This is a genomic window from Streptomyces sp. NPDC050085, from assembly GCF_044460595.1.
GTDB lineage: Bacteria > Actinomycetota > Actinomycetes > Streptomycetales > Streptomycetaceae > Streptomyces.
In genome coordinates this window covers 1-57,671 of the sequence record NZ_JBITJZ010000005.1, presented here as the reverse complement: position 1 = coordinate 57,671, position 57,671 = coordinate 1, and the positions used below count along the sequence as shown (strand labels likewise).

45 protein-coding genes and 1 pseudogene (1 of these 46 running past the window's edge) are annotated in these 57,671 nt (G+C 71.2%); 28 read left to right on the top strand and 18 right to left on the bottom strand.

What is annotated here, in order from left to right:
* Positions 1–948: the 5' portion of an MFS transporter gene (locus tag ACIBUY_RS19880; protein ID WP_399153219.1), read on the bottom strand. 288 nt of this gene lie to the left of the window's left edge; 948 of the gene's 1,236 nt are visible here — the first part of the coding sequence; its start codon is at positions 946–948; the stop codon falls past the left edge of the window.
* Between the two features lie 114 nt (positions 949–1,062).
* Between ACIBUY_RS19880 and ACIBUY_RS19875 the strand changes: the two genes are divergently transcribed.
* The 5 genes from ACIBUY_RS19875 to ACIBUY_RS19855 all read left to right on the top strand — a co-directional run bounded on the left by ACIBUY_RS19875 (position 1,063) and on the right by ACIBUY_RS19855 (position 7,912).
* A complete protein-coding gene (locus tag ACIBUY_RS19875; protein ID WP_365561251.1) occupies positions 1,063–1,443 on the top strand; it encodes a MerR family transcriptional regulator in 381 nt (126 codons plus the stop codon).
* Between the two features lie 71 nt (positions 1,444–1,514).
* Positions 1,515–2,090 carry a hypothetical protein gene (locus ACIBUY_RS19870; RefSeq protein WP_399153218.1) on the top strand — a complete coding sequence of 192 codons (576 nt, stop codon included), beginning with the start codon at positions 1,515–1,517 and terminating at the stop codon, positions 2,088–2,090.
* Positions 2,087–2,773, top strand: a complete 687-nt coding sequence (locus ACIBUY_RS19865) for a hypothetical protein (protein WP_399153217.1) — start codon at positions 2,087–2,089, stop codon at positions 2,771–2,773. The genes ACIBUY_RS19870 and ACIBUY_RS19865 overlap by 4 nt, the downstream gene beginning before the upstream one ends.
* Complete coding sequence (locus ACIBUY_RS19860; RefSeq protein WP_399153216.1) at positions 2,773–7,602, top strand: putative T7SS-secreted protein; 4,830 nt, start codon at positions 2,773–2,775, stop codon at positions 7,600–7,602. Before ACIBUY_RS19865 ends, ACIBUY_RS19860 begins: the two co-directional genes overlap by 1 nt.
* A complete protein-coding gene (locus ACIBUY_RS19855; RefSeq protein ID WP_399153215.1) occupies positions 7,595–7,912 on the top strand; it encodes a hypothetical protein in 318 nt (105 codons plus the stop codon). Before ACIBUY_RS19860 ends, ACIBUY_RS19855 begins: the two co-directional genes overlap by 8 nt.
* Positions 7,913–8,047: 135 nt before the next feature.
* Here ACIBUY_RS19855 and ACIBUY_RS19850 read toward each other — a convergent pair whose 3' ends face one another.
* The 9 genes and pseudogenes from ACIBUY_RS19850 to ACIBUY_RS19810 form a co-directional block, all read right to left on the bottom strand.
* The gene (locus ACIBUY_RS19850) at positions 8,048–9,553 is read right to left on the bottom strand and encodes an alpha-N-arabinofuranosidase (RefSeq protein ID WP_399153214.1); all 1,506 of its coding nucleotides are present in this window, start codon (positions 9,551–9,553) and stop codon (positions 8,048–8,050) included.
* Between the two features lie 135 nt (positions 9,554–9,688).
* Positions 9,689–10,633: pseudogene (locus ACIBUY_RS19845) on the bottom strand (arabinan endo-1,5-alpha-L-arabinosidase).
* A 23-nt stretch (positions 10,634–10,656) separates the two neighbouring features.
* Positions 10,657–11,517, bottom strand: a complete 861-nt coding sequence (locus ACIBUY_RS19840; RefSeq protein ID WP_365575170.1) for a carbohydrate ABC transporter permease — start codon at positions 11,515–11,517, stop codon at positions 10,657–10,659.
* Positions 11,514–12,467 (bottom strand): carbohydrate ABC transporter permease, encoded by a 954-nt coding sequence (locus ACIBUY_RS19835; RefSeq protein ID WP_399153213.1) that lies wholly within the window; start codon positions 12,465–12,467, stop codon positions 11,514–11,516. The genes ACIBUY_RS19840 and ACIBUY_RS19835 overlap by 4 nt, the downstream gene beginning before the upstream one ends.
* Positions 12,464–13,813, bottom strand: coding sequence for an extracellular solute-binding protein (locus ACIBUY_RS19830; protein ID WP_365575164.1), 1,350 nt, complete (start codon positions 13,811–13,813; stop codon positions 12,464–12,466). Before ACIBUY_RS19830 ends, ACIBUY_RS19835 begins: the two co-directional genes overlap by 4 nt.
* 128 nt (positions 13,814–13,941) lie before the next feature.
* Positions 13,942–14,844 carry an SMP-30/gluconolactonase/LRE family protein gene (locus tag ACIBUY_RS19825; protein ID WP_399153212.1) on the bottom strand — a complete coding sequence of 301 codons (903 nt, stop codon included), beginning with the start codon at positions 14,842–14,844 and terminating at the stop codon, positions 13,942–13,944.
* Positions 14,845–14,846: 2 nt separating this feature from the next.
* Positions 14,847–15,620: an IclR family transcriptional regulator gene (locus tag ACIBUY_RS19820; RefSeq protein WP_365575158.1), complete on the bottom strand. Its 774-nt coding sequence runs from the start codon at positions 15,618–15,620 to the stop codon at positions 14,847–14,849.
* A gap of 149 nt (positions 15,621–15,769) precedes the next feature.
* Positions 15,770–16,999: a PucR family transcriptional regulator gene (locus ACIBUY_RS19815; protein WP_399153211.1), complete on the bottom strand. Its 1,230-nt coding sequence runs from the start codon at positions 16,997–16,999 to the stop codon at positions 15,770–15,772.
* A gap of 3 nt (positions 17,000–17,002) precedes the next feature.
* On the bottom strand, positions 17,003–17,155 hold the full coding sequence (locus ACIBUY_RS19810) for a DUF2613 family protein (RefSeq protein ID WP_365575152.1): 153 nt from the start codon (positions 17,153–17,155) through the stop codon (positions 17,003–17,005).
* A gap of 113 nt (positions 17,156–17,268) precedes the next feature.
* On the opposite strand from ACIBUY_RS19810, the gene ACIBUY_RS19805 reads away from it, so the two are divergent.
* From ACIBUY_RS19805 to ACIBUY_RS19755, 11 genes are all read left to right on the top strand, one after another.
* Complete coding sequence (locus ACIBUY_RS19805; protein ID WP_365575149.1) at positions 17,269–18,282, top strand: DUF3068 domain-containing protein; 1,014 nt, start codon at positions 17,269–17,271, stop codon at positions 18,280–18,282.
* A 242-nt stretch (positions 18,283–18,524) separates the two neighbouring features.
* A complete protein-coding gene (locus ACIBUY_RS19800) occupies positions 18,525–19,685 on the top strand; it encodes a glycosyltransferase family 4 protein (protein WP_399153210.1) in 1,161 nt (386 codons plus the stop codon).
* 81 nt (positions 19,686–19,766) lie between these two features.
* Positions 19,767–20,522 carry a class I SAM-dependent methyltransferase gene (locus tag ACIBUY_RS19795; RefSeq protein WP_365575144.1) on the top strand — a complete coding sequence of 252 codons (756 nt, stop codon included), beginning with the start codon at positions 19,767–19,769 and terminating at the stop codon, positions 20,520–20,522.
* The gene (locus ACIBUY_RS19790) at positions 20,519–24,685 is read left to right on the top strand and encodes an alpha-(1->3)-arabinofuranosyltransferase family protein (RefSeq protein ID WP_399153209.1); all 4,167 of its coding nucleotides are present in this window, start codon (positions 20,519–20,521) and stop codon (positions 24,683–24,685) included. The genes ACIBUY_RS19795 and ACIBUY_RS19790 overlap by 4 nt, the downstream gene beginning before the upstream one ends.
* A complete protein-coding gene (locus ACIBUY_RS19785) occupies positions 24,682–25,941 on the top strand; it encodes a condensation protein (protein ID WP_399153208.1) in 1,260 nt (419 codons plus the stop codon). Before ACIBUY_RS19790 ends, ACIBUY_RS19785 begins: the two co-directional genes overlap by 4 nt.
* Complete coding sequence (locus ACIBUY_RS19780; RefSeq protein WP_365575135.1) at positions 25,938–26,672, top strand: class I SAM-dependent methyltransferase; 735 nt, start codon at positions 25,938–25,940, stop codon at positions 26,670–26,672. The genes ACIBUY_RS19785 and ACIBUY_RS19780 overlap by 4 nt, the downstream gene beginning before the upstream one ends.
* 6 nt (positions 26,673–26,678) lie before the next feature.
* Positions 26,679–27,611 (top strand): hypothetical protein, encoded by a 933-nt coding sequence (locus tag ACIBUY_RS19775; RefSeq protein ID WP_399153207.1) that lies wholly within the window; start codon positions 26,679–26,681, stop codon positions 27,609–27,611.
* The gene (locus tag ACIBUY_RS19770; protein WP_365575129.1) at positions 27,601–27,828 is read left to right on the top strand and encodes a Trm112 family protein; all 228 of its coding nucleotides are present in this window, start codon (positions 27,601–27,603) and stop codon (positions 27,826–27,828) included. Before ACIBUY_RS19775 ends, ACIBUY_RS19770 begins: the two co-directional genes overlap by 11 nt.
* Entirely contained in the window at positions 27,825–28,655 is an 831-nt protein-coding gene (locus ACIBUY_RS19765; RefSeq protein ID WP_399153206.1) for an FkbM family methyltransferase, read from the top strand. The genes ACIBUY_RS19770 and ACIBUY_RS19765 overlap by 4 nt, the downstream gene beginning before the upstream one ends.
* The gene (locus tag ACIBUY_RS19760) at positions 28,636–29,226 is read left to right on the top strand and encodes a hypothetical protein (protein WP_365575124.1); all 591 of its coding nucleotides are present in this window, start codon (positions 28,636–28,638) and stop codon (positions 29,224–29,226) included. The genes ACIBUY_RS19765 and ACIBUY_RS19760 overlap by 20 nt, the downstream gene beginning before the upstream one ends.
* Positions 29,227–29,231: 5 nt before the next feature.
* A complete protein-coding gene (locus ACIBUY_RS19755; RefSeq protein ID WP_399153205.1) occupies positions 29,232–29,666 on the top strand; it encodes a VOC family protein in 435 nt (144 codons plus the stop codon).
* On the opposite strand, the gene ACIBUY_RS19750 is transcribed toward ACIBUY_RS19755, so the two are convergent.
* A complete protein-coding gene (locus ACIBUY_RS19750) occupies positions 29,663–30,211 on the bottom strand; it encodes a GNAT family N-acetyltransferase (protein ID WP_399153204.1) in 549 nt (182 codons plus the stop codon). The genes ACIBUY_RS19755 and ACIBUY_RS19750 overlap by 4 nt on opposite strands.
* Positions 30,208–31,494 (bottom strand): XRE family transcriptional regulator, encoded by a 1,287-nt coding sequence (locus ACIBUY_RS19745; protein ID WP_399153203.1) that lies wholly within the window; start codon positions 31,492–31,494, stop codon positions 30,208–30,210. Before ACIBUY_RS19745 ends, ACIBUY_RS19750 begins: the two co-directional genes overlap by 4 nt.
* Positions 31,495–31,683: 189 nt before the next feature.
* Here ACIBUY_RS19745 and ACIBUY_RS19740 point away from each other — a divergent pair, with 189 nt between their 5' ends.
* The 3 genes from ACIBUY_RS19740 (at position 31,684) to ACIBUY_RS19730 (ending at position 34,189) form a co-directional block, all read left to right on the top strand.
* Entirely contained in the window at positions 31,684–32,154 is a 471-nt protein-coding gene (locus ACIBUY_RS19740) for an ATP-binding protein (protein ID WP_399153481.1), read from the top strand.
* A 343-nt stretch (positions 32,155–32,497) separates the two neighbouring features.
* Entirely contained in the window at positions 32,498–33,454 is a 957-nt protein-coding gene (locus tag ACIBUY_RS19735; protein ID WP_399153202.1) for a sigma-70 family RNA polymerase sigma factor, read from the top strand.
* A 201-nt stretch (positions 33,455–33,655) separates the two neighbouring features.
* Positions 33,656–34,189: an AAA family ATPase gene (locus ACIBUY_RS19730; RefSeq protein ID WP_399153480.1), complete on the top strand. Its 534-nt coding sequence runs from the start codon at positions 33,656–33,658 to the stop codon at positions 34,187–34,189.
* Between the two features lie 62 nt (positions 34,190–34,251).
* Here the strand turns inward: ACIBUY_RS19730 and ACIBUY_RS19725 are convergent, their stop codons facing one another.
* Both ACIBUY_RS19725 and ACIBUY_RS19720 read right to left on the bottom strand, forming a co-directional pair.
* Complete coding sequence (locus ACIBUY_RS19725) at positions 34,252–35,127, bottom strand: RimK family alpha-L-glutamate ligase (RefSeq protein ID WP_399153201.1); 876 nt, start codon at positions 35,125–35,127, stop codon at positions 34,252–34,254.
* A 7-nt stretch (positions 35,128–35,134) separates the two neighbouring features.
* Positions 35,135–35,536: a helix-turn-helix domain-containing protein gene (locus tag ACIBUY_RS19720; RefSeq protein WP_365575073.1), complete on the bottom strand. Its 402-nt coding sequence runs from the start codon at positions 35,534–35,536 to the stop codon at positions 35,135–35,137.
* An 84-nt stretch (positions 35,537–35,620) separates the two neighbouring features.
* On the opposite strand from ACIBUY_RS19720, the gene ACIBUY_RS19715 reads away from it, so the two are divergent.
* The gene (locus tag ACIBUY_RS19715) at positions 35,621–36,280 is read left to right on the top strand and encodes an NAD(P)-dependent oxidoreductase (protein ID WP_399153200.1); all 660 of its coding nucleotides are present in this window, start codon (positions 35,621–35,623) and stop codon (positions 36,278–36,280) included.
* On the opposite strand, the gene ACIBUY_RS19710 is transcribed toward ACIBUY_RS19715, so the two are convergent.
* Entirely contained in the window at positions 36,253–37,464 is a 1,212-nt protein-coding gene (locus ACIBUY_RS19710) for an MFS transporter (RefSeq protein ID WP_399153199.1), read from the bottom strand. The genes ACIBUY_RS19715 and ACIBUY_RS19710 overlap by 28 nt on opposite strands.
* Positions 37,465–37,675: 211 nt before the next feature.
* Positions 37,676–38,464 (bottom strand): hypothetical protein, encoded by a 789-nt coding sequence (locus ACIBUY_RS19705; RefSeq protein WP_365575064.1) that lies wholly within the window; start codon positions 38,462–38,464, stop codon positions 37,676–37,678.
* 132 nt (positions 38,465–38,596) lie between these two features.
* On the opposite strand from ACIBUY_RS19705, the gene ACIBUY_RS19700 reads away from it, so the two are divergent.
* Complete coding sequence (locus tag ACIBUY_RS19700; protein WP_399153198.1) at positions 38,597–40,078, top strand: acyl-CoA synthetase; 1,482 nt, start codon at positions 38,597–38,599, stop codon at positions 40,076–40,078.
* A gap of 208 nt (positions 40,079–40,286) precedes the next feature.
* Here ACIBUY_RS19700 and ACIBUY_RS19695 read toward each other — a convergent pair whose 3' ends face one another.
* Together ACIBUY_RS19695 and ACIBUY_RS19690 are read right to left on the bottom strand one after the other, a co-directional pair.
* Positions 40,287–41,162 (bottom strand): LLM class flavin-dependent oxidoreductase, encoded by an 876-nt coding sequence (locus tag ACIBUY_RS19695; protein WP_365575058.1) that lies wholly within the window; start codon positions 41,160–41,162, stop codon positions 40,287–40,289.
* A 403-nt stretch (positions 41,163–41,565) separates the two neighbouring features.
* On the bottom strand, positions 41,566–45,252 hold the full coding sequence (locus ACIBUY_RS19690; RefSeq protein WP_399153197.1) for a S8 family serine peptidase: 3,687 nt from the start codon (positions 45,250–45,252) through the stop codon (positions 41,566–41,568).
* 191 nt (positions 45,253–45,443) lie between these two features.
* Here ACIBUY_RS19690 and ACIBUY_RS19685 point away from each other — a divergent pair, with 191 nt between their 5' ends.
* The 7 genes from ACIBUY_RS19685 to ACIBUY_RS19655 all read left to right on the top strand — a co-directional run bounded on the left by ACIBUY_RS19685 (position 45,444) and on the right by ACIBUY_RS19655 (position 57,542).
* Positions 45,444–45,791 carry a CU044_2847 family protein gene (locus ACIBUY_RS19685; RefSeq protein ID WP_365575052.1) on the top strand — a complete coding sequence of 116 codons (348 nt, stop codon included), beginning with the start codon at positions 45,444–45,446 and terminating at the stop codon, positions 45,789–45,791.
* Positions 45,788–47,494, top strand: a complete 1,707-nt coding sequence (locus tag ACIBUY_RS19680) for a trypsin-like peptidase domain-containing protein (RefSeq protein WP_365575049.1) — start codon at positions 45,788–45,790, stop codon at positions 47,492–47,494. Before ACIBUY_RS19685 ends, ACIBUY_RS19680 begins: the two co-directional genes overlap by 4 nt.
* Before the next feature lie 35 nt (positions 47,495–47,529).
* Complete coding sequence (locus ACIBUY_RS19675) at positions 47,530–48,546, top strand: MoxR family ATPase (protein WP_365575046.1); 1,017 nt, start codon at positions 47,530–47,532, stop codon at positions 48,544–48,546.
* On the top strand, positions 48,536–53,842 hold the full coding sequence (locus ACIBUY_RS19670; RefSeq protein ID WP_399153196.1) for an SAV_2336 N-terminal domain-related protein: 5,307 nt from the start codon (positions 48,536–48,538) through the stop codon (positions 53,840–53,842). The genes ACIBUY_RS19675 and ACIBUY_RS19670 overlap by 11 nt, the downstream gene beginning before the upstream one ends.
* A gap of 165 nt (positions 53,843–54,007) precedes the next feature.
* Positions 54,008–55,045, top strand: a complete 1,038-nt coding sequence (locus ACIBUY_RS19665; protein ID WP_365575040.1) for a rod shape-determining protein — start codon at positions 54,008–54,010, stop codon at positions 55,043–55,045.
* A gap of 150 nt (positions 55,046–55,195) precedes the next feature.
* On the top strand, positions 55,196–56,671 hold the full coding sequence (locus ACIBUY_RS19660; protein WP_365575037.1) for a GAF domain-containing protein: 1,476 nt from the start codon (positions 55,196–55,198) through the stop codon (positions 56,669–56,671).
* A 37-nt stretch (positions 56,672–56,708) separates the two neighbouring features.
* Positions 56,709–57,542 (top strand): thioesterase family protein, encoded by an 834-nt coding sequence (locus ACIBUY_RS19655; RefSeq protein ID WP_399153195.1) that lies wholly within the window; start codon positions 56,709–56,711, stop codon positions 57,540–57,542.
* The last annotated feature ends 129 nt before the right edge of the window (positions 57,543–57,671 follow it).

Genomic DNA, 57,671 nt, shown 5'->3' with positions numbered 1-57,671 from the left:
GGGACGGGCATCGGTCAGCAGGAAGGCCACGGCGACGGCCACCATGGCGAAGCCCGTCGCCTTCCTGCTCCCGCCACGATCGGCGACCCTGCCCGCGAGGGGAGCGGCCACCGCCCCCGCGACACCGGCAAGCGCGAACAGGGCGATGCCGACTTGCGAGAGGCGGAACGCGGGTCCGGCCAGCAGCAGGGGGACCGTTGTCCAGAACAGGCTGAACGCACCGAAGAGCAGCGCGTGGTAGATCGCCCGTCGGCGCAGGACCGGCGTCGTGCGCGCCAGGTGCGCCATGGAGGCCAGAAGCCGGGCGTAGCCCAGGTCGGAGGTGGGTGTGCGGGCGGGCAGGACCAGGTGGAGCAGTACCGCGAGCAGCAGCATGACGGTGGCCGACAGGTAGAACACCGCGTGCCAGGAGGTGAGTTCCGCGGTGATCGCGGCGAGGGGGCGGGCCAGCATGATGCCGAGCATGAGGCCGCTCATGACGTTGCCGACGGCGCGGCCCCGTGATTCCTCGGGCGCCAGGTGGGCTGCGTAGGGGACGAGGATCTGAACGGCGACCGAGCCCAGGCCGATGAACAGGGCGGCGACCAGGAAGGGCAGCGGCCGGGTGGACAGGGCTGCGCCCAGCAGGGCCAGGGCGCCGGCCGCGACCACCCACACCACGAGCCGGCGGTTCTCGACGAGGTCTCCCAACGGAACGATCAGCAGGAGACCCAACCCGTAGCCGACCTGGGTCATGGTCACGACGAGGCCGTCGGCCCCCGCCGGCAGGCCGAGCGCCGTGCCGATGGGGCCGGCGAGGGGTTGTGCGTAATAGAGGTTGGCCACGATCAGTCCGCACGCGGACGCCAGCAGCAACGAAGTCCAGCGGCGAACCCTCGCTTGACCGAGCGGGTGGCCAGGGTCGCCCGGGTCGCTCTCGGCGACCGGGCGCGGGGAGGAAGAGGTCATCGGAACTCCGGAGACAAGGGGGGGAGTTGACGCGTGCGGCTCTGCCCCGGACGCTAAAGCCTGACAGCGCTGTCAGGGTCAAGAGGCCAGCGGTCAGCGGTCAGGGGGGAAGCGATGCAGATCGGTGAGCTTTCGCGGCGCAGCGGTGTGAGCGTCCGGATGCTGCGTTACTACGAGACCGAGGGCCTGCTGAATCCGGATCGGACTCCGGCGGGATACCGGGTCTACGCGGACACGGATGTGCAGGCCGTCGGCCGCATCCGCATGCTCAGCGCCGCCGGTCTCACGCTGGACGTGATCCAGCGCCTCCTGCCGTGCGTACGCAGCGACGCCCCCGACTTCGATCCGTGTCCGGTGCTGCGGGCAGGACTGCGTCAACAGATCGAAACGCTCGACGGCAAGATGGCCGAACTCGCCGAGAGCCGCGGCATGCTCGCCGATTACCTCCATGCTCTCGAAAGCCCCACCCCACCCGATCGTGGCCGGGGCGGCTGAGCCCGTAACCGCTGGCTCGATTTACGCCAGACCGGGCTCCTTAAATTGCCATTCGTTGCGATCGGCAACACGTGAGTGTGAAGATGCTGGGCATGTCGGGAAGCGAGGGAAGCGGCGAGGCGCCTGAGCACATACGCCGTTCCGTGTTCGATGAGTACACGGAAGTGGCCGGGGCTACTGAGGAAAGCAGGGCGGATTCCGCCGAGGCACCGGAGCCACGGCGTGCGATCCCACCACTGGCCGAGGACCCGGGAGTGGCGCAGCGGCGAAGGGATTTCGCCGAGTTGCTGGGGGAATTCCGGCGTACAGCGGTCCTGGTGCCGTTCGGCAGCGAGCCCGGGACCGACGACGAGCAGGGGTGGCTGACGGCCGACCTCAACGGGATCCGTTTCATCCTGGCCTTCTCCGACGAGCAGGCGCTGGCGCGCTATGCGCATATACGCGGCGAATACGGACGGAAGTGGACGTACCGGACTGTGCTGGGCGCGAAGTTGTTGGATGTGGCGGTGCCTGCGGCAGGGGTGCCGTGTGGGGTGGCGCTGGACTGCGCGGACGCTCCGGAGGGCGGGATGGTGTTTCCACCTGTGAAGGGCATCGTGCCTGATGAGGCCGCGGTGGATGTCGAGGATGAGGGGGCGGGGGCGTGACTGGCGGGGGCGGCAAGAGCGGCGCGGGCGCGAAGGATCTGCAGGCGCAGGGTCTGGATCTGGTCACGAAGGGGCTTACCGAGGCGCTGGGTGAGCTGAAGGAGCTCGGCATGTTCGGTGAGGCCGGGGCCGGGCGCGGTTTCGGTGATGTGGCGCTGTCCGGGCTGGAGTTGGGGCATGAGGGTGTGACGGAGAAGTTCGAGTCGTTCTGTGAGCGCTGGGAGTGGGGCGTGCGCTCGTTGATCAATGAGGGGAACAAGTTCGCGCAGGGGGTGGGTCTGTCGGCGGGCACGTACTACGAGAACGACAAGTACGTGGAGGGCGCGCTGAAGGTGGGCGCGAACTCCCTGATCGGCAATCCGTACGCGACCGAGGACGAGGTCACCAAACAGGGCTGGGGTGACATCGCCACCTCCGGCGTGCTGGACGGCCCGGATTACAGCAAGGAGTCCTGGGACGAGGCCAACGCGAACGTAGCGCAGGGTTACAAGGACGCGGGCCGCGACATCATGACGTCGCGCACTGGGATGTTCGGGCTGACCCCGCAGAATCTGCACGGCGTGGTCGGGGTGTCGGACGACGAGTACGACCAGATGCTGGACGACACCCTTGGTCCCTCCCCCGAAGACCGCGCCAAGGCCGCCGAACAGCAGCAGGGTGGGTCGGCCGGGGGCGGGCAGTAGTGGGCGGCTTCCTGGGGGATCTGGGCGATGGCCTCAAGAGTGTCGGCGGGGGCATCAAGGACGGCATCAACGACGGTCTGAAGGCCGGCGGCGACCTGATCGACGCGGGCAAGAAGAAGCTCGGCGAGGGCGTCGACTACGTCAGTGACAAGGCCGGCGACGCGCTGGACCGGGCCGGTCTGGACAAGGCCGGTGACATCGTCCACAGCGCCGGCGACCACATCGCCGCCGGGCTCGGTGCCACCCCGACCGAGCAGGGCCTGGGTCACACCGACGACCCCACCCAACTCGTCCACGGCAACCCGGGCAACATCCGCGAGTCCGCCAAGCACCTCAAGGACTTCCACTCCGCCTTCGACAAGGTCGGACGCGGCATGAAGAAGGTCGACGCCTCGGGATGGAAGGGCGAGGCCGCCGACGCCTTCCACACCAAGATCTCCATCCACCCCACCAAGTGGGCCCAGGCCGCCGAAGCCTGCTCCACCGCCGCCGAGGCACTGGACTCCTACGCCGACACGATCAAGTGGGCGCAGGACAAGGCACAGGACGCCATCGACACGTACAAGCGGGGCCAGCACTCCACCAAGACGTCCGCGGACGCGTACAACAAGAAGGCCGACGCCTACAACGCCAAGGTGAAGGCGGGCGAGGACCCCGGGCCGAGGCCCGACCCGTGGCACGACCCGGGCGAGGCGGAGCGCAAGAAGGCCGAGCAGATCCTGGAGGACGCCCGCCGGGCCCGCAACGATTCCGCCGCCAAGGCCGAAGCAGCCATCGGCAAGGCACTGGCCCACGCCCCGGCCGAACCACCGCCGCTGACCCAGATCAGCAACACCCTCGTCGACGCGAGCAAGTTCCTCGACACCGAGTCCACCCACCTGCTGGGCGGCGTCATCAAGGGCACCGCGGGCCTGGTCAACTTCGCCCGCGGCCTCAACCCCACCGACCCGTACAACCTCACGCACCCGGCCGCGTACTACCAGAACGTCAACATGACCCTGGCCGGCCTCGCCTCCACCGCCAGCCACCCCGACCGCATCGTCACCGGCGCCGTCGCCGCCTTCAAGGACGACCCCTCGGAATTCATCGGCACGCTGCTGCCCGAGGCGATCGGCACCAAGGGGGCCGGGTTCGCCAAGTCGGGGCTGCGGATGGGGCTACGGAGCGGCGAGAAGGCGGCGCTGAAGGAAGGTGCCGAGGGCGCGGCCCGTAAGTCCCTGCGCGATGCCGAGCGCGGCACGGACTACACGGACGGGCCGAACAAGCCGGCGCGGGCCGAGGAATCCGTCGTCAACAAGGGTTCCGACCCGGTGGATATGGCCACCGGCAAGATGTATCTCCCTCAGATCGACATCACTCTGCCTGGAACCCTCCCCTTGGGGTTCACTCGGCGGGCGGAATCCGGCTATCACCTGGGCCGCTGGTTCGGTCCATCCTGGTCCTCTACGGTCGACCAACACCTGGAGATCGACGCCGAAGGCGTCATCTTCGTCACCGAGGACGGGCGGCTGCTCAACTACCCCCACCCTGCCCCCGGCATCCCGGTACTGCCAAGTCACGGAGCCGTATGGCCACTTGACCGTACCGACGACGGCTACACGATCACTGCCCCAGAAACGGGGCGCGTGTGGCATTTCTCGGATCGGACCGACCGCCTTGCCGTCCTGGAACAGATCGACGACCGCCACGGCAACTGGCTGACCTTCGAACACGATGCTTCCGGTTCCCCACGCGGTATCGCCTCGTCCGCCGGCTATCACCTCAAAATCACAACGGCGGAGGGCCGGATCACCTCACTGCACCTTGCACATGCAGCAGCAGACGGCACAGACCAGGAGATCAAAAGGTACGGCTACACCCCCCAGGGCCACCTCGGCGAGGTGATCAACTCCTCCGGAAAGCCACTGCGGTTCACCTACGATGAGCGCGGCCGGGTCACCTCCTGGACGGACACCAATGACCGTTCCTACACCTACGAATACGACGCCCAGGATCGTTGCATAGCTGAAGGCGGTAGCGACGGCCACATGGCGCTGCGCTTCGACTACGACTGCACCGATCAGACGACCGGCCACCGGGTCACCACAACCACTACGGGCGAAGGGCACACCCGCCGCTTCCTCGTCAACAACGCCTACCAGGTCGTCGCAGAAGTCGACCCACTCGGCAACACCACTCACTTCGCTCGGGATCGACGCAACAGGCTGTTGTCCCGCACCGATCCGCTGGGCCACACCACCTCCTTCGCGTACGACGACGCTGGCAATCTCGTTACCGCCACTCGCCCCGACGGACGTAAGACGCGGATCGAGCACAATGCCCTTGGTCTCATGACAAGAGTCACCGGTCCGGACGGCATGGTCCGTCGGCAGACCTACGATGAGCGCGGCAACCGCACCTCGGTAACCAGCCCTTCCGGCCAGACCACCCGTTTCACCTACGACGAGGCCGGACGCCTCCAAACGGTAACGGACCCACTCGGAAACACCATAGTGATCCGGTGCAACAGAGCAGGATTGCCCGTCGAGATCACAGATGCTCTCGGCGCAACGACCTCCTACCTACGTGATGCTTTTGGCCGGCCGATCACCATCACCGATCCCACTGGTGCAGTCAGCTGTCTGGAGTGGACGGTGGAAGGCCAGTTGTCCCGCCGTATCGCTCCGGACGGCACAAGCGAATCGTGGACCTATGACGGTGAGGGCAATTGCACCAGTCACACCGACGCTCTCCGGGCTGTCACGTCCTTTGAATACACCCACTTCGACCTGCTCGCTGCGCGCATCACCCCTGAGGGCATGCGCCATGAATTCGAGCACGACACGGAGCTCCGCCTCACAAAGGTCACCAACCCTCAAGGGCTGAGCTGGAATTACACCTTCGATGCAGCTGGTCGTCTGGCATCGGAGACGGACTTCGACGGTCGCACGGTTACCTACGCGCACGACGCGTCCGGACGGCTCTCCTCACGCTCGAATACTCTCGGACAAACCACGCACTTCGAACGCAACACTCTAGGCCAAGTCATTCGCAAGAATGTCGATGGCCTTGTCACGAAATTTGCCTATGACTTCACCGACCAACTCGCTCAGGCCGTGGGCCCGGACGGTGCGCAGCTCACAATCCTGCGCGACCGTTACGGTCGCGTCCACTCAGAGGTGGTCGACGGTCGCGAAATAGCCTATGCATACGACGAGTTGGGTCGACGCATCGGTCGCACCACGCCCACGGGCGCCGCCACGAACTGGACGTACGACGCGGCAGGACGTCGCTCCGGCCTGGTCAGTGCTGGCCGGAGCATCAATCTCGACTACGACGCTGCTGGCCGTGAACTCGCCCGTCACATAGGTGACACGATCACCTACCAAAACTCCTTCGACCTCATGGGCCGCCTCACTGAGCAATCAGTGACCAGCGTCGACGGGCGGACGCTTCAGCAGCGCGCCTACACATACCGCGCAGACGGCAACCTCACTGCTGTCGAGGACTACCTGAACTGCAGCCGTCGTTTCGACGTGGACAGAGTCGGGCGAGTCACCGCCGTCCACGCAGGGAACTGGACCGAAACCTACGCTTACGACCCTGCCGGCAATGTGACCGATGCTTCCTGGCCCACGGAACACCCAGGCCGAGAAGCCATTGGATCCCGCACATACGTCGGCACACGCATCACCCACGCAGGCAACGTCCGTTATGAGCATGATCAACTCGGCCGGATAACTCTGCGTCAGAAGCCCCGGCCGTCCCGCAAGCCGGACACCTGGCGCTACCAGTGGGATGCCGAAGACCGACTCGCTGAGGTTCTCACCCCTGAAGGCACCCGTTGGCGCTACACGTACGACCCTCTCGGCCGTCGCACAGCCAAGTACCGCCTTGGTGACGACGGTAGATCCATCGCCGAACAAACGGTATTCACCTGGGACGGCACCCTGCTGTGCGAGCAGACGCACGCCGCGCAGGAGTTGCCAAATCCAGTCACCCTCACCTGGGATCACCAGGGTATGCGCCCTATCGCCCAGACAGAGCGCATCACTGCCGTTGATTCACCGCAAGAAGAAATAGATTCACGATTCTTCGCGATCATCACCGATTTGGTAGGAGCCCCTACCGAACTCATTGATGAGCACGGCGAAATAGCCTGGCGTACCCGTAACACGCTCTGGGGTGCCACAACATGGAACACTGATGCGACGAGCTACACGCCACTGCGATTCCCTGGCCAGTACTACGACCCTGAAACGGGTTTACACTACAACTACTTTCGTCATTATGACCCGGAAACTGCACGCTATCTGACCGCGGACCCATTGGGGCTCGCTCCTTCACCCAATCCTGTTCGATATGTATCGAACCCGACTCTATTCGCGGACCCTCTAGGGCTCGCCCCGGTCGGCTGCCCGGAAGAGGAGCATCTGTTCCGCGGAACAACCAGGGGTTACGATGCGAGCAGTGGAACCCAAGCCAGCGGATACACTCCGACTTCGACCGATCCAGGCGTGGCCACCGCATTCGCTCGCCACTCTGAACAATACGGTGAAGCGGTAGTCCACCTCATCCCGCGAAGCACCCTCGACGATGTCGCTACGGCACCCGGATTTATCCGCGCCGAGGCAGAGGTAGGTGTTGAACTTTCAGCTTCCGAGCTGGCCAAGCGCGCCAGCATAGAACTACCCGTCGAAACGGCCCAGAAGATCCTTGGCGATATGGGAATCCATGTCCCCAAGGTGAACTCGATTGGCGGGATAACCGATGCACTTGAGTGGGACATCCCCAAGCTCACACCAGATCAAATATCTAACTTCGTAAGAGAGGCATACAAGCATGGATGACTCGGATCGCGCAGAGCTTCAGGTGATCTCGGTAGAATCACAGAAACCAGGTGAAGTTGTCTGCATTGTCCGTTGCGTGGGCGGCGTCGCACGCAACGGTCAGCGTTTCTCAATCGAACATGCTAAAAACTTCGAAAGCGAAGCCGGACAGCAGAATATTTGGACCCTTACCGAAATCAACCGGTACGGAAAAACTGTAGAATTCTTCGATCCGCCACACGGAGCGAAAGTCTCACTTGCTGGACCCGACGCAGAAGAATTGGAAGGCAGAGTTGTTCTGAAACAAATGCTGGACGGGGCCAAGAAATGATCGCCCGGCCTCAGTAATCCCCTCGGCCGAAGGTGAAGGTGCGGCAGGGGGGCAGGCTGACAGCCGTCACCCCACCCCCCTGCGCCTCCTCCCGGGCGGGCGACGCCGTCCTCATGTCCGCCGAGAACCGGCCTTTCAGCCGAGCCGGATCACATTCCACGACAGCGGCTCGAGCGTCGCCCGCAGGGTGCCCTCCGTCAGGGTCGTGCCCGTGCCCTCGTGCGGTGTCACCCTCTCCGGTTCCGTCAGCGTGTTGCGGGCGTCCGGGTCCGCGTCTGCCAGTACCGAGTGTTCCGTGACCGACGTCAAGTCCAGGCCGTGGAGCGCCACTTCGAGCGGCAGTGGTTCCGTCTGGCTGCGGTTGACCGCGAAGACCGTGACCGTGCCGTCGGCCGCGCGGACCGCCGTCGCGTGCAGGAGGTCCGCCGTGCCGTGGCGCTTCGTGTCGTAGGTCGGGCCTGATACGCGTACGTCCAGGACCTCGCCCCGGCCGTACTTCGCCGCCTGCGCGAACGGGAAGAACGTCGTCTGGCGCCAGGCCGCGCCGCCCGGCTCCGTCATGATCGGGGCGATGACGTTGACCAGCTGGGCCAGGCAGGCGACCGTGACGCGGTCCGCGTGGCGGAGCAGGGCGATCAGGAGTGAACCGAAGACGACCGCGTCCGTGACCGAGTAGACGTCCTCGAGGAGGCGGGGGGCCTGAGGCCAGTCCAGGGCCGAGACCTCCGCCCCCGTGCGGGACTGGTACCAGACGTTCCACTCGTCGAAGGAGAGGTTGATCTTCTTCGAGGACTTGAGGCGGGCGCCCACGTGGTCGCACGTCGCCACGACGTTCTCGATGAACGACTCCATGTCCACCGCCGAGGCGAGGAACGAGTCGCGGTCGCCGTCGTGCTCCTCGTAGTAGGCGTGCAGCGAGATGTAGTCGACCAGGTCGTAGGTCTCCTGGAGGACCGTGGCCTCCCATTCCGCGAACGTGTCCATGCCCTGGCCCGACGAGCCGCACGCGACCAGTTCCACGTCCTTGTCGATCTGGCGCATCGCGCGGGCCGTCTCCGCCGCGATCCGGCCGTACTCCTCCGCCGTCTTGTGGCCCGTCTGCCAGGGGCCGTCCATCTCGTTGCCCAGGCACCACAGCCTGATGCCGAAGGGGTCCTTGTCGCCGTGCTCGACGCGGAGGTCCGAAAGGGCCGTGCCCTGCGGGTGGTTGGCGTACTCCTGGAGTTCTATCGCCTCCGCCACTCCGCGCGTGCCCAGGTTCACCGCCATCATCGGCTCGGCCTGCGGGCCGATCTTGCGCAGGAACGCTATGTACTCGGACAGGCCGAAGCGGTTCGACTCCGTGGTGCGCCAGGCCAGGTCCAGGCGGTGCGGGCGCTCCTCGACCGGGCCGACCGAGTCCTCCCACTTGTAGCCGGAGACGAAGTTGCCGCCCGGGTAGCGGATCGCCGTCACCCCCAACTCCCTTACCAGTTCCAGGACATCGGTGCGCAGGCCCGCCTCGTCGGCGGCCGGGTGGTCCGGTTCGAAGATGCCGGTGTAGACGCAGCGTCCGAGGTGTTCGACGAACGAGCCGAACAGGCGCGGGTCGACCTTGCCGACCGTGAAAGCGGGGTCGAGGGTGAAGCGGGCGGTGCTCACGGTGGTTCTCGCCTTTCAGGAGAGGGGCGCGTTACGTGCAGAAGACTGCTGGTGGGAACTGCTGGTGGGAACTGCTGGTGGGAACTGCTGGTGAGAACTGGTTGCAGGAAATGCTTGTGGGGCGTGCTTGTTGCGCTATTTCACGTGGGGCCAGCCGTCGTCGCCCCAACTCAGTTCGTTCAGGCCCAACTTGGGCGTGCCCGCGTCCTCCCCGTCGTAGTAGTGGTACGCGAGCACGTCGCGGCCCTTGTCGCGGAAGACCGATTCGCCGCCGGTGCCGACGAAGCGGCCGTGGCCGGCCAGCAGGAGCGTGCCGCCGCCGTCGAGCATCGGGGTGCCGGACGCGTCCACGTACGGGCCCGTGGCCGAGGTCGAGCGGCCCACGCGGATCTTGTACGTGGAGTTCACGCCCTGGCAGCAGGCGTCGTACGAGGCCAGCAAGTAGTAGTAGCGGCCGTGTCTGACGATCGACGGGCCCTCCACCGCGTACGGGGCGTCGGGGCGGGTGGCCAGGTGGTGGACCGTCGCACCCGGAATCGCCTTGCCCGTACGGGAGTTGAGCTCGACCATGCGGATGCCGGACCAGTACGAGCCGAACGACATCCAGAGTCTGCCGTCGGCGCGGACGATCGCCGGGTCGATCGCGTTCCACGTGTCCGTCGTCTCCGAGCTGAACACCTTGCCGTGGTCCGTCCACGTACCCGGGAGGCCGGAGGGCGAGGTCGCCACCCCGATCGCCGAGTGGTTCGTGCCCCAGGACGAGACCGCGTAGTAGAGCCAGTACCGGCCGTCGCGGTAGGAGATGTCCGGGGCCTACGGGTCGCCCGTCGCGTTGTACTCGTACCACCAACTCGGCGGCTCGGCGAAGGCGTTGCCCTCGTCCGTCCAGGTCTTCCTGTCCGTCGAGAGGCGCGCGCCGATCACGCCGCCGGTCGAGTACGCGACGTAGCGGCCGTCCTTGAGCGGGATGACGGTGGGGTCGTGGATGACCTGCTGGCCGGTGAGGGGCTGCGGGTCGGGGTAACTGACGTCCGCCTGGGCCGTGTTGGGGAGCAGCGCGAGGAAGGCTGCGGCCGTCATCGCCACGGTCGCTCTGCGCAGGGTCACTGTCCCGCCAATCCCGTGTGGGCCACGCCCGCCACGATCTGTCGCTGGAAGAAGACGAAGACCACGATCAGGGGCAGGCCCGCCATCAGGCCGCCGGCCATGAGCTGGGCCCACTGGATGCCGTAGGAGTTCATGACGGTCGCGATGCCGTTCGGCATGGTCATCAGGTCGGGGTTGTTGGTGACCATGTACGGCCACAGGAAGTTGTTCCACGAGCTGATGAAGGTGAAGATGCCGACCGCCGCGAGGGAGGGGCGGGAGAGCGGCAGGATGATCGTGAAGAAGACGCGCCAGCGGCCCGCGCCGTCGATGAAGGCGGCCTCCTCCAGTTCGCGCGGGATGCCCTGGAAGAACTTGTAGAGGATGTAGACCATGGCCGCGGGGGCGCACTGGGGCAGGATCATGCCCCAGTAGGTGTCGACCATCCCCATCTGCTGGACCGTGGTGAAGAGGGGGACGCCGAGGACGGCAGGGGAGATCATCAGGCCCGCCATCACCGTGCCCATCAGCACCGACTTGCCCTTGAACTCCGTACGGGCGAAGCCGTATCCGGCAAGGGCGGCGACCGTGAGGACGATGGCCGTCGTCAGGACGGACACCACGAGGGAGTTGACGAACCAGTTGGAGACGTTGCCGGTTTCCCAGAGGGACTTCCAGGCCTGGGCCGTCCAGACCTTCGGCAGCCAGTGCGGCGGGATCTCGGCCGCCTCCGCCTCCGACTTGAGGGACGTGAGGAGGGCTGCGGCTATCGGCGCGAGGAAGACTGCCGAGACGGCCACGCCGAGGACGGTCAGGACGATCTGGCTCGGGGTCCACGGCTTGCGGGACCTGGCGACCCGTAGCTGGGTGGTGGTCATCGGGTGCCCTCCTCACGGTTGCGCAGCAGCACCATCCGGCCGAGCGCGACGGCCGCGATGATCACGAAGAAGATGATGGACATCGCGGAGGCGTAGCCCACGCGGTAGCTGGTGAAGCCCTGTTCCAGGGTGTACTGGACGAAGCTGCGGGTGGAGAGCTCGGGGCCCGGGCCGAAGTCCATCATCACGACCGCCTGGTCGAAGAGTTGGAGCGAGGCGAGGACCTGGAGCGCGATGACCAGGCCCGTGATGTTGCGGAGCATCGGCAGCGTGATGTGGACCATCCGGTGCCAGGCGTTGGCGCCGTCCAGTTTCGCGGCCTCGTAGAGGTGGGCCGGGATGCCCTGCAGTGCGGCCAGGTACAGGAGGAACGAGAAGCCGACCGTCCACCACAGGGTCTCGATGACGAGGGCGAGCATCGCGTACGACTTGTCGGTCAGCCAGGGTGTGGTGAGGCCGAACGTCTCGTTGAAGAGGCCGATTCCCTGCGTGAACAGCCACTGCCACATGTTGGCGGCGACCGTCGACGGCAGCAGGAACGGGACGAAGAAGCAGAGTCGCCACAGCCACTTCCCGCGCTCGATGTGGTGCGCGAGCATCGCGAGGAGGAAGGCCAGGACGGTGATGCAGGGGACGACCAGGAGCGTGAAGTACGCGCTGTGGCCGAGCGCGTCCCACATCGCCGAATCGCCAAGGGCTTCGCGGTAGTTGTCGAGGCCGACGAAGCTCGCGCTCTCCCCGGAGATGTTGGCGTCGGTGAAGCTGAGGTAGATGCCGCGCAGCAGCGGCCAGATCACGAAGAGGCCGAAGAGGAGCAGGAACGGGGCTATGAACCAGCCCCCGTGCTGGAAGCCCTGCTTGCGGCGGACGGTCGCGCTGCCTGTCGCGCTGCCGGTCGCGGTCTTCGCGCGGGCCGGTGCGATGACGGTCTGTGCACTGGTCGTCGTCATGCGACCGCACCTCCCTGCGCGGCAGTCGTGCCGTCCATCGGGTTCTTCGAGGCGAGGAGCTTGACGAGCTCCTTCTTCATGCGTCCGGCGACGGCGGCCGGCTTGGCCGAGCCCATCGTCGAGGAGACGACCATCGGGCCGAGGTCCTGGGCGAGGACGCCGGTGGAGCCCGCGAACCAGACCTTCGGCTCGGTGGCCTGGTGGTCCATGGCGCTCACGTACTCGTTCTGCGGGGTGAGCTTCTTGTACGCGGCCGTGGAGAGGGTCGGCGTGTACGCGGGGATGTGGCCGCCGGCCGCCCACTGGAGGGCGTGGGTGACGACGTAGGCGGCGAGTTCGTGCGCGGCCTCGTTCGTGGCGCCGCCGCGGCCTCCCTGGTGCGGCAGGACGAAGGAGTGCGACTCGGCGTGGGTGGCCTTCTTGCCGAAGACGGGCGGCAGCGGGGTCGCCCCGTAGTCGAGCTTCGCGCCGGAGAAGACGGGGACGGACCAGTTGCCCTCCCACGTGAACGGGGCGCCGTTGATGAACTGCTCCCCCGTGGGCGCGCCCGGGATCACGTATCCGTCGGTGACGTGCTGCCGGAAGAACTCCAGGACCTGTGTGGCCTTGTCCTCGTCGAAGAGGACCTCGGTGTTGGCGTCGTTGAACCACTGGCCGCCGAGCTGGGTGTAGAAGGCGACGAAGAACCACCACTGGAAGTTCTGGTCGTTGGTCCACAGGCCGATCGTCTGCAGGCCCTTCTTCTGGACCGCCTTGGCCTTCTTCAGGACGTCGAACCAGTCGGTGGTGGAGGTGACCTCGACCATCCGGCCGTCGTCGCCGAGCAGGCCCGCCTTCTTCAGGACGTCCTTGCGGTAGAAGCAGAGCTGTACGTGGATGTCGAGCGGCAGGGCGTACAGCTTGCCGTCGATCACGCCGCGGTTCCACAGCGCCGGGTTGTAGTCCTCCTTGCGCACGCCGTACTTGGCGAGCAGCGCCTCGTCCCACGGGTCGAGGAGCCGGCCCGGCGAGAAGCCCGCGACCCGGCCCAGGTGCATCACGCCGAGTTCGGGCGCGCGGTTGCCCGCGGCCGCCATGGCGAGCTTGGTGTAGAAGGGATTGCCCCATTGCAGGGTCGAATCCTTCACGTCGATCCCGGGGTGCTCCTTACGGAAGGAGTCCAGCATCGCGATCATGTTGGCGCCGTCGCCGCCACTGAAGAGGTTCCAGTAGCGCACGCGGGTGTCGGCGCCGGAGGCGAGCGCGTCGGCCCCCGTGCCGAGCGCCGCGAAGGCGGCACTTCCCGCCACGGTCAACCCGCCTGCGGCGGCGAGGAGTTGCCTGCGACTCAGGCCAGGTCGTCCCATGCCCTGCCCTTACTGTTCGATATGCCGAATGGTGCTCGTAACTTCGAACGGGACCGTAGATTCGAAGCGCTTCAACGTCAATGGGCCGCACCGAAAATATTTCGGCGCGGCCCATGGGGCGGGAGTGGCTACCCGAAGGCGGCCTGCGCGAGACCCTGTCCGGCCCCGGGGATCACGAGCAGTGAACCCTCAAGCGGGGAGGGGGAGTTGAGGCCGACGCTCGCCGTCGAGACGTACAGGTCGGTCAGGTCAGGACCCCCGAACGCGCAGGCCGTGGGGCGTCGCACCGGAAGCGGAACAACTCGGTCCAGCTTGCCGGACGGCGTGTAGCGGCGCAGGGCCGCGCCGTCCCACAGGGCCACCCAGACACAGCCGTCGGCGTCGACGGTCAGGCCGTCGGGGTATCCGGCGCCGCTTTCGACCGTCGCCAACTCCCGTCGCCCGCCGACCTGTTCACCCCTCCCGCCGACAGCGTCGACATCGTCGAGAACATCGAGAACGTCGAGAACGTCGAAGACATCGATACGACCCGTCGTCGTGTCCACGTAGTACATGAGCGAGCCGTCGGGGCTCCAGCCGGTGCCGTTCGAGACGGTGACGTCGTCGAGGACCTCGGTCGCCGTGCCGTCGGGGGCGAGGCGGATCAGATTGCCGCCGCCCGGCGTCTCGTCGTACGCCATCGAGCCCGCCCACAGCGCGCCGTCGGGGGCGACCGCCGCGTCGTTGCCGCGGCGGCCGGGGACCGGCTCGCGATGCAGCCAGGCGAAGGCGCCGTCGGGTGCGTAACTGCCCACGCCGTCACGGAGGTTGACCACCAGGCCGCCGTCCTTGCGCGGCTTGGCGGCGCCGACGTGCTGCTCGGTGGCGAGGACCGTGCGGCGGCCGCTCGCCGGGTCGTACGTGTGGACGCGCGAGCCGAGGATGTCGACCCAGATCAGCCGGCCCGCGGCCGGGTCCCAGGTGGGCCCCTCCCCCAGCGTCGCCGATTCCCGGACCGCGACCTCGACGCCCGCCCTCCCGCTCGCCCGCACGCTCACACCGTCCCCCGGTGTCCGAGCCGCTCCGACAGGTCCGCGGCGCCCTTGGCGGCGAGCTGCGCGAGCTCCTCCTCGCGGGCGTCGCTCCAGCGGATCATCGGTACGGAGATGGAGAGCGCGGCGACGACCCGGTTGGTGCGGTCGCGGACCGGGGCGGCGACGCAGGAGACGTCCGGGTTCGACTCGCGGCTCTCCACGGCGATGCCGCGCTGCCGGATGCCGGCCAGGTGCTCGCGCAGCGCGGCCGGGTCGGTGATCGAGTTCTCCGTCATCCGGGTCAGCTCGGCGTCGTCCGGGATGCGCGCGGCCAGCTCGTGGTCGGGCAGGGAGGCGAGGAGCATCTTGCCCACCGAGGTGCAGTGGGCCGGGAGGCGGCGGCCCGCGGCGGACACCATGCGCACGGCGTGCGTGGAGTCGACCTTGGCGATGTAGATGACGCCGGTGCCCTCGAGGATCGCCACGTGGACCGTCTCGTCGCAGGTCTCGGCGACGGTGCGGGCCACCTGCTGGCCCTCGGCCGCGAGATCGAGCTGCTCCGCGTACCGGCTGCCGAGCTGGTAGGGGCGCACGCCGAGGCGGTAGCGGCCCGGCTGTCCCGGTACCTGCACGATGTACGAGCGGGCGGCGAGCGTGGTGACGAGTTCGTGGACCGTGGTGCGCGGCAGCTGTAGCTTGCGGACGATGTCGGGGGCGGACAGCGTGCCGTCCCCGTCCAGGAAGAGCTCCAGTATGTCCAGAGCCCGGGTCACGGCGGGTACGAGGCGTCCCACAGCCGGCCCCCCTCCCATGTTCGAGATTTCAACTGATGGTCGGTATCGCGAACATAGGCTATGCACAGCGGTACTGGCCGGGCAATGGGTTCGCCCTTCACAGCGTGTGGAAAGAGGGTGCGCAGGCTGACAAAGAGGGTGCACAGGCCCTACGCGGGCCCCAGTTCCCCGCGCAAGCGCCGCGCCCTGAGCACCAGTTCCAGCTCGAAGCGGCGGTCCGGGTCGTCGACCTCGTCGCCCCACAGCTCGCGGATCTGCCGCAGCCGGTAGCGGACGGTCTGCGGGTGGACGCCCAGGCGGGCCGCGACCTCGGGGGCGCCGCCGCGGGTCTCCAGCCAGGCGAGCAGGGTCTCGGCGAGGCGGCGGGCGTGCGCGGGCCCGCAGTGGGTGAGGGGTTCGAGGGCGCGGCGGGCGAGGTCGTCGACGAGCTCCTCGGGCTGGAGCAGGACGAGGGCCTGGGTGTGCTCGGTGCAGTGCAGGACTTCGGCGGCGGGCAGCAGTCCGCGCGCCATCAGGGCCACCGCGGACTCGGCCCAGCGCAGCGACTTGGCGGCGTCGGGCGGGGTGACGGGCGGCCCGATCGCGCCGCTCCAGCCGGACAGGGCGCGGCGCAGCAGTTCGGGGCGGCCCGCGGCGTCGGGGTCGGGGACGACGAGCCGGGGCCGTTCCGTCTCCATGTCGAGCAGCACGTCGGGGCCGACGGCGGGGGCGACGGCGTCGCGGGCGGGCCGCAGGAGCACGCCGACGGCGACGCGTTCGGGCACGGGCCAGCCGATGCGGGCGGCGCGCTCGGTGAGGGCCTTGACCGGGTCGGGCGGCGCCAGGGCCCGCTCTTCGAGCAGCAGGCCGATCAACTTCCTTTGCTGGCGCAGGCGTTCACCGGCCTGGCGGGCGGCGGCCTCGGCGTAGCCGCGGACGGACTGGTCGACGAGGCCGTCCAGGTACTCATAACCGGATTCGGCGAGTTCGTACATGGCCGGGGGCGGGATGTGCAGCCGCTGCCCGAGGTCGGCGAGGCGGCGCCAGGCGAGTTTCACGCCGAGCCGGTACATCGCCTGGAGGGAGTCGAGGCTGCGCCCGTGCAGGCTCTGACCGCGGCCGAACTCCTGGAAGACGGAAGGCAGTTGACCGGCGGATGCGGTGTCGGCGGAGGCCTCGGCCAGTTGCCGCACGAAGCCCTCGATGGCGCGCCGGATGCCGACGAGGGCCAGGGGCTCGCCGGACTCGTCGAGGACCAGGGGCAGGTGCGGGAACTCGCGGCGGATCTCGTCGAGGATGTCCTGAGCGAGCCGGGGCGCCTCGTCGAGGGCGACCGCGGCGAACTGCTTGACCTGCAGTCTCGGTACGTCGCACCAGGCGGAGCGGGTGGCTGCGGGCACGGCTCAGCGCCCCTGCCCGGGGGTCTCGTACGTGATCAGCGGCGTGTTCGGCTGGTCCGGTGTCGCGTTGATCAGCGCGAGCACGCCGAAGGCGGCGGCGACGGCGAGCGCCGCGCCGGTGGCCGCCGAGAGCGCGGCGGCAATCAGTCGGTTCATCGCAGGGTCAGCCTCTCGTCCGAGGTCGGTCCCCACCCTGTGTGTCCCGTCAACGCCCCAGTGTCATCAGTGGATTGACACCCCGTCAAGACTGCGTCTACGGTTCCCGGCCCATGACCGGCACTCGTACCGCGAAGATCCCTTACGTATGTGTGGGCCTCGGCACGTTCCTGCTCGTCCTGGCCGGGCTTCTGGCCTGGTACGTGACGCCGCGCGCCGAGCGCACCAGCATCGACGTCGATGTGACCACCGTGTTCACCGGGACCGGGAGCTACTTCGACACCGACAAGGTCAAGACCGTCGACGACCAGCGCCTCACGATCACCCGACAGGTCCGCGGCGACGTCGCGGAGAGCGAGAAGAGCGGGCGTGCCGTGTGGGACGTGACCACGTCCGTGGACACCGACACGTCGCTCCCGGCGAGCGATCCGCACGACGCCCTGCAGTGGACCCTGGAGCGGTGGGTCGTCGACCGGGCGACCAACGCCCCCGTGCACTGCTGCGGCGAGCGGCCGGCGTTCGAGGGCGAGGCCTACCTGAAGTTCCCCTTCCACGTGCAGAAGCGCACGTACACCTGGTGGGACAACACGCTGGGTGCGACCGTCCCGCTCCGCTTCGACGGCACGACGAAGGTGCAGGGCTACGAGGGTTACCGCTTCGTCGGCACCGTCGCGCCCACCAGGACGGGCTCCCGGCAGGTGCCGGGCGCGATCGTCGGGCAGCCGGGGAAGAAGCAGGTCCTCGCCGAGGAGTGGTACGCCAACCACCGCGTCGAGCTGGTCGCCGACCAGCGCACCGGACGGGTCCTGTACGCGGCGATCGGGCCGCGCAAGACGCTGCGCGCGCCGGGTTCGACGAAGACCGCGGCGGTGCTCCTGGACAGCCAGAAGATCGCGTTCACCCCGGCCACGCAACGCGCACAGGTCGCGCTCGCCCGGGACGACAACGACCGCCTCACGCTGCTCGGTACGACGCTGCCCATCGGGGCGGGTGCGCTCGGAGCGCTGCTGGTGGCTGCGGGGATCGTGCTCGTCGTCCGGGGCAGGGGCGGTCGCGAGGAGCCGGACGGGCCCGGGCGACCGGATCCCGATTCGTCCCCGACGACCCTGGAAACGTCCACGATGTGACGGTACGTCAGCTGAGATGGGACCGAAACTTGTCACCCAGGTGAGTAGCCGCATCGAACAGCGCGGCGAAAACTGTCCCACCCCACCTTGTGCACAGAGCAAGCACAGAGCAAGCACAGCCCCGGCACCGTACCCGCCGGTTCGCCTCGGGTACCCGCCGGTTCGCCTCGGCAGACCGCATCCTGCCGAGTCACCACCCCCCCACCCTCATGCACACCGCATCCTGACGAGTTGGAGCACCCATGCCCCAGCACGTGCCTTCGTCGCTGCGTGGAGCGTCCCCGGGCGCCGCGCAGCCCCCGCCGGCGCTCCCCCCACCACCGCGCCGCGTGGTCTTCCTCGCCCATCGCGACCTCGGCAATCCGGCCGCGGGCGGCTCCGAACTGCTGGTCGACCGTCTTGCCGAGGGGCTGACGGGCCTCGGCCACCAGGTGACGCTGCTGTGCGGCGGGCCCGCCGCGTACGGCGCCTTCCGGGACTACCGGGTGGTGTCGGCGGGCGGCCAGGCCGGGCACTACCTGCGCGCCCGCTCGGCGTTCGCCCGGCAGGTCGGCGCCTGTGACCTGCTGGTCGAGGTCTGCAACGGCATGCCGTACCTGGCGCCCCTGTGGCACCACGGGCCGACGCTCTGCCTGGTCAACCACGTCCACACGGACCTGTGGCGGATGCGGCTTCGCGGACCGCTCGCACCCGCGGCCCACATCGGCCGAAGACTCGAACACTGGGCGCTGTCCGGCGTGGCCCAGCGCCGCAATCTGCTCGTCGCCGTCTCGCCGTCGACGGCGAACGCCCTGCACGCCATCGGTGTGGACCCCGGCCGCATCCGCCTCGTCCCGAACGGCGTCGCGGAGCCGGGCCCGCGCGCCGACCGCTCGCCCGAGCCGCTGTTCCTGGCGATGGGCCGGCTCGTCGAGTACAAGCGGATCGATCTGCTGCTGCGCCTGTGGGAGCGGGTGCGGCCGGTGACCGGCGGCCGCCTGGTGATCGTGGGCGACGGTCCCGAAGCGCCTCGCCTCCTTCAACTCGCGGGCCCCGACGTCGAGTTCCGCGGGCACGTCTCCGAGGCCGACAAGCACCGGCTGCTGTGCGAGGCCTGGCTGCTCCTGCACCCGTCGGCGGTCGAGGGCTGGGGCCTGGTCATCACGGAGGCGGCGGCCCGCGGCACCCCCGCGGTCGGCTTCGACGTGCCCGGCGTCCGGGACTCCGTGGAGGACGGGGTCACCGGCCTGCTCGCGCACGGCGAGTCCTCGTTCGCGGCGGCCTGGTGCACGCTCGCCCTGTCCACGCACCGCCGCGAACTGATGGGCAAGGCGGCCGAGGAGCGGGCCGCGGGCTTCCGCTGGGCGCACACGGTACGGCAGTTCAGAGCGGTGGCGGCCGAGGCGGTGAGGGGCTGTGTCTGAGTCCCCGTCGTCCGCCCGGAGGGCGGGCGCAGCGGTGGTCGGTGCGTGGCCTCGGACGCAGCCCCTCAGGAGCTGGGCACCATGACGGCGACCTCCCCTCTCGGGAAGAGTTCCTTCAAAGACCCTTCTCTGAAGCGGTCGTTGACGCTCTTCCTGGCGTTCCTGCGCGAGCAGCGCGACCCCGAGCGGTGCTACGCGCTGCTCGCGCGGGACGCCGCCGACCAGGTGGAGGCGTACGGGAAGGTCGCAGGCAAGGTCGTCGTGGACGTGGGCGGCGGCAGCGGGCACTTCACGCGCGAGTTCCGGGCGCGCGGCGCCCACGGCATCCTCTTCGAGCCGGACGCACGGGAGTTGGGCGACGGGCCGCCGGGCGGGACGGTGGTCGCGGACGGCTATCTGCTGCCGCTGCCCGACGCGTCGGCGGACGTCACGTTCTCCTCGAACGTCCTCGAGCACGTCGCCGACCGCGACACGTTCCTCAGCGAACTGGTCCGGGTCACCCGCCCCGGCGGCCTCATCTACGTCTCGTTCACCAACTGGCTCTCCCCGTGGGGCGGTCACGAGTGGGCGCCCTGGCACTACCTGGGCGCCGCCCGGGCGCAGGCCCGCTACCGGCGGCGTACCGGGAAGGCCCCCAAGCACACCCTCGGCGAGAACCTCTTCGCCCACCACATCGGTCCGACGCTGCGCCATGTCCGCGCCCGTGACGACGTGACGGTCGTGACGGCGCGATCCCGCTACTGGCCGTTCCTCACGGAGGCCGTCGCGCGGGTGCCCGGGGTGCGCGAGTTCGCCACCTGGAACCTCCTCCTCATCCTCAGGCGGTGTCCCCCATGACGACCATGGTCCAGGCCCCTCCCGCCGCGGCCACGAGCCCGGAACCCGACCCCGGGCCGCGCTCGCGCGGCTGGCTGCTGTCCTTCTGGGCCGCGGCGTTCGTCGCGTTCTGCGCGGTGCATCCGGGCCGCATGACCTTCGAGACGAAGCTCGGAGTGGCCCTGGACCCCTGGCAGTTCATCAAGGACCTGGGCCAGTTGTGGCACGACCGGGCCGGGTTCGGCGGCATCGCGGACCAGTACATCGGCTACGCGTTCCCGATGCTGCCGTACTACGGCCTGGCCGATCTGCTGCACGTGCCGGTGTGGCTGGCGGAGCGGCTGTGGCTGTCGATCGTGGTGACGGTGGCGTTCTGGGGCGCGCTGCGCCTGATGGAGCGGCTGCGCGTCGGCACCCCGAGCGGCCGCCTCCTGGGCGCCGTCGCGTACGCCCTGTGGCCGACGTTCACGATCGTCATCGGCTCGACGTCGGCGGCGGCGCTGCCCGGCGCCTTCCTGCCCTGGGTGCTGCTCCCGCTCACCAACCCCCGTACGACACCGCGCATTTCGGCGGTCCGCTCCGCGCTCCTGATTCCCTTCATGGGCGGGGTGAACGCGGCCGCGACGCTCGCCTCGCTCCTTCCCGTGGGCCTCTACCTCCTGTCCCGGCCGCCGTCGCCGCGCAAACGGCAACAGCTCGCCTGGTGGCTGCCCTCGGTGGTCCTGGCAACCCTGTGGTGGACGATCCCGCTGCTGCTCCTGGGCGCGTACGGCGAGAACTTCCTGCCGTACGTGGAGAGTGCCAAGACCACGACGGACACGATGGCGGCGACCGAGACCCTGCGGGGCGCGGGCGACTGGGTGGCCTATCTCCATCTCGGTGACGCCTGGCTGCCGGCCGGCTGGACCGTGGCGACGGCGGCGGTCGTGATCGTCTGCTCCGCGCTCGCGGCCGCGCTCGGCCTCGCGGGCCTCGCCCGCCGTGACGTCCCGGAGCGGCGCTGGCTGGTCCTCACGGTCCTGACGGCGGCGCTCATCACCCTTGCGGGATACGGGGGTTCGATGGGCGCGCCCTTCCACGGCACGGTCCAGGACTGGCTGGACGGCGGCCTCGCGCCCTTCCGCAACGTCTACAAGTTCGAGACGGGCCTGGCGCTCGCCCTGGCCCTCGGCATCGCGCACCTCGTGGGCGTCGCCGCGGAGCCGCGCGGCGCCCGGCCCGTGCGCGGGCGCCGGTACGCGCCCCTGGTGGCGGCCGTGCTGATCCTGCCGGGCCTCGCCTGGCCGTACCTCAACGGCTCGATCCTGCAACCGGGTTCCTTCAAGAAGCTGCCCGCGTACTGGAGCGCCACGGCGGACTGGCTGCACACCTTCTCTCCCGACTCGCGCGCCCTGGTCGTCCCCGCGACCGCCCACGGCATCTACACCTGGGGCTCCCCCATCGACCAGCCCCTCGACGTCCTCGCCGAGTCCCGCTGGGCGCAGCGCGACTACGTCCCGTTCGGCACGGCGGGCAACCGGCGCGCCCTCGACGCCGTCGAGCAGGCCCTGATGTCGGGTGCCGAAGTCCCGGGTCTGCAGGACTACTTGAGCAGGGCCAGCCTGTACTACGTGGTGGTCCGCAACGACCTCGACCCGGACCAGTTCGGCTACGTCCCCACGGCGACCGTCAAGCGCACGCTCTCGGAGTCCGGCTTCCACCGCGTCACCGGCTTCGGCCCGACCGTCACCGGCGGCCGCATCGCCGAGGGCACGCCGGTCCAGGTCGAGGGCCTGTACCCGCGCTCGCGCGCCGTGGAGATCTACGCGCCGGGCACCAAGACCCGGCGCCCCGGCCAGGCGGGCCTGCTGCCCGTCGCCAACACGGCCCAGGTCAGCGGCGGCCCCGAGTCGCTCCTGCCGCTCTCCGCCGACCCCGCGTTCCGCAACCGCCCGGTGGTCCTCACCGGCGACAACCATCCCGGCATCGGAACTCCCGCCCTGAACACAGCAGTTGACGGCCTGCGGCGGGCGGACACCCGGTTCGGTCTGGTCAACACCAACACCTCGTACCCGTACACGCCCAAGCAGCGCAACGACCCCGACGCCGCCGAGAACCCGGGCGACGCACCGAAACAGATCCTCCCCACCCGGGGCGTCGCCCACCAGACGACGGCCCGCATCGAGGGGGCGCGGTCGGTCACCGCGTCGTCCAGCGGCAACTGGCTGCTGTACCTGCCGCAGTTCGACCCGGTGAACGCCTTCGACGGCGACCCGGACACGGCGTGGGCGGAGGGCGCCCCGGACTCGGCGAACGGCGAATGGATCCGCATCGACTTCACCGGCCCCACGACGATCCCGGCCACGATCGACCTGACGCCGCTCCCGCAGGACGCGGTCCGGGCGGCGCCCACCCGCATCCGCATCGACACGGACCAGGGCTCGACGACGGCCGACCTCCAGCCGGACGGCACCCGTCAGCACGTCAAAGCTCCTGCGGGCAAAGCGAGTTGGCTGAAGGTCACCATCCTCGACACCCAGCGCACCCGCCCGTCCCTGACCGGCGCGGGCTTCTCCGACATCTCGATCCCCGGGGTGCGGGCGGAGCGCGGCCTCGAGCTGCCCGCGGACTCCACGCAGGCGGACCAGTTCACGTTCCACCGGGCGACGGGCGACGCGGCCCTCACGCTCACCGACACGGAGCCGAACCTGGACCGCACGTTCACCACGGACACCGACGGCCCCTTCACCTTCAAGGCGACGGCCACGGCCACGCCCACCGCCGCGTACGACAAGCTCCTCTACGCCGTGGCGCCCGAGCAGCAGGACGGCAGGATCACGGCGACGGCGGACTCCACGGCCCGGCTCGGCACCAACACCTCCGCACGCAACCTTACCGACGGTGACCTCACCACGGCGTGGATCGCGGGCGACAGGCCGACGATCCATCTGCGCTGGCCGGAGAAGAAGGCCGTCTCCACCGTCGTACTCCCGGCGGCGGGCGGCCTGTCCACCCGGCCCGAGAAGATCGAGGTCAGCTCCCCGGCCGGAGGGTCGGTCGCCGGGGTCGACGAGAACGGCGTGGCCCACTTCGACGCGATCACCACGGACCGCCTGGACATCACGATCACCGAGACCGCCCCGTTGAAGGTCCACAACCCGATCGCGGACGAGGACCTCCAGCTGCCGGTGGGCCTGACCGAGGCCTACCTCCCGGAGCTCAAGGACGCGTACCGCGTCCACCAGCCCACGTCCGGGCGGACGTTCGAGGTCCCGTGCGGCCAGGGTCCCACGGTCACCATCGACGGCACCCGGCACCGCACGAGGGCCGACGGCACGCTGGCGGACCTGACACAGCGCCGCCCGGTCGCCCTCACCCTCTGCGACAGCCTGACGCTCCCGGCGGGCACGCACCACCTGACGACGGACGGCGACGGAGCCCTCGCCCTCACCACCGTGACGCTCACCCGCGACGGCACCGCCACGGCCGCGCGGCCCGCCGACCGTGACCTCACGATCCGGGACTGGCTCGGCGACCACCGCGAGGTACAGGTGGGCGCGGGCACGGCCACGTATCTGACGACGTACGAGAACGCCAACGACGGCTGGCAGGCCACCCTGGGCGGCAAGAAGCTCACGTCCCTGCGCCTGGACGGCTGGCAGCAGGCCTGGCTGGTCCCCGAGGGCGCGGGCGGCACGATCAAGCTCACGTACGAGCCCGCCACGACGTACAAGGCGGGCCTGATCGCGGGCGGCGTCGCGCTGCTGGCCCTCATCGGGCTCGTCCTGTGGCGCCGCCGCCCACCGGACCCACTGGAGCAGCCGGACCCCGCTCCGGCCCCCGGCCTGCTCCTCGGCACGGTGGCCCTGACCCTGGTGGCCATCGTGATCGCGGGCCCCTGGGCGGCCCTGGTCCCGGCCCTTGCCCTGCTGTCCTGGAAACGCCACGAGTTGCTCGTACCGCTGGCGTTCCTGGCGATGGCGGCGGCGGGGATCGTGGCGGCCACGGGGGCGGGAGGTCCGGTGCGGGACGGGGAGGGAGCGTTCAGCGGTGCGGCCCAAATCCTGGCGCTGGTCGGTCTGTTCGCGGCAGTGGTCACGCTTCCAGCCCCGCCTTCGCACGAGAGGCAGCGGGGTCCGGGGCGGAGCCCCGAGTCCCGAGCACCAGCGCCGCCGAACGCTCCTGACGAGGGGGCACGCACATGACCCGCCTCCCCTTCCCCACCGTCGACGAGATAGCCCGCCACTGCCTCCAGCACGACGAACCCGAGACGGTCCACATCGAGGTGCACCTGACGGGCCGCCTCGACCCGGCCAGGGTCGACGCCGCGTTCACCAAGGCCCTGCACCACCACCCCCGCATCCTGATGCGCGAGGCCCCCCGCCACTGGTACACGCGGCGCTACGAATGGGAGCTGACCCCGGAACCCGACGTCACCCCGGTGGCGTTCCCGCCGCCGGGCCCGAACGCCCTCAAGGAGGCGAGGGCCCGCGCCCTCACCCAGGCCCCACCGCTCACGACCTCCCCACCCGTCCGCCTGGAGGCCGTCCCGCACCCCGACACCGGCCACACCGTCCTCTTCCTCACCATCAACCACACGGCCCTGGACGGCCCGGCCTGCCTGCGCATCCTCGCCACCGCGGCGGAACTGTACGGCGGCCGGGACAACGACCCGCCGCCCCCGCCACCCCAGACGGCGACGCCCGGCGCACCACCGGCCGGGCTGCCCTCGACGTGGAAGCGTCCGGCCCGCGTCGCCCCCGGCACGCCCGAACCCCGTCCGGGCAACGGCCTCCTGGTGTGCGAACTGGCCGTGCCGCGCCGCCCCAAGGGCGCCCCGTACACGGTGAACGACCAGCTCATGGTCGCCACGGCCCGCACCGTCGCCGACTGGAACGACGAGCACGGCACGCACAGCGAGCAACGCCCCCTGCGCATCACGATGCCGGTGGACGACCGCCCCCGGGACGCGACGATGCCCATCGGCAACGGCACCCGGCTGGTCGAAGTCCCCTTCGCACCGCGCGAGTTGCGGCTTCCCACCCCCGCCCTCCTACGCCTGACCGCCACCCGCACCACCGCCCTCAAGTCTCTCGTCCGCCCTCAACTGGGCCACGGGGCAGCCCTGTTGACGACCCCGTACGCCCCGGTCGCCTGGCGCGCGGCCGCCACCCGCGCCCTGCGCACGGCCGCCGCGCCCTGGACCTCGACGACCCTGCTCAGCAACATCGGCCGCATCCCGTACCCCCTGGACTTCGGCGACGGCATCCTCGCCCACGCCGTCTGGTTCTCCGCACCGGCCAGGGTGCCGCGCGGCCTCACCGTCACCACGGCGTCCACGGCGGGCCGTCTGCACCTGGCCCTGCGCTGGTCCCGCACGCTCCTCGGCCACGGCGACGGGGCGCATCTGCGCGACCTGTTCGAGCACCACCTCCACGCGACGCAGGAGGAGGCACCATGACCGAAACCCTGCCCGAGTCCGGGTTGCGGAACTTCTACGAGAACCCCGCCGTCCCGGTGGCGTCCGGCACCCCGCGCACGCTGCGCCAGACCCGCGTGCTGGCTGAAGCGCTCAGGGGGACCCGCCGGGCCGCGATCCTCGACATCGGCTGCGGCGACGGCAGCGCGGCGGCCACCGCGGCCCGCCTGCTGCCCGGCCACCGGCTGATCGGCGTCGACTGGTCACAGGACGCGCTGCGCCGCGCCGCGGACCGCGCCCCCGATGCCGTACAGGTCGTACGAGGTGAACTCACCGGCCACGGCCTTCCGTTCGGGGACGGCACCGCCGACGCGGTCCTCCTCTCCGAGGTGATCGAGCACCTCGTCGACCCGGACGCGGCCCTCGACGAGATCCGCCGCGTCCTTCGCCCCGGAGGCCATCTCATGCTCTCCACCCCGAACCTGGCCGCCTGGTACAACCGCGCCCTGCTCCTGGCCGGCGTGCAGCCCGTCTTCTCGGAGGTGAGCCTGCGCGCGATCCACGGCCGCCCGGGCACGGAGGTGGTCGGCCATCTGCGGCTGTACACGCGGCGCGCCCTGCGGGAGTTCGTCGCGGCCGCGGGCTTCGACGTCGTACGGGTGACGGGGGCGCCCTTCCACGGAGTGCCACGCCCGCTGCGCCCCCTGGACCGGGCCGCGTGCGCGGCACCGTCCCTGGCCTCGATCCTCCTGCTGCACGCCCGAAGGACGTGAGGCGCGATGCCCGCCGTGGCATGGGGAGTCGGCGCGGCCCTGCTCGCGAACACCCTGTACAGCGTCGGCTTCGTCCTGGAGAAGCGGGCCCTGACCCGGCTGCCCGAGGTCAGCGTGCGCCGCCCGGTGCACCTGCTGCGGCAGGTCGTCGCGAGCCCGCTGTGGCTGGCCGGTTCGATCGCTCTGGCGTCCGGCTTCGGCGCCCAACTGGCCGTCTACCGCACGCTGCCGATCGCGGCCGCGCAGGGCATCTTCGTCTCCGGCCTGGTGCTGCTGCTCCTGCTGTCCTCACGGCTCCTCGGCGAACGCACCTCGGGCCGCGAGCGGTACGCCATCGCCGCGATCCTGCTCGCCCTGCTCATGGTGGTGCTGTCCCTGCGCGACACGGGGCAGGACCCGGACACGGTCGGCGGCGGCGCGCCCGCCCCGCTGATCCTCGCCGTGTGCGTGCCGTCGCTCGCGGCGGGCCTGTTCCTGTACGCGGCCGCCGAGCGCAGGTCGCGGCACCGGCACCGGATGCCGACCACGGGCGTCGAGTACGGCGTCGCGGTCGGTCTGCTCTACGGGGTCAGCTCCCTGGCCATCAAGGGAGTCTCCGGTGAACTCCCGGACGTCTGGGGCCTGTTGGCGTCCCCCTACCCCTATCTCCTCCTCTGCACGGGCGCGTGCGGCCTGGTCATGTCGCAGGCGGCGCTGCAGCGCTGCCGCGCCTCGCTGATCGTGCCGGTGTGCACGACGGTGACCTCCCTGTTCACGGCGGTGCTCGGGACGGCGGCGTTCGGCGAGTCCCTGCCGTCCGAGCCACTGCGGCTCGCGCTGCGTGTGACCGGCACGGCGCTCGCGGTGGCCGTCCTGCTCCTCATGCCGAAACACGACGCGCCACCCGATCCACCCCAACTCGCCTCGTCACCTAAGGAGTTGCTCCCGCATGAACCCTGATGACCCGCTGCTGCACATCCTCGCCTGCCCGCTCGACAAGGGCCCGCTGCTGCTCCTGCCGGACGGCGAGGGGCTCTACAACCCGCGTCTGCACCGCCGCTATCCGATCGTCGACGGCATTCCGCAGCTCCTCCCCTCCTCCGGCGAGCAACTCCCGGAGGACGAGCACGAGCAGCTCCTCAAACAGGTGGAGCAGGCGGGCCGGGCACAGCCGTGACCACCCTCGCCGCCCGCCTGGCCCCCTACCTTCCGGCCCGCCTCACCGCGGCCACGGCGCGGGCCCTCTATCCGCGCTTCGAACCCGAACTGGCGCGCCTGGCCGACATGTTGCCCGCGCCGCGCGGCCGCTGCGGCACGGCCGTGGACGTCGGCGGCTGGTACGGGCCCTGGACCCACCGCCTCGCGCCGTACGCCCATCGGGTCGTCGCCCTCGAACCGGTGCCGCACCTGGCGCGTACGCTCGCCGCGTCCGCCCCGTCGAACGTGCGGGTGGTCCGGGCCGCGGCCAGCGACCGGCCGGGCGCGGCGCCCCTGTGGCAGCCGCCGCGCGACGAACGCGGCGAGCGCGGTGTCTCCTCCCTGGTGCGCCGGGACGACCTGCACGCGCCGACCCCGCACCCCGTCTCCTGCGTCACGCTCGACGAACTCGCCCTGCGCGACGTCGACTTCATCAAGATCGACGTGGACGGCGCGGAGCTGGCGGTACTGCGCGGCGCCCGCGAGGTCCTGTCCCGCGACCGCCCGGCCCTGTTCATCGAGCTGGAGACCCGCATCCAGCCGATAGCCCCGGTCGTCGCCCACCTCCGCTCGCTGGGCTACGACGGCTGGGTCCTGCCGGGCTCCACGTGGCTGCCCCTGTCGGCCTTCGACCTGGCGGCCCACCAGGGGGGCACGTCCCACATCGCCTCCCAGGGCCTGCTGCGCCGGGCGCTCACGCCGAGCGGCCGCCGACCGCGCTACGTGAACTCGGTCCTGTTCCTCCCTGATGGCCGCACACCCGGCACGGTAAGCGACCATGGAACACATGCCAGGACCCCCCGCTGAGCCCGCTGACCCGTTCACCCCGCTCGACTTCCAGCTCGTCCTCCTGCGCCGCATGGCCGATCACAACCCGGAGCTGGTCGAGACCGCCCGCGCCGACCTCGGCGTCTCCGTGGCGGACATGCGGGAGGCGAACCGCCGCTGGCAGGCGATGCTGCACTCGCGCCGCCCGGGGACGTCCGTGTCGCGGTACCGCTCGATCCTGGGCGCCCCCGAACAGCGCCTCACCCGCCGGATCGGCGACATGGAGTGCGAGGCGCTGCTCTGGCCGGTCCCCCTCTGGCCCGACCTCCGCTTCGAGGTGCTGCTCTCGCCGCAGGGCGCGGTCTGGAACGAGTGGCTGATCCGCACCCCGGGCACCCCAGGACCGGCCCTGCGCACGGTGGCCGACCTGACCCCCTGGTCCTGCACGGTCGACGAGACGGCCCGCGCCTTCCCTCCGGCCCGCCCCCTGGAGGGCTCGGCCCCCACGCGCTGGGGCCTGGCGTTCACGGCCCCGGACGACCAGGGCCGGCCCCGCTCGGTACGGGCGGAGTTCACGTGGGGCCTGCTGCAGCGGTGGACGGAGGTCTGACGCACATGACGCCGTACGAAGAAGCCCCCGGCCCGACCCACGGCGCCCTGCACCACGTGGAACTCTGGGTCCCCGACCTCACCCGCGCCCGTACGTCCCTGGGCTGGCTGCTCGAGTCCCTCGGCTACACCGTGTCCCAGACCTGGGAGACGGGCCACAGCTGGCGCCTGGGCCCGACCTACGTCGTCGTCGAACAGTCCCCGGCGCTCACCGCCACCCGCCACGACCGCCTCCGCCCCGGCCTCAACCACCTGGCGTTCCACGTCGCGGACGCCGCGACCGTCGAGGAACTGACCGCCGAGTCGCCCCGGCACGGCTGGCACCTGCTGTTCCCCGACCGGCATCCGCACGCCGGTGGGGACCAGCACTACGCGGCCTACCTGGAGAACGTCGACGGGTTCGAGGTCGAACTCGTCGCGATGGACTTCCCTAGCACCTAGGCCAGTTCGCGGGTCATGGACACATAGACAGGGCTGTCGGAGAACGGTTGCTGCTTGCCGATGGCCCGGTACCCCCACGCCTCGTACACGGCCTGCACGGAGCCGCCGCCCGCGGCCGGGTTGACCAGGAGGGTGACGCGCTGCTCGGTACGACGGGCCAGCCACTCCTCGTGCAGTTGCCAGGCCACGCCGCGGCCTCGCCACGGCTTGCGTACGACGATCTCGTTCAGGGCGACGGTGCGCTGTCCGTCTTCGGCGGTGTAACCGTCGGGCAGCGGGGTGATCATCGAGCGCCACCAAGTGCTTTCTGGGCCGAGGGTGATACCGAAGGCGAAGCCGGCCGCCGTGTCGCCGTCCCAGCCGACGGCCGCGGTGAATCCCGGGCGGGAGGCGTACCGCGTGAGCCGTTCGCCGAACCGTTCCACGCTGTTGAACTCGTTGTTCAGGCCGAAGTCGTGATGGCGTACTTCAACGTGGATGTCGAGGATGAGCTGCCGGATCTCCGAGAGGTGCTCGGCGGTGTAGTGCTTGACCTCGACGGTCATGTCTGTGCCCTCCTCGCGTTCGCGTACTGGTCGGCCCAGTCGGTGGCGTGTCGACTGTCCGGGGCGAAGGCCGCCAGCGCGGTGCTGAACTGGTCGAGCAGGCGGCCTGATCGCCCGGTCAGTGAATCACCGCCCGCACTCGGCAGTACAGAGACGGCTGTCGCGCAAGCGTGCTCGATATCGCCCTGCCTGACCTGGGAGAGAGCGAGCTGGGCACTGTAGTAGGTGTGGTTGCGCCGGTATTCGGCGCGCAGCTGGGCGAGAGCGCGGTGGAAGTAGGCCTCGGCTTGCTCGTGTTGGCCCAGCTTGGACATGGTGAGCGCGGACAGCCCGTCCAGTTCTGCACGGTCGTAGAAGCCGATCCACGCCGGGCGTTGGGCGTGCGGGTCCGCTTTGCCGAGGGCGTTGCGGGCTCCCTCCAAGGCACGCTCGGCACCTCGTTGGTCCGGCTTGGAGGCGAGAGCCGCGGCGAGGCGGGCGGAAGCCAGGGACCGGAACAGGGGGTCGCGTCGGCACATGGAAGAGGAACGGCCTGCCTGGGCGGCGGCTACCGCGTCGTGCGGATCGCCCTGCTGAGTGGCAAGGAGCGTGGCGTGGCCGAGTAGGCGGAGCCGAATTTCCTCACTGCCGGACAGGCTGGCCAGGGTCATCGCCCGGTCTAAATACTGCTGCGCACGTTGGGGTTGCCGAGCGTCGATGGCGGCCCACACTGCGGTGCCGGTGAAGGCGGCGGCCAGGTAGTACAGGCGGGCTCGGACGCGCTGGCTGGCGGATCCGACTTGCTGGAGTTCCTTGGTGTGGTGGGCGAACGCGAGAGCCCGCGTCTGAATGTCGAGGGCGGGGCCGTGCTCGTTGTCCGAGACGATGAGCTGAGCGAAGGCATGCTCCAGACGGTTGGCGTCGTTCATTCCGACACGCAGGACGTTGCGGCTGGGGGCAGGTGGCAGAGCCGCCGCGGCCACGAGGCCGATCGCGGATCCGCCGAAGGTGCGTCGCCGCACGGAGTCCTCCGGATGACCTGGTCTCACCGATGGTGCTCGGCGAGGTGGTCGGCTGAACCCGAGCTCCTCGACGGGGCAGCCGAATTCCTCTTCGAGGGCGCGGCGTTGTCTCGCCTGCGGCCACCGGGTTCGGCCGGTGAGGTAGTTGCGGATGTGCCGGTCCGCGAGGGTTCCCAGGCGGCCTGTGAAGTGGCCGATCCGCTCGTTGAGCTTCTCGGCGAGCTCCTGCTGGCCCAGTCCGGCATCCTTCATGCGAGCTGCAAGCAACGCATTCCCCGTCATGGTCAGACGGTAGCGGCGGCCGGGAGGCGCGGGTATCAACAAGGTAAAAATTACCGGTAGTTCACGTCTCTGTCATTCCCCGAATTGCCTGGGCTCCGGCCCTTCACAGGCGTTGTCTGGTAGCGGGCCGTCCGCCCCCAAGCGGGCGGACATCCACCGTCGCCTACGAGGGGACCTGCGACCGTGAACATGGACCTGCCGCCGACCCCCACGGGGGCCATCAGACACCTGTGGCAGACGGACTACACCATGGTGTACCGGTCGCTCCCGCTGATCCGACTTCACGCGCGCCGCCAACTCGCCATGTGGGGCTGGCCCGGAGACCAACAGGACGCCGTCCTGATCATCTCCGAGCTGGTCACCAACGCGATCAACTACGGCCGGGTCGTCGACGCACTCGTCGCCGTGCGCCTGGCGTACCTCGGCTCCGGGGGCCTGCTGGTCGACGTCTCCGATGCGGTCGGCGCGTTCCCCGATTTCGCGAACCTGGTCCGCGGCGACATGTTGCAGGAGGGTGGGCGCGGCCTTTGGCTCGCGCGCCGGCTCGGCGCCGAGCTGTGCTGGTTCCTGCGCGACGGCGGCGGCAAGACCGTACGCGCGCACCTGCCCGGCATCGCTCCGGAGCCGGGAACGTCGCCCCGTCCACTGCCGCTGGCGTGATCGGCTCACAGCGCGAGGTCCCCTCCTGGTCGTGAGGACTGCCGTGCCCGTGCACGGACGGCCCCAGGACCTGACCACCGAGGAGACGGCGCCGTGCCCCGCACCCCGGCCGTACGTTCCGTGGGCGAACCTGCGACAGCCGATGAGACGTTCACCGCCTGCACGCGGGCCATCGAAGCCCTGAGCCGCCCTGCACAGGTCCTGACACCTTTACACCGAAGGAGTGATCGGGGTCACTTTCGCAGCCACGTATCGGACTTGAAGGCTCCCACGTCGTACTGGTGTGTACAGCCGTTCACCGTCTAGGAGCTGCGAAGTGACACCTCACACCGATCAATCTCCCGTGCCCGACGTCCTGCCGCAGCCCGTGGTCGCTGCGGCCCAGGCCGCACGCAGGGAGTTCCTGGTCGCTCTGGAGCCGTTGCGGGGAGAGCTGTTTCGGTACTGCCGTCGCCTGACCGGCAGCGTGTGGGACGCCGAGGATCTGGCCCAGGAGACGCTCGCTCGTGCCCTCACGCGCGCGGCACAGTCACACCAGCCGATCGAGCGACCGATGGCATGGCTGGTGCGGATTGCGACCAACGCCTACCTCGACCAAGTCCGCCGCCCCGCCCCGCTGCTCGTGGAGCCGTCCGAGCGTGCGGCGTTCGCCGTCGCCGATCCCATCGAAGTGAGGGACGCGCTGGCGGAGATGACAACCCTGCTGGCGCCCCAGGAGCGTGCCGCTGTCGTGCTCAAGGACGTGTTCGACCTTCCGTTGAAGGAGATCGCCGCCATGCTCGGCACCACCGAGGGGGCGGTCAAAGCCGCGCTGCACCGTGGTCGGGGGCGGCTCACCGACCCCGACCGTTCCGCCGCGATCGCCCGTCGCGCCACTCCCGATCGGGACACCATCGATGCTCTTGCCGAGGCGTTCACTGCCTACGACCTGGACCGGCTGACGAAGCTCTTCGTCGAGGACGCGGTCAGCGACGTCATCGGCGTGGCCCACGAAGTCGGGCGCGACCAGATCACCGCCGGCTCGCTCCACCACACGCTGTACCTGGAGACCTCCGTCCGCTGGCGCGCCGAAGTGCGGGAGCTGGACGGAGATCCACTGGTTTTGATGTGGGCGACCCCAACCGACGGCGACGGAACCGAAGCGGTCGAGGACGTCCTCCGTGCGGAGGCGGCCGACGGCCGCATCACGACCCTGCGCTGGTACTACTTCTGCCCGGACGTCCTGGCAGAAGTCGGCAATCGGCTCGGCGTCCCGTACCGGAACCACGGGCACGGGCTGGTTCGTGGCCTCGATCGGTAATCAGCAGTGGCCCCACCAGTGTTGGCGGCGGGGTGATGTAAGGCAGTTTTGGCCCCACCGCTCTTCTTGCGGTGGGGACATCGCGACCGGCACCGACTCCTACCGCCTCGCCCACGCGCAACAACGAGCTCAGGCCCAATGGCAGCGATCATCCCGACCATCAACCGCACGTCCCGTCATCAACTCCGGCAGCATGACTGCATGCTCATCGTGATCGGCGGACTGCCTGCAACAGGAAAGACGACCCTCGCACGCCTGCTGGCTGCACAGATCGGTGGGGTTCACCTGCGGATCGACACCATCGAACAGGCCATCGTTCGTTCCGGCCTGGCTCACCACCCCATCGGACCGGCCGGCTACGTCGTCGGATACGCCCTGGCCGAGGAGTATCTCCACCAAGGTCTGACCGTGATCGCGGAGTCGGTGAACCCCCTTGCCGTCACCCGCAACAGCTGGCGGGACGTGGGGGTCAAGGCAGCCGTCCCCGTCGCCGAGGTGGAAGTGATCTGCTCCGCCCCGGCAGAGCATCGGCGCCGTGCCACCTCACGCTCGGTCGACGTCCCCGACCTGCCACTGCCCGACTGGCAGCAGATCCTCGACCGCGACTACGAACCATGGGACCGCGAGCGCATCGTCATCGACACCGCCCAGCAGGACCCACAGCAATCGCTCGCCGTCCTCCTCCGCAGCCTTGATGACCTTCGGCCCACGCCACACAACCCGCCCCCCGCCTGATTACAGGGTGGGGCCACACAAGGCTGTCAGCCGGAGCCAGGGGCAGAGGTTCGCGTTGCCCTCTATGCCGCCGCCTTCACGATCGCCGCCGCGACCGCGCCCACCGAGCCCGGGTGCACCGCGCTCAGGAACAGATTCGGCTCGACCAGTTCCAGCTCCATGACGCAGGGGCGGCCGTCCGCGCCGTCCACGAGGTCGACCCGCGCGTAGAGCAGGCGCTCCGCACCGCCCGGCACCGTCGCCAAGGCCCGTTCCGCGACGGCGAGTTCGGCCTCGGTGGGCTGCCAGGGCTCCAGGGACGGGTGGGCCGTCTTGCGGGTGTCGAACGCGACGCCGGGTGACAGGACCGCGCCCTTGCGGATGGAGTGCAGGAAGCTGCCGCCGTAGAAGAGCACGGCCCGCTCCCCCGTCACGTCGATGCCGTCGACGTACGGCTGCACCATCGCCGTGAGGCCTTCCTCGTGCATACGCGCCAACTGGCGTAGTGCGACGGCCTGTTCGGCCGGGGTGTAGCGCGCCGCGTAGCGGGCTCCCGCCCCGGCCGTCGGCTTGATCACGTAAGGGCGGTCGGCCGGAAGGGCAGGGGCGTCGCCCGGCGCGACGTACGCGGTCGGGACCGTCGGGACGCCCGCGGCCGCCAGGTCGCCGAGGTAGCGCTTGTCGGTGTTCCAGCGGAGCACGTCGACGGGGTTCGCGAGCCGGGTCGCGGCGGCGCAGCGCGCGGCCCACTCCAGGAACTCCTCGCGCCGCCAGCTGTAGTCCCACGTGGAGCGCACCACGGCGAGGTCGAAGTCCGCCCAGTCGACGTCCGCGTCGTCCCACGGCACGGCGACGGCGTCGGCCCCGGAGTGCCTCAACTCCTCGACGAGCAGCGGCAGATCACGGTCGACGGGCTGGTCGCCCCGGGGCCGGTAGGTGGCGAGGGCTATGCGGGACATACGGGTGCTACTCCTTGGTGTGCTGTGCCTGTGCGTGCTGTTCCTGCGTGTCCGCCGCCGCCCGTCTGGCTTCGAGCAGCTGCGGCAGGTGCTCCTCGCTCCAGGCGCGCGCGGCATCGATGATCCCGGTCAGGGTGTGGCCGAGCGGCGTGAGTGCGTACTCGACGCGCGGCGGGTTCTCGTCGTACGCGGTCCTGGTGACGAGCCCGTCGCGCTCCATGGCGCGCAGGGTCGCGGCGAGGACCTTGGGGGTGATGCCGCGCAGCGGCTCCCGCAGTTCGCCGAACCGGCGCGGCCCGCCTTCCAGGCAGCGCACGACCATGCCCGTCCACTTGTCCCCGATCCGGATCGGCATCACGGACGACGGGCACCGCGGGTCGAACATCTCCGGGTCGAGGGGCGTGGCCATGCCACGAGGCTAACGCGGCGGGCGCGGCCGGTGCCCGCCGGTTTCGTTGCGGTAACCGGTGGGCCGGGGGCTACGGTCCCCGCCATGACCACCGACTTCAGCATTCTGGTAGTGGGCGCGGGCGGCCGGGCGGGCCGCGCGGTGACCGCCGAGGCACGGGCCCGAGGGCACCAAGTGACGGCTGTTGTACGGGACTTGGGGAGGCATCGGCATCTCGCGGCCGACGGCGTCGAGCTCGTCGCCGGTGACGTCACGGATGCCGGACGCATGGCGGAGCTTGCCCCGGGGCACGCGGCGGCGGTGCACGCCGTCTCCCCGTTCTCCGGGCCCGAGCAGGGGTTCGCCGGGCTCGACCCCGAGTTCTTCGTGAAGGCGGCCGACGCGCTGCTCGGCTCGGGGGTGCCGCGGCCGCTGTTCATCGGGCTGGCGGCGAACCTCCTCGACGCCACGGGACGGCCCGTCATGGAGGACCCGTCCCGCTTCCCCGCGTTCATCCTGCCGTTCGCCCGCGCGCACACCGCGGGCCTCGACCGGCTGCGGGCCGCGGACCCGGCCCCCGACTGGCTTATGCTCACCCCGCCCGCGGGGCTCGACGCGACGCTCCCGCGCACCGGCCGCTACCGGACGGGCGGCGACACGGCACCCCCGGACGACGTCCCGTTCTCGTACGCGGATCTGGCGGTGGCGGTGCTCGACGAGGCGGAGCGGCCGCGTCATCACCGCACGCGCATCTCCGTCTTCTGAGCCTTCTTCCACAGCGGCTTCTGAGGCGACGCGGCGAGCACGGTCATCCCGAGGGCCGCCGCCGCCCCGATCGCGAACCCCGCGTGCGGGCCCGCCTTGTCCACCGCCCGCCCGGCGAGCGCCGCGGCCCCTGCCGAGCCCGCGGCGCTCGCCGAGCCCAGCCAGGTGAAGGCCTGGGTGAGCGCGGCGCCCGGCACCGCGGCCTCCGTGAGGAGGGAGGAGAGGACCAGGAGTACCGGTACCGCGAGGCCCGTCAGGGCGAGGGCCGCCGCGACCGGGAGCGGGGCGTCGAGCACCAGGAGCGGGAGACTCGCGAGGGCCAGGCAGGCGGCGGCCACGGTGAGCTGCCTGGTAGGTGGGGCGGCCGTGCGCCTGGCCCCGTAGAGCCAACCGCCCACCAGATTCGTGCAGTTGGAGACCCCGTACAGCAGCGGCGCCAGGTCGGGCGTGCCGCGGCCGACCGCGTACGCCGTCACCGACACCTGCATCGCGCCGAAGAAGACGCCGAGGGCGAGGGTGAGGGCGACGAGCCGGGCGAAGGCGGGGCGGAACAGCGCACGGCCCGCGTGGCGGCGCTCGGCGCGGCCCGCGACCGGTGGCGCCGTGCTCCGCTGCACGGCGAGGGCCAGGCTGCCGCCGCTGACGAGACCGACGGCGAGCAGCACGCCGAGGCGCGGATGCCCGGCGGCCCCGACGGCGCTGACGAGGGCGGGTCCGGCCAGGAAGGACAGGCCGTTGGCGAGGGCTTCCAGGGTGAAGGCGCGGGGCAGCGCGGCCTCGTCAGCGCCGTCGGGTCCGCGCAGCAGCGCCGCCCAGCGGGCCGCGGAGCACGCGCCGAGCTGCGGCAGGCTCGCTCCGGCGAGTGCCGCCCCGACGACGGTGCCGGGGCCTGTGGCGAACAGCAGCCCGATGGCTCCCGCGTGCACCGCGGCGGCGCAGGGCAGGACGCGGGCCTGCCCGAACCGGTCGGCGAGACGGCCGAGTTGGGGCCCGCCGAGCGCCTCGGCGAGGGCGAAGCAGCCGGTGACGAGGCCCGCGTCGGCGTAGGAACCGGTGCGGGCGTGCACCAGCCAGACGATGCCGAGCCCGGTCATGGCGAGGCCGACGCGGCCGACGGCGGCGGCGAGGAAGAAGCGGGCGGCACCGGGCATCCGGAGCAGGGTGAGATAGGTCGCCGAGGGCACGGCGCGTCCCTTTCGCCGCACGGCGGGACGCGCTCACACGGGGTCGTCGGCGTCCGGACGTGCCGACCCGTGAGCGCGCCTGGAGCCTTCCGGTTCGGACGGGGAGCGGGGACGCGCACTCCTCGCCGGCTCCGTCACCGGGCAGTGGTGTGTCGTGGGTGACGTGTGTTCGGTACGAATGTTCGGTACGAGCCTAGGTCGGGCAGCCCGTTCACCGCCAGAACTTCGCGAGGACGCCTTCCTTGAACGGCTGCGGGGACACCGCCAGATCCCCGGCGAAGGGATGGTCGAGGGTGAGGCAGAGCAGCAGGCTGACGCCGATCAGCGCGGCGACCGCGGCGACGAACATCAGCTGGGCGCGCAGGCTCTCGATGCCGTAGAGGAAGGTCAGCGGGAGCATGACGAGGGCGCCGCCGTAGACGAGCACGTCGAGCAGCATCGGCAGGGACTGCTCGGCGTCGGCGAGCCGGGTGCGGCGGGCGGAGGCGACCTCGCCGAGGGTGGTGACGGCCTGCGCGTAATACGTCTTCTCGGCCTCGGTCCTGGGCTCGTAGCTCTGGAACACCGTGTAGAGGCCGACGACTTGGGGGTTGGTGAGCCCGGGATCGGGGCGCCCCTCGCGCATCAGCGGCCACTGCTTGTCGACGACGGCGTGCACGTACGCGTCCATGGCCGTGGAGACCCTGCGCTGCTGCTCCGGCGGGAACGCCTCGGCGTCGCGCAGCACTTCGGCGGTCTGGCTGGCCTCGGCGGCGACGTTGGTACCGGCGTCGTTCAGGCCCTCCCACTCGGCGACGACGACGAAGGCGAGGATGATCCCGTAGATCGCGGCGTACATGCCGAGGACGACGCCGATCATCTCGTTGTACGTACCGCTCGCCAGACGCGGAAATCTGCGCCGCACCAGGGTGCAGCCCGCGAGGGCGACGAACACGGCGCCGCCGCCGAGGAGAAGGGCGAGCGCGGCGGTGCTGAAGTTGTTGAGCAGCCAGATTCCCACGCCCGCGTAACGGGTGCCGCCCCCAAGGGTTACGCAAGGGCGCTCGGCTAACCTGCCAGCGCCGATCCGCCGATCCGCCAAGCCCGTACCGCCGATACCCGTACCGCTGAGCCCGTACCGAGGAGCGTTCCCGTGCCCCGTCTCCTGCCGGCCCTGTCCGACACCCCCGACCGCCCCGCGCTGCGCTTCGGCGACCGCGCCCTCAGCTACGGCCAACTCGCCGCGGCCGCAGCGCCGTTGGCGTCCCGGGTCAGTGGCTCGGCGCGGGTCGCCGTGTGGGCGACGCCGACCCTGGAGACCGCGGTCGGCACGGTCGCGGCACTGCTCGCGGGCGTGGCCGTCGTCCCGGTCAACCCGAAGTCGGGCGACAGCGAGCTCGGGCACATCGTGGCGGACAGCGGGCCGGAGGCGGTGCTCGCGGCGCCGGACGTCCCACTCCCGCCCGCGCTGGCCGCGTTGCCCCGCATCGACATCGACCTCGATGTCGACATCGACGTACGGGAAGAGAACGAAGCAGGGGCCGTGCTGCCCGACGAGCCCGAGGATCCCGAGACGCCCGCCTTCGTCGTCTACACCTCCGGGACCACGGGCCCGCCCAAGGGTGCCGTGCTGCCGCGCCGCGCCGTCTCCTCGACCCTCGACGCGCTGCGCGACGCCTGGCGGTGGACGGAGCGGGACACGCTGGTGCACGGCCTGCCGCTGTTCCACGTGCACGGGCTGATCCTGGGGATCATCGGCCCGCTGCGGCGCGGTGGCGCGGTGCGTCACCTGGGGCGTTTCGACACGGGCGGCGTGACGCGCGAGCTGACGTCCGGGGCGACGATGCTGTTCGGGGTGCCCACGATGTACCACCGGATCGCGGAGGCCCTGCCCGCCGATCCGGCGCTCGCGAAGGCGCTGGCCTCGGCACGGCTCCTGGTGTCTGGGTCCGCGGCGCTGCCCGTCCACGACCACGAGCGGATCACGGCGGCCACCGGGCAGCGGGTCGTCGAGCGGTACGGCATGACGGAGACCCTGATGAACACGAGCGTGCTCCCGGACGCCGAGCCGCGGCCCGGCACGGTGGGCGTGCCGCTGCCGGGCGTCGAGCTGCGGCTGGCCGAGGAGGACGGGACGACCGAGGTGCCGGCCGGCGATCCGGAGGCCGTGGGCGAGATCCAGGTCCGCGGGCCGAACCTGTTCCTGGAGTATCTGAACCGGCCCGACGCGACGGCGGCCGCGTTCGCACCCGGCGGCTGGTTCCGCACCGGCGACATGGCCGTGCGCGAGGACGACGGCTCGGTCCGCATCATCGGGCGCAAGGCCACCGACCTGATCAAGAGCGGCGGGTACAAGATCGGGGCGGGCGAGATCGAGAACGCGCTCCTGGAGCACCCCGGCGTCAAGGAGGCCGCGGTCACCGGGGCCCCCGACCCCGATCTCGGCGAGCGGGTGGTGGCCTGGATCGTCCCTGAAGACGCGGAACAGCCGCCCGGCGAGCGGGAGTTGGCGGACCACGTGGCCGCCCGCCTGGCCCCGCACAAGAGGCCCCGCACCGTCCACTACCTGGCGGCCCTGCCCCGCAACGACATGGGCAAGATCCTCAAGCGGTCCCTGCCCCGAGCCACCGAATAAACGAACAAGGGAGCAGTTGTTCCCGCGAACAGGTGGTCGTGGCGCCAGAAATTGCGTGAGGCACCGGAGACCAACGATGCTTACGGTGCGCAAGCAACGGGCTGCAGACCGTAGTTGACGCGCACCCGGCCCATGTCCCATACAGGGCCGGGGTGTTGGTCCCACACACAAGCACCATCGCAAGGAGAACGCGTCACCATGAACCTGCTCACCGACATCCTCGCCGGCATCGTCCACTTCGTCGGATGGCTGGTGTAACACCGTCGGACGCCAGCGCGGCGCCGTCTCTCCCGGTCCCACGGGGAGGCGGCGCCGCCGCGTTTTCCAGACCCCGCACCTCCGCGCCCACCCGGAGCACCTCGTCCGGCTCGGGGCGGCCCGACAGTACGAACTCGTCGACACCCAACCGCCGGTACTCGCGCACCAGTTGGGCGGTCCGGCCGGGCGCGTCGGCCACGTTCATGCACAGCGCGAAGCGCAGGGCGGGGTTGCGGTCGCGCAGGCGCGCGATGCGGGCGGCGACGGCGCCATGACCCGCCGAGCCGCTCACCACATGGACGTCGGCCCGGCGCGCGGCCACGTTCTCACCGGCCCCCGGCGTGCCGCCGAAGTACAGCGGCACCTTGTGCTCCACGGCCGGATCGGCGAGCCGCGCGCCCTCGACCTGGACGTGCTGGCCCTGGAAGGCGATGCGCCGCCCGTCGAGCAGGTCGCGCAGGGCGGCCATCACCTCGTCGGTGCGGCCGTAGCGCTGATCGTGCACCGCGCGGTCCCCGTCGCGCGCGGTGACGTGCAGCCGCAGCCGCCCGCCCGTGAACCGGCGGAAGGCGTCGGCCTGTTGGGCGAGGAGCGTGGGGCTCGCGGCCCCGGCCCTGACCCCGACCAGGAAGGCGAGGCGCTCGGTCTGCCCGGCGAGCACGGAGGCGAGCTGCCACGGGTCGGCCCTGCCGGGGCCGACGGGGGCGAACAGCGAGGTGAATCCCGCCTGTTCGGCGGCGCGTGCGAGCTGCACCGGCCTGCTGATGTCGGCGCGATCGCCTCCGGCGGGCAGGAACCAGTGCAGCAACGGACAGTTCTCGGGCATGGGCACCTCGGGCCTACGAAGGGGTGGCAAGGGCGGTGCGGTGCGACGCCCGGGCGACGGCGGGCACGCGGGAGAGCGTCGGAAGTGAGCCGGACGTGAGCCGGACGAGACCGCTACGGGGTCAGGGGCTGAGCGGGGGCTTGCTGCTTCAGCAACCGGCCGTACGGCGACGCGAGTCGGCCCGACACAGCATCGTCGCGACACGCAGCAGATCCACGTGACGACGCGAGACGAGTACGGGGGCCATGCCCGCATCCTGTCCGTGCCCCGCCGCCGCCACAACCCTGCGACCACATGACGGACTTCGGCGTCTCACCCCTCGACATGTCCCGGAACGCGCCGAGGCCCGGCACGGAGGAGCTCCGCGCCGGGCCCGGCCCACTCTCTTTCCCTGCTCGGACGGCTACTTGACGCCCACCGCCCGGATGATCTCCTGCGCCACCGACCCGCCCCGGTCGTCCTTCAGCGAGGCGCGCAGCGAGATGTACTGCGCGTCGCGCGGCACGCTCAGGCTGCCCTTCCACGAGGCGCCCCGGCCGCCGCCGAGGGCCACGGACGTCCACGTCCTGCCGTCGTCGTACGACACTTCGAGCGTGCCGCCGCCGATGGTCCCGGTGTCGGGCGCGCCCTTCACGTACTCGCCGTAGATGCCGACCGGGACGCGGGTGCCGCCGCGGACGTCGCCCGCGAGGTCCGTGTCGACGTCGAAGCCGAGGTTGATCAGCGGCAGGAACGTCCACGTGTCTTCCGGGGTCGCGGCCGACTTGAAGGTCCACTCGGCGTGGCCCTTGGTCGACAGCTCCCAGCGCGCCGGGTCGAGCGTGGTGTCCGTGGCGACCCTGTACGTGTGCTCGGCCGGGTCGGCGTCCCACGCGTAGGCGCCGGAGCTCTTGCGGCGGTCGACCTGCACCCCGTCGACGTACACCGACGTGTACTGGTCCATGCCGGTGGTGTCGCTGCTCCACGCGTCGCCGAAGCCGGTGTGGTCGGGACCGGAGTCGCCCCAGCCGGGCGTGTTGAACTGCAGGGTCGAGCCGGAGCGCTGCTGGCCCCAGCCGAGTCCGCTGCCCAGCCACGGGTGCCAGACCGGCTTGAACCAGTCCAGTTCCTTGTGCGTGCCGCCCTTGTACGTGACCAGGCCGCTGCGCTCCTCGAGATCGGTCGGCCCGGTCTGCACGGACTCCATCCACTGCTGTCCCGTGCCGGTGGAGACGTAGTCGGTGCGCTCGGCCGGGTAGGCGATCCTCTCCAGGAAGCCGAGGCCGATCGGGAACGTGTCCGTGATCGAGTACCGGAACTCGCCGCCGTCCTGCGGCTTCACCGCGTGGAACTTGGCGTCCAGGACGGCCAGGTCACGCCCCGTGGGCGCGTAGGCCAGCGAGCCCTTCGGCACCGTGCCCTTGTGCTCGTCCGTGAGGTCGTACACCCACGGCGTGTACCGCGTGCCGGTCATCGACAGGGTGCGGCCCGCCTTGGCGAGTTGCGCGAGCGTGGCGCCGCCCGCCGCGTCGAGCGTGGCGATCTGCAGCGGCCGGTCGGTGCCGTCCTCGGGCCCGAACCAGGCGCTGAGGCGGCCCGCCTCGTCGTCGGTCACGAACAAGGCCTTGGCGCCCGCGTCCTGGGCGGCCTGGGCGAGTTCGGCCGGGGTGAGCGCGTCGCTGCGGCGCACCAGGACGGCTTTGCCGCGCACGTTCTTGCCGGTGTAGTCGGCGGGTGCGCCGGCGCCCGCGTCGACGACGGCCAGTCTGCTGCGGCCCTCGATGAGCGTGCCGCCGCCCTGCACGGTGGCCTCGCGGACCCCGTCGACCTGCAGCAGCGGCTTGCCGAGGCGCCACACGGTGCGGTACTCGAAGCTGCCCTCGCTCACCTTGTGGGTGGGTGCGGCGAAGACGCTGTCGTACTTGAGGGGCAGCTGGACGGCGTTCATGAGCTCGGCGCCGTTCGCCTTGCGGTCGGCCTCCATGACGAGCTGCCGGGTCTCGGTGGTGCGCCGGACGTCGGCGGTGATCTCCTTCAACTGCCGCCCGTCCAGGGTGATTTCGCGGTCCCGGTCGAGCTTGATCTCGGGGTCGGACAGATAGCCGAGGCCGAGCGAGTCCTTGCCGTGGCTGCCGTGGACGTCGAGGAACGAGTCGACGTAGTACGTGCCCGGCTTCAGGCGCAGCCGGACCGTGCCGGAGTCGCCGACCTGGTACGGCATCGGGTCGGTGTTCGCGGTCAGTTGCTGCACGGCGAGGTACGCGGCGCTCGGGTCGCCGCCACGGTCCTTCACGTGGACGGTGAGCGTGTACCGCTCCTCCTCCTTCACCAGGCCGAACGCGGTGTGCGCGACGGCCTGTCCGCCCGCGCTCGCGACGATCTGCCCGCTGGTGTTGCCGACGGGCGCCTTGGCGCCGTCGCCGGTGACCGTGGTGGAGGCGGTGCCGTGCGCGGGGACGGTGAGCGTGCTGTCCTTGAGCGTGGCGACGCCGTCGGCGCCGCCCTGCACGGCCAGGTTCAACTCCACTGCGCTGTCGGAGGAGTTGGCGTACGTGACGGTCCTGGTCACCGGCTGATTGCCGTCGTAGGGCCACGTGTAGTAGCCGAGGTCGGCGCTACCGGTGGCGGTGACCTTCGCCGAGACGGCGTCCGGCACGCTGACCCGTCCTGTGCCCAACTCGTAGGCGGAGGCGTCGAGTTGCTTGCTGGTGGACATCAGGGCGTCCTTGAGCTGCGCGCCCGTCCAGTCCGGGTGTTCCTGGGCGAGCAGCGCGGCGACACCGGCGACGTGCGGCGTCGCCATCGACGTACCGCTCATGGTGGTGTACGCGCCTTCGCCCGGGACCAGGGAGGAGCGTGCGGCCAGGATGTCGACGCCGGGGGCCGACAGGTCGGGCTTGAGGGCGTTGTCGCCCAGGCGCGGGCCCTGGCTGGTGAAGTAGGCGGCCTGGTCGGACGCGTCGACGGCACCGATGGTCAGCGCGGCGTCCGCGGCGCCGGGCGAGCCGATGGAGGTGGGTGCGCCCACGTTGCCGGCGGCGATGACGAACAGTGCGCCGGTCTCCTGGGACAGGGAGTTGACGGCGGCGGCCATCGGGTCGGTGCCGTCGCTGGCCTCCTGCGAGCCGAGGCTCATCGAGATGACCTTGGCCTTGACGTCCTTGGCGGCCCACTCCATGCCGGCGATGATCTGCGACTCGGTGCCGGAGCCCGCGTCGCTGAGGACCTTGCCGACGGCCAGGGTGGAGTCCGGGGCGACGCCCTTCTCCTGGCCGTCGGACGCGGCGCCGGACCCGCCGACGGTCGAGAGCGTGTGCGTGCCGTGGCCGTTGCGGTCGGCGACCTCCTCGCCCTCGATGAAGGACTTGGACTCGGTGACGCGCGAGGCGAGGTCGGGGTGCGTGGCGTCGTAGCCGGTGTCGAGGACGGCGACCTTCACGCCCTTGCCGGTCAGGCCCGCCTCCCAGGCCTTCGGGGTGCCGATCTGCGCGTTGGACTCGGCCATGTCGGCCTTGACCTGCCCGTCGAGCCACACCTTGCCGATGCCGTCGGCGAAGTGGCCGTCGGTGGTGGCGGCGTCCCAGAAGGTGCGGCCCTTGTCGGCGTCGAGGGCGGCGCCGCCGATGCTGCCGAGCGCGCGCGTGCGCTCGGCCCCCTTCGGTACGGCGCGGGCGGAGCGGGCGGCCCTGCCGGTGTACGTGACGATGAGCGGCGTCGCGTCGGCCCTGGTGTCGGCGAGGCCCTGCCGGATCAGCTCGCTGACGTTGAACAGGCGGGCGTCGAGCGTGCCCGCGGCGAGGTAGGGCCTGGCCTCGTCGGGCACGACCGTGACGTCACCGTGCGCGACCTGGGTGCGCACGGCGCCGGTCGCGCCCTTCGCCCGGTCCACGGTGACGGTCTTCTTGCCGCCGCCGAGGTCCGTGACGGTCACCTTGTCGCCGGTCACCAGGGTCACGGTGTGCGCGGCGCTCACCGCCTTCGTCGCCTTCGGCGCGGCTGCGGGGGTGGGGGCGGCCTGGGCGTGGCCGCCGGGCAGCAGCGCGAACGCGATGCCGGCCGACAGCAGGGCCGCGCCGCGTCCGGCGGTAGGTCCCGGTCTCCTCGTGGTCATCGTCGCCTCTCTTCGTAGGCTCGTACGCCTCGGTTCGGGGGTGGTCCCGAGTGCTGTGAAGAGTGTCAATGTGCTTGTGTTGCGGGCGAGTTGACGGGGGCTGGCGGGAAGCTGCCCTGGCGCGTTCCCGCCAGGGAGCGTCACAATGACGGCAGTTGCACGTGGCATGGGGCAAGACGGGGGCTCGGTTCATGGACGGCTTGGTGGAGTTCGAGGTCAGCGAGGGTGTGCCGGTCCTGTTCGACGCGGCGGACGAGGACGCGGAGCTCGGCGGCGCCCGCCTGGTGTCGCGGGAGAACGGGGCGGTGCGGGCGTCGAGCACGTTCGAGCAGTCGCTCGGCGCGGTGCGCTCGGCGGCCGAATCGGCGCTGCGGGTGCTGCGCGACGGCGCGTTGCGGCCGGACGGCGTGGAGATCGAGTTCGGCGTGAAGATGTCGGCGGAGGTCGGCGCCGTCATCACGAAGGGCACGGCCGAGGGCCATCTGGTGGTGAAGCTCAGCTGGTCGTCGGCGTCCGCGGACTCCGGTGCCGGGTCATGACCGACGCGAAGTGGAACGACGCGCAGTGGAACGACGCGCAGTGGGTGGCCCGCGTGGAGCGGGCGGGACGGATCCTCGGCTCGGGCTTCCTGGTGTCGGCGGACACGGTGGTGACCTGCGCCCACGTGGTGACGGCCGCCCCCGCCGACCCCGCCGCGGAAGCCCCGCTGACCGTGTCCTTTCCCAACCGCCCCGACCACGCCCCCGTCCGCGCCCGGGTGCGGATCGGCGCCGACTGGCCGGGCGGGCCCACGACACCGGGCGATGTCGCGGTACTCGAGCTGACGCACGACGCCGAGGTGACGCCGGTCCGGTTCGGCGAGGAGACCGAGGCGTACGCGACGGACGGCGGCGAGGCGCCGCGGCTGCTCGCGTACGGCTTCCCCAAGGAGCACGACGAGGGGACCTGGGCCGCGTACCGGACGGTCAGCCCGATGCGGGTGGCCGACGAGTGGGTGGACCTGATCGCCGACCAGGCGTGGGGGCAGCCCATCAGACCCGGGTTCAGCGGTGCGGCCGCGCTCGCGGGGGGCCGCGTCGTCGGCATGGTCACCACCCGGACCGGCGGGGGCGGCGTGCTGACCGCCCGGATGCTGCCGCTGTCGGTCATGGTCCGGTACTGGAAGGACCTCGCCCTGCACATCCCGGGCAGGGCACGGCTGAGCGCCCTGGTCGACAAGGCGCTGCGGACGGGCCTGGACGTCAACCCGGAGCGGCTGTACCGGAAGGCGGCGGGACCGTGGGACCCGCCGGTCGCCCCGCACGAACTCACCTCGCTGAGCGCCGCGGCCATGGCGGCGGTCGACGCCCCCGACCGTGCGCTCGCCGAGCGGTTCGCGGACGAGCTCGAACGGCTCCTGACGAGCGCCCCGCGGCAGCGTCCTGTGCGGCGGTCGCGGGCCGCGTGGACCCCGGTGGTGTTCACGGTCGAGCACAGCGGCGCGGCCGAGGACGAGATGCGCGTGGAGGTGTACGCGTACGACGAGGGCCGCCGCCACCTGGTGGAGGATCCCCGCACGATGCCCTGGGCGGACGTGTCCGCGTACGTCGAGTCGGTGATCGACACGGCGCTCGACCATCTGCCGGACGACACCGACGAGTTGGTGGCCTTCCAGCTGCCGCGCCGCCATCTCAACCAGCCGGTCGCCGGCTGGGCGGCAGGCGCCGGCGATCCCACGCCGCTGGGCTGCGCCTACCCGGTCGTGGTCACCGCGACCACCCGGCGCGAGGGCGGGCAGCGGCGCAGACTGGCCAAGCGCTGGAAGGAGTACGGGCATCGGGACGGGCCCACCGTGCACCGCGTCGACTGCTCCGGGGACGCGCAGCCCGACCAGCCCGACCAGTACTGCCTGGCGGGCGCCGACGTGGTGGGGTTCGCCGCGCCGCCCGGCCCGGTCTCCACGGCGTACTTCGACGCGGCCCTCGCCAAGCCGGTCCCGGTCCTGCTGTGGCCGCGTACGGGCTGCGACGGCACGCACGAGCCGGGCGCACCGTGCGTCGGCGCCGCGTTCCTCGACGAGGCCGAGCCGTACGTGACCCGGCTTCCGCTGGACGAACTGCCGCAGCACATCAAGACGTTGAGGGAGCGGGCGCACGCGCGGGACGGACACTGGGCGCACGACATCCAGCTGCTGTGGGACGCCCCGCACTGGTTCCCGGCTCCCGACCGGGACAGGATCCACGCCCACTGCCCGGTGGCCTGACCCCGGCACGACGACACGTACGGAGAAGACCGACCATGTCCCAGTGGCCCGTGTACACCGGAACGGCCGAGCCGCACGACGGCATCGACCGGCTGCCCGCACCGCCGCCGTGGCGGGCCTTCGACGGCGGCCCGGTCCTCGAGACACCGGCCGCGAACGCCGACGCGGCGGCCGTCTCGCCCGACCGCCGCCACCGCGCGCACACCTACCGGCCCACGCCCGACAGCGTCGACCTCGTCAACGCCGCGCTGTACCTGCGCCGCCCGCTCCTGGTCACGGGCCCGCCCGGCACCGGCAAGTCGTCCCTCGCGTACGCCGTCGCCCGCGAGCTCCGCCTCGGCCCGGTCCTGCGCTGGAACATCACGAGCCGCTCCACGCTCACCGACGGCCTGTACCGCTACGACCCGCTCTCGCGCCTGTACGCGACCCGCACGGCGGAGAAGAAGCAGGAGACCCCTGGGGGCACGGCGGGTACGAACGTCGCGGACCATCTGCACCTGGGCCCGCTCGGCACGGCACTGCTCCCGCACGAGCGCCCGCGCGCGCTGCTGGTCGACGAGATCGACAAGGGCGACCTCGACCTGCCCAACGACCTCCTGAACGTCCTCGAGGAGGGCCAGTTCGAGATCCCCGAGCTGATCCGCGCGGGCGGCACGGCCCAGGTGCGGGCCGACGCCACGGACGCCAGGATGCCGGTGACGGGCGGCCGGGTGCGCTGCCGCGCGTTCCCGTTCGTGGTGCTGACGAGCAACGGCGAGCGCGAGTTCCCGCCCGCGTTCCTGCGCCGCTGCGTCCGCCTCCGGCTGCACCGCCCCGACGAGACGCAGCTGGCCGCCATCGTCCGGGCACACCTCGGCGAACCCGAGCCGTACGCCGAGGAGTTGATCACCCGCTTCCTGCGCCGGGCGGACGCCGCCGAGCTCGCCACCGACCAACTCCTCAACGCCCTCTACCTCACCGGCGCGGCGGGCCTGGACGCCACGTCCCGCGAGGCGCTCGCCCAGCAGCTCATGCCGGGCCTGCACGGGGCGCCCGACACCGATGCGCTCTGAACTCGCCCGGCTTGCCGCGGCCCTGACCGCGGCGGCGGACGGCACCGGGCCGACGCCGACGGAACTGGCCGAACTGCTGTGGCTGGCCGGGCAGTTGGGGCCGAGGGAGCAATGGGCTGACGAGCAGGACGGGCGTCCAGACACCGAGGAGGGGGCTGAACGGCAGGCGGGGCAGCCGCACCCGGAACCCGTCCCGCCGACGACACCCGGGCCCCCCGCCCAGGACCCGCCACCGACCCCGGCGACGCATCGGCCCGCCCCCGACCGGCCGCCCCGCATCCCCCTCTACCTCGCCGACGAACACGAGAGCGGCCCCGCCTTCCTCACCCCCGCCCCGCCGATGCTGCGCCACCCCCTGCCGCTGCAGCGCGCCCTGCGCCCCCTCAAACGCCGCGTCCCCTCCCCCACCGGCACCCCGGTCCTGGACGAGAACGCCACCGTGGACCGCATCGCCCGCCTCGCCGCCGACCCCGACGGCTGGGTGCCGGTGCTGCGCCCCGCGCCGGAACGCTGGCTGCGGCTCGCGCTCGTCCACGACACCGGGCCGACCATGCCGGTCTGGAACCCCCTGCTGCGCGAACTGCACGCCGTGTTCGCCCAGTCGGGCGTCTTCCGCACGCTCACCGTGCACGCGGCGGGCCCCGACGGCCGCGCCAACGACCTGACCCTGCCGCAGGACGGCCGCACCGCGGTGCTGCTCCTGAGCGACTGCACCGGACCGCAGTGGCACACGGGCCCCGCGGCCACCCGCTGGCGGCACACGCTCCACACCCTGGGCCGGCACTTCCCGCTCGCGGTGCTGCAGCCACTGCCCGAACGCCTGTGGCGCACCACGGCGTTGCCCGCCACCCCCGGCCGCCTGAGCGCTCCGCACCCGGCGGCGCCGCTGACGTCGCTGCGCTTCACTCCGTACGACGCCTACGACGTATCCGACGTATCCGATGTCTCCGACGCGCGGGACCCGGCCGACACGACCGCACTCCCCGTACCGGTCCTGGAGGCGGACCCCCGCTGGCTGGCCAACTGGTCGCGGCTGATCGGGTCACCGGGCGGTGCCCAAGTACCGGGCGCGGCAGCGTACTTGAACCGGGACGCCGCCCCGCCGCGGTCGACCGACGCCGTACATCCGGCGGAGGCGACCCCGGAGGAACTCGTCCTCGCCTTCCGCTCCGCCGCGTCCCCCGAGGCGTTCCGCCTCGCGGGGCACCTGGCGGTGGGCGTTCCCCACCTTCCGGTGATGCGGCTGATCCACACGGCCCTGGAAGCCGACCCGCGTCCGTCCCACCTCGCCGAGATCATCGTCTCCGGCATGCTCACCGAGGCCCCCGGCCCGCCCGGCTCGTACGCCTTCCGCCCCGGCGTCCGCGAACTCCTGCTGCGCTCCCTGCCCCGCACGGCACGCGGCCGCACGACCCAATTCCTGGCGGAGCGCGGCCAGTTGATCGCCGATCGGGCGGGGATGGCGCCGGGCGAGTTCACGGCGACGACGCGCGGAGCGGAGGGGGAGGAGATCGCGGCGGTCGACGAGGCGACGCTGACCCGGCTGAGCGGCGGCAGGACCGCGCCCGAACCCGCCGGGGTACCGGGCGACCGGTACCGGCTGATGCGCAGGCTGCGGCCGGACGGGACGCTGTGGGAGGCGCGGGACGAGCACCTCGACGGCCAGATCGTCGTCGTCCAGCTGTACGAGGCGGTACCCGCACGCGGGCTGCCCGCGCTGCGGCGGATGGCCAGGACCCTGCACGACATGAACCACCCGAACGTCGTCAGGGTGCACGACTTCGCCGTCGAGGACGACACGGCGTACCTGGTGATGGAGCACCTGGACGGCATCCCCCTGGATGCCCTCGCCGCGCAACGCCCGCTCCCGGCACGGCTCCTGGCCGACGTCGCGAAGGGCCTGGGGGCCGCGCTCCTTGCGACGCACGACGAGGGCATGACCCACGGCGACGTGCGGTCGTCCCGTGCCGTGCTCCTGCCCGACGGAACGGTCAAGCTCACTCAGTTCTCCCCGCAGCGGCCCGTCGACCCGGCCGGGCTGCGGGAGGACGTGGCGGAACTGGCCGATGTCCTCAGGGAGTTGGGGGTCGACGAGCCCGTCGCGGGGGCGCTGGAGTCCGGCGCCTTCAATCCGGCGGAGCCCGAACTGCGCAACCTCGCGAGCGGGAGCGGCACCCTGGGGCCCTTGATCGGGGAGGATTCCGTCCCCGACCTGGACCGGCGCCGCTACCACCTGTTCGGCCCTCCCCGCGTCATGGGCCCGGGCTGGGCCGAGACCCCGCTCGGCTCCCCGACGGAAACGGCGGTCCTGTGCGCCCTGCTCCGGCGCTCGGGACGGCACGTCTCCCGCGCTCAACTCGCGTGGGCCGTCTGGGGCGAGGAGCAACCTGTCGGGGCAGCCGAGATCCTGGCCGCACACGTCGCCCGGCTGCGCGCGTCCGGGGCTGCCCTGATCGCCGAGTTCCGCGGCGGCTGGGCCGCGCACACCAGCACCGACAGGATCGATCTGGACGAGTGGCTGACGCTGTTCCCGGACATCGCGTCGCACCGCGAGGCGGGGAACCCGTCCGATGCCCGGGAACAGCTCGGCCTACAAGTCGACCTCTCCCTGGCCGAGTTCACCGGTACCCCGCTGGACGGCGTCCCGGGTCCGGGCGCCGCCGAAGTCCGCGACCTGCTCACCGAGTTGCGCATCCAACTGCTCACGTGGCGCATCGAACTGGACCTCACCACAAGGGAGTTGGATCGTGCGGGCGACGACATCGACCTGCTGTCCGAGCTCGCCCCGGACGACGACGAGACGCTGACCCGACTCCGGCGCCAACTGGCCGAGGCGTCCGCTCCCGCCGGACAACCACTGGTCCGCGTCCGTCTCACGTTCACCTCCGACCGCCTCTCGGCGTACCAACTCATCGCCACCGGAGGGAAGTTGACCGACGGCGCCGTGCGGGTCACGCGCCGGGCGGTACCCGCGACGGACCGCAGCGAGCTCGGTGCGGTCCTGGACACGAACGGCCAGGTGGTCGATGACCTGCTGGCCTTCGCCCTCGGCCGCCTCCCGGAGGTGGCCGCCGAGCTGGTGCACGGAGCGAACTTCACCGCCACGTTCTGGCCCGAAGGTTCCGAAGCCCCGGCCGACCCGACCCCGGCAATCGCGAAGATCCTGGTCTCCCCCGCGCTCATCACCCCTGAACGGGCCCGCGACCTCGGCCTCCATCCGGTCGGGGAGCCCGTCCAGTACTGGGCTCGCCGGATCCTCACACGCCCGACGGCGTCCACCGAACAACAACTGACCCATTTCATGGACGAGTTGCTGTCCCGCCCCGACAGCGAAGCACTGCGCGATGACTTGATCAACCAGCTCGACATGTACGCACCCCCCGATGCCGCATCACTCCTCGACCGGCACAGCCCCGCCCGCGCCTTCGCGACGATCGCGCTGCTCGGGCCCGGCAGCAGAGCAGCACTGCGCACGGCCGTCCACCGCCACGCACCACAGGACACCGCCCGCCTCGACGAGATCCTGGCCACGGGGAAGGACCTGCTCCACGCCGAAGTAGCCGCCGCCCTGAGCGAGTCGGGCGCCCTGGACAACCCCGCTCAGCGCCGCCTCTGCGGCCTGATCATCGCCGACCTACTGGGCATCACCCCCGCCCTTCCCGGCAGGAGGAACCCCTGGGAGGACATCACAGGCCTGAGCCGGATCGTCGCAGACAACGAGGACGGCCTGCGCATCCTGAGCCACCTGCTCGACTACACCGCCGAGGACTCGAACGCGGTCGAGCTCTTCCGCGCCCGCGTCCTGTCCGGCCGGGCCCACGACATCAACGACGCCCCCGCCGATCTGCTGGCACGGTTCCGCCTGGCCGACACCCTGGGCGCGAACGAGGCCCTCCAGAACCCCGCCGACCGGCACGCCTTCGCCAGAGCCCTCGCCACCGATCTCGAAACCCCCGTCGAACTCCCGGGCACGGGCCTCGCCTCCGACGCCCTCGCCCTGGCCCACGCGGCCCTCTCCCACGAGTACGGCGAACCGGTCCTGACGATGCTGCTCGGCCAACTGCCGGGGGCACCCGAGACCCCGTCCACCACCCCCACCACCCCCGACTCCCTCGTCCGCGGCCCCCTCCCCCTCCCCACCGACGGCGAACTCCCCGCCCCCACCGCCCCGGACACCGTCCTCGTCTACGCCCTCCCCGACGGCAGCCTCACGACGGAGGCCCCGGGCCCGAACGAGTTCAACTGGGTGTTCTACGAGGTCGACGTCCACGCGTACACGTACGAACTGGACGGCACCCTCTCCGGGGCCCGCGCGACAGTCCGCGTCGACGACCCCCTCGAAGCCGTACGGAAGTACCCCGGCCTCCACCTGCCCTCCGTCCTGGCCGAGGAACTGTCCGAGGCCCTGACATCGGCGAGGACCGGCCCCAACATGCCGTTCGGCACGGGCCCGTACATGCCCGAGGTCGCCGCCCGCCTGGCCCGCAGGCAGCTCCCCGGACACGACGTGCGCTGGACCCTGCCCGACACCGACTCGCGCCCCCGGTACGAGGAACCCGGCCCTGACGCGAAACTCCGCGCCACCCTGACCCGCACCCTCACCCCCGCCGAATGCTTCCTGATCAGCTTCGACGGCCCCCTCGCCCGCCTCTACCCCCGCGCCGCCGACGCCCGCGCAGCCGCCCGCGAACTCACCGAGCTTGCGGCCCAACTCCACGCCCCGGACGAGGTGTTGAGCAACCCACCCCTCAGTACGGACAGCGGCCGGGAAGCCACCGACCTCCACCCCCTCGACGTCCTGCGCGCCTTCGCCCGCGAGCCCCATGACGGCCGCGTGGCCCGCGCCCTCGCCGAGCGCCTCGACGCCATCGAACTGCGCGCGCTGCGCAAGGCCCGCCCCACCCAGGGCTCGGACTCCCTGATCGGCGCGCTCAACGCGGCGGACCTGCCGACCGCCGTCGTCTCCGACGCCTCCCCGCACGTCGTCTCCGAGTACCTGGACAGCCGCTCACTGTCCGTACGCCGGGGAGCGCACGGCCGTGCGGACGATCCAACCCTGCTGATGCCGCACCCCGACGTCCTGCGCCGGGCCCTGCACCAGCCCGGTTCGCCGACCCTGCGTGCGGTCCTGATCGGCTCGTCCGTCGCCGAGCTGACCGCCGCCCGGGCCCTCGGGCTGCCCTTCATCGGCTACGCACCGTCGCTGAGCACCGCGGTCACGCTGGAGGAGGCGGGCGCCGGGGCGGTCGTCCGCGACCTGGCCCTGCTCACCGAGGTCGTACGCGAAAGGTCCTGATCCTCCGTCAGGCGAGGGCGCTCGTCGCACTTTTCACCTGTACGGACCAGACCCGCCCGGCCTATCCCAACGCGCGGTATCGCGACCTCCGCCGCACGATGCCAAAAGGGCCGCACCTGCGACCCGACAGGCCTGATGCGGGCCGCGATCTCGGGAGGATCTGCCATGACCGTCAGTCTGGAGCAGTTGCGCCGCTGCCACTTCGCCGTCGACCTGGGTGCCGCGCGCACCCGCGTCTATGTGAAGGGTGCCGGTCTGGTCGTCGACGAGCCGAGCTGCGCGGCGGTCAACACCCGTACCGGCGCGCTGATCGCGGTCGGTGAGTTCGCGGAGAAGATGACCGGACGCACCCCTGGCTACATCCGTGTCGTACGTCCCGTCTCCGGCGGCACCGTCGTCGACATCGAGATGGCGCAGCGGATGCTGCGCCACCTGCTCGGCGAGAAGCTCCGCCGCACCCTGCGCCGCAAGCCGCGCCTGCGCGCGGCGGCCTGCACCCCGCACGACGCGGACCCCCTCGCCCAGCGCGCGGCGGTCGAGACGCTGGTCGGCCTCGGCGCGCGGCGCGTCGAACTCGTCGACACGCTCATCGCGGCCGCGGTCGGCTGCGGCCTGCCCGTCGAGCAGCCCGAGGCGACGATGATCATCGTCTGTGGCGCGGCCACGACGCAGATCGCGGTCCTCTCGCTCGGCGCGATCGTGACCGCCGACCGGGTGCCCGTCGGCGGCGACGCCATCGACCACGCGGTGGTCCAACACCTGCGCCAGCAGCACGAGTTGATGCTGCCGTCCCAGTCGGTACGCCCCTTGCAGCTCGCCCTCAGCGGCAACGGCCTCACCCCGCACGGCCCCGAGCAGACCGAGATCCACGGCCGCGACGTGGCCACCGGTCTCGCCCGCTCGGTGCACGTCGACACCTCGGCGGTGCGCCGAGCGATCCACACCCCGCTGACCGCCGTCCTCGACGGCATCGGCAAGGTGCTGCGCGACTGCCCGCCGGACCTGGTCGCCGACCTCGCGGACCGCGGCATCATGATGGTCGGCGGAAGCGCCCTCCTGCCCGGCCTCGACCAGATGCTGCGCGACGCGACGGGCATGCCGGTGCACATCGCCGAACGCCCCGACGTGTGCGCGGTGCAGGGCCTCGGCGCGATGATGGAGGGCAAGATCCAGCCCCTGGTGCTCGACCCGCTGGCCGGCTGATTCCCGTACGCGCCCGGATGACCGTGTCGGCGGTCGACCGGCCGGCGTCGGGGGCAGCATGGTGAACGAGGCGCGCGGCCGCACCGTCCGCGCGCCGGGCCACCGACGCGCACACGGCCACCCGGCACCAGCAGAAAGCACCGCCGCACGATGACCGCAGCAACACCCGAGCCGGGCGTCCCCTCCGGCCTGTCCGTCCTCCTCGAGGCCGTCCTCAACGTCGGCTCCGAGCTCGAACTGCGCGCCACGCTCCAGCACTTGGTGGACAACGCGGCCGCCCTGACCGGCGCCCGGCACGGGGTCCTCGCCGTCCTCGACCCGGCCCACGGCGACCTGGTCGAGGCGGTCACGACCGGCGACGCGCGGCCGGACCTGCCCGCCGGCGAGCCGCCCGACTCGATCGTCCACGCGCCGGACACCCTGGCCGTCCCCATCCACGTACAGCAGACGGTGTTCGGGCGGCTGCGGCTGACCGGCAGGCAGTCCGCCGCGGATCCCGGCGGCTTCACCGACGACGACCTGGACCTGCTGCGGGTCCTCGCCACGCAGGCGGGCATCGCCATCGGCAACGCCCGCCTGTACGAGACGGCCAAGCAGCGCGAACGCTGGATCGAGGGCGCGGCGGCGGTCACCACGGCCCTGCTCACCGGCCGCCCGGGCGACGCCCTGACCACGGTCGCCGAACGGGCCCGGCTGCTCGCGGACGCCGCGGCCGGGGTCGTCCTGCAGCCCACGGAGTCGGGCGGCATGGAGATCGTGGCGGCCTCCGAGTCGGGCGACGCGCACGCCCTGCTGGGCACGACGATCCGCCCCGGCAGCGCGGTCCTGGCCCAACTCCTCGCCGGGGAGGCGGTGTTCATCCAGGACTCGGCGACGGACCCGCGGATGACGACGGACGTACGCAGCCGCTTCGGGCCCAGCATGATGCTGCCGCTGCAGGCGGGCGGAAAGCTGATCGGCACCCTCGCCCTGCCCCGCACCCGCGGCGCCCGCCCCTACACCTCGGTGGACCACCTGCTGGCCACGCAGTTCGCCTCGCAGGCCGCGCTCGCCCTCGTGCTGGCCGACGCGCAGGCGGGCCGTGAGCGCCTCGCCGTCTTCGAGGACCGCGACCGCATCGCCCGCGACCTGCACGACCTGGTCGTCCAACGCCTGTTCGCCACCGGCATGATGCTGGAGTCGACGCAGCGCCGCGCCCAGGTCGAGGACGTCCGTGACACCCTCGCCCGCGCCGTCGACGAACTGGAGTCGACGATCCAGGAGGTCCGCACCACGATCTTCGCGCTCCAGCAGCCCCCGGCGGACGCGCCGACGACGTTCCGCGGCAAGGTCCTGCGCGAGACGGCGGGCGCCGCCGCCGTCCTCGGCTTCGCCCCGTCGGCGCACTTCACGGGCCCCGTCGAGTCGACCGTCGGCGACCCGGTCCAGGGCCACCTCCTGACCGCCCTGCGGCGCGCCCTCGCGACGGCGTCGCGCCGCCCGGCGATCTCCCGCATCGACGTCGCCGTCGACACCCGGGCGACGCTGCCCGACGGCCGCCCGGCCGTGCGCCTGACGGTGACGGACGACGGCAGGCGGGACGACGGCACCACGACCACGACCGTGACCTGGCAGTCCCCGCTGTAACCGGTCCCACACCGCGGTCCGTTCGCTCCGAGGGACCATGAGTTCCCCCCTGAGGGACCATGAGGGAGTGACGTCTCCCGACAGCTATTACCAGCGCACCGACGACCACCGCTACAAGCCGACCGTCCACGCGAGCGGCGCGTGGGACCCCGAGGAGCTGCACTTCAGTCCGCTGGGCGGGCTCGTCGTGCACGCCGTCGACCGCCACCTGGCCGACCGCCGCGGGGGCGACGGCATGCTCCTGAGCCGCATCAGCTTCGACATCCTGGGCCGCCTGTCGATGGACGAGTGCGAGATCCGCGTCGAAACGGTCCGCCCCGGCCGCACCATCGAACTGGTCGAGGCCACCGTGCTCATCGCGGACCGCGCCGTGGTCCGGGCCCGCGCCTGGCTCCTGGCCGCCCTGGACACCGGCGCCGTCGCGGGCGGCGCCCAGGACCCGCTGCCCGCGCCCGAGTCCGTGCTGCCGTGGGCGATGAGCGACCTGTGGCCCGGCGGCTACATCGCCTCGCTCGACGTACGCCCGCTCTCCCCGCCGCGGCCGGGCCGCACCACCGCCTGGATCTCCACGGAGCTCACCCTGGTGGCCGGGGAGACCTCGAGCCCGCTCGCCTCGTACGTGGGCCTGGTCGACACCGCCAACGGCATCGCCGTACGCGAGTCCCCCACCGACTGGATGTACCCGAACGTCGATCTGACGCTCCATCTGCACCGCCGGCCCGAGGGCCGCTGGACGGGCCTGGACACCACCGTCGTGTTCGGCGCCTCCGGCCAGGGCGTCACCAGCACGGTCCTGCACGACGTCACGGGCCCGGTCGGCTTCGCACAGCAGATCCTGACGGTACGCCCGCAGCCACCGGCCTCCGCCTGACCTACGCCTGGCCTAGGGCGTGTCTTCAAACTCCCTCCCCCAGCCTTCGGCCGGGGGGACCCCCACGCCCGCAGGGCGGCCGCGCGGCGTCTGGTGCGTGCTCTGGGGGTCCCCCCGGCCGAAGGCTGG

Excerpts from the sequence above, each read along its gene's own strand:
- ACIBUY_RS19685 (WP_365575052.1), top strand. The coding sequence starts at position 45,444 with ATGGACGGCTTGGTGGAGTTCGAGGTCAGCGAGGGTGTGCCGGTCCTG.
- ACIBUY_RS19720 (WP_365575073.1), bottom strand. The coding sequence starts at position 35,536 with ATGGCCACGCCCCTCGACCCGGAGATGTTCGACCCGCGGTGCCCGTCG.
- ACIBUY_RS19660 (WP_365575037.1), top strand. The coding sequence starts at position 55,196 with ATGACCGCAGCAACACCCGAGCCGGGCGTCCCCTCCGGCCTGTCCGTC.
- ACIBUY_RS19690 (WP_399153197.1), bottom strand. The coding sequence starts at position 45,252 with ATGACCACGAGGAGACCGGGACCTACCGCCGGACGCGGCGCGGCCCTG.
- ACIBUY_RS19755 (WP_399153205.1), top strand. The coding sequence starts at position 29,232 with ATGACGCCGTACGAAGAAGCCCCCGGCCCGACCCACGGCGCCCTGCAC.
- ACIBUY_RS19695 (WP_365575058.1), bottom strand. The coding sequence starts at position 41,162 with ATGCCCGAGAACTGTCCGTTGCTGCACTGGTTCCTGCCCGCCGGAGGC.
- ACIBUY_RS19725 (WP_399153201.1), bottom strand. The coding sequence starts at position 35,127 with ATGTCCCGCATAGCCCTCGCCACCTACCGGCCCCGGGGCGACCAGCCC.
- ACIBUY_RS19810 (WP_365575152.1), bottom strand. The coding sequence starts at position 17,155 with ATGAACCGACTGATTGCCGCCGCGCTCTCGGCGGCCACCGGCGCGGCG.
- ACIBUY_RS19675 (WP_365575046.1), top strand. The coding sequence starts at position 47,530 with ATGTCCCAGTGGCCCGTGTACACCGGAACGGCCGAGCCGCACGACGGC.
- ACIBUY_RS19665 (WP_365575040.1), top strand. The coding sequence starts at position 54,008 with ATGACCGTCAGTCTGGAGCAGTTGCGCCGCTGCCACTTCGCCGTCGAC.
- ACIBUY_RS19775 (WP_399153207.1), top strand. The coding sequence starts at position 26,679 with ATGCCCGCCGTGGCATGGGGAGTCGGCGCGGCCCTGCTCGCGAACACC.
- ACIBUY_RS19715 (WP_399153200.1), top strand. The coding sequence starts at position 35,621 with ATGACCACCGACTTCAGCATTCTGGTAGTGGGCGCGGGCGGCCGGGCG.
- ACIBUY_RS19770 (WP_365575129.1), top strand. The coding sequence starts at position 27,601 with ATGAACCCTGATGACCCGCTGCTGCACATCCTCGCCTGCCCGCTCGAC.
- ACIBUY_RS19805 (WP_365575149.1), top strand. The coding sequence starts at position 17,269 with ATGACCGGCACTCGTACCGCGAAGATCCCTTACGTATGTGTGGGCCTC.
- ACIBUY_RS19780 (WP_365575135.1), top strand. The coding sequence starts at position 25,938 with ATGACCGAAACCCTGCCCGAGTCCGGGTTGCGGAACTTCTACGAGAAC.
- ACIBUY_RS19785 (WP_399153208.1), top strand. The coding sequence starts at position 24,682 with ATGACCCGCCTCCCCTTCCCCACCGTCGACGAGATAGCCCGCCACTGC.
- ACIBUY_RS19745 (WP_399153203.1), bottom strand. The coding sequence starts at position 31,494 with ATGACGGGGAATGCGTTGCTTGCAGCTCGCATGAAGGATGCCGGACTG.
- ACIBUY_RS19760 (WP_365575124.1), top strand. The coding sequence starts at position 28,636 with ATGCCAGGACCCCCCGCTGAGCCCGCTGACCCGTTCACCCCGCTCGAC.
- ACIBUY_RS19840 (WP_365575170.1), bottom strand. The coding sequence starts at position 11,517 with ATGACCACCACCCAGCTACGGGTCGCCAGGTCCCGCAAGCCGTGGACC.
- ACIBUY_RS19835 (WP_399153213.1), bottom strand. The coding sequence starts at position 12,467 with ATGACGACGACCAGTGCACAGACCGTCATCGCACCGGCCCGCGCGAAG.
- ACIBUY_RS19655 (WP_399153195.1), top strand. The coding sequence starts at position 56,709 with ATGAGTTCCCCCCTGAGGGACCATGAGGGAGTGACGTCTCCCGACAGC.
- ACIBUY_RS19800 (WP_399153210.1), top strand. The coding sequence starts at position 18,525 with ATGCCCCAGCACGTGCCTTCGTCGCTGCGTGGAGCGTCCCCGGGCGCC.
- ACIBUY_RS19855 (WP_399153215.1), top strand. The coding sequence starts at position 7,595 with ATGGATGACTCGGATCGCGCAGAGCTTCAGGTGATCTCGGTAGAATCA.
- ACIBUY_RS19670 (WP_399153196.1), top strand. The coding sequence starts at position 48,536 with ATGCGCTCTGAACTCGCCCGGCTTGCCGCGGCCCTGACCGCGGCGGCG.
- ACIBUY_RS19830 (WP_365575164.1), bottom strand. The coding sequence starts at position 13,813 with ATGGGACGACCTGGCCTGAGTCGCAGGCAACTCCTCGCCGCCGCAGGC.
- ACIBUY_RS19740 (WP_399153481.1), top strand. The coding sequence starts at position 31,684 with ATGGACCTGCCGCCGACCCCCACGGGGGCCATCAGACACCTGTGGCAG.
- ACIBUY_RS19875 (WP_365561251.1), top strand. The coding sequence starts at position 1,063 with ATGCAGATCGGTGAGCTTTCGCGGCGCAGCGGTGTGAGCGTCCGGATG.
- ACIBUY_RS19680 (WP_365575049.1), top strand. The coding sequence starts at position 45,788 with ATGACCGACGCGAAGTGGAACGACGCGCAGTGGAACGACGCGCAGTGG.
- ACIBUY_RS19790 (WP_399153209.1), top strand. The coding sequence starts at position 20,519 with ATGACGACCATGGTCCAGGCCCCTCCCGCCGCGGCCACGAGCCCGGAA.
- ACIBUY_RS19795 (WP_365575144.1), top strand. The coding sequence starts at position 19,767 with ATGACGGCGACCTCCCCTCTCGGGAAGAGTTCCTTCAAAGACCCTTCT.
- ACIBUY_RS19750 (WP_399153204.1), bottom strand. The coding sequence starts at position 30,211 with ATGACCGTCGAGGTCAAGCACTACACCGCCGAGCACCTCTCGGAGATC.
- ACIBUY_RS19730 (WP_399153480.1), top strand. The coding sequence starts at position 33,656 with ATGCTCATCGTGATCGGCGGACTGCCTGCAACAGGAAAGACGACCCTC.